This window comes from Asanoa sp. NPDC049475 (assembly GCF_040676915.1).
Taxonomy (GTDB): Bacteria; Actinomycetota; Actinomycetes; order Mycobacteriales; family Micromonosporaceae; genus Asanoa.
This window is the reverse complement of record NZ_JBFAPY010000004.1, coordinates 437,728-492,367: the sequence shown is the minus strand read 5'-3', so window position 1 is coordinate 492,367 and position 54,640 is coordinate 437,728. Positions and strand designations below refer to the sequence as shown.

Below are 54,640 nucleotides of genomic sequence, written 5' to 3'. Positions count from 1 at the left end.
CGGGTCGCGCCGCCGCCGGTGCGGCAGGGCCAACCGGGCCGCGTCGTCGATGTCGGAGTCGGCGACCATCGACCGTTCCCGCCAGGCGGCCAGCGCCACGGCGGTGCGCGCGATGACGATGTCGGCGCGCAGCCCGTCGACCCCGTACGCCAGGCAGATCCGGGCGATCCGGTCCAGCGCGGCGTCCGGCAGCGTCACCTTCGGCAGCCGCGCCCGCGCCGCGACGATCCGCTCGGCGGTGGTCGCGTCCTCGTCGGCGAACCGGGCCGCGAAGCCCTCGGGGTCGGCCTCGAAGGCCAGCCGCCGCCGAACCACCTCGGCCCGCTCACCGGGCGCGGTCGGCGCACCCACCTCGACCACCAGGCCGAACCGGTCGACGAGCTGCGGGCGCGGCTCACCCTCCTCGGGGTTCATCGTGCCGACCAGCAGGAACCGGGCGGCGTGCCGGAGCGAGACGCCGTCGCGCTCCACGAACGCCTGGCCCATCGCGGCGGCGTCGAGCAGCAGGTCGACCAGGTGGTCCGGGAGCAGGTTGACCTCGTCGACGTAGAGCGCTCCGCGGTGCGCGGCGGCCAGCAGTCCCGGCTCGTACGCCTTGGTGCCCTCGGTCAGGATCCGCTGCACGTCGAGCGTGCCGACGACCCGGTCCTCGGTGGCCCCGACTGGCAGCTCGACCAGGCGCGACCTGCGCACGGACGCGGTCACCCCGGTGTGCGGGCCGTCGGGGCACGACGGGTCGGGCGCGGCCGGATCACAGGCGAACCGGCAGCCGGGCACCACCGCGATGTCGGGCAGCAGTGCGGCCAGGGCACGCACCATCGTCGACTTCGCGGTGCCCTTCTCGCCGCGCACGAGCACCCCGCCGATGACCGGCGAGACGGCGTTGAGCAGCAGGGCCAGGCGCAGGTCGGCCAGGCCGACCACGGCGGAGAACGGGTACGCGGAACTCATGGCGCGCTCAATCCCTTCCGCGGGTGTCCACGCCCGCGATGGTTCTACGGCGAGCGGCCGAGTGTCCTGGCTCCCGGATCGACGCGTCCCCCTCGGCCTTCCAACCCGCAATGGGCCGTGACCATCAGGTGAGGGTTTGCTACCCGGTGACAGTGGCGGGACCGCCCCGGAATCGCACCGGGTTCCTCCGCACCGCTCGCCCAACATGCTGACCCACCGAACGGGCCCGCGTCAAAGGGAGGGGAATCACGCCCCTGCTGTGCTCCTCCAGGCGCCTGGTCCTACGGACGTCGCAACCCGGGTTCAAGACCCTTCGAGGTCACCTTCCGTCCGGAGGTACTCGGCGCGCAACGCGTCGATGGTCTCCGGGTCGGGCGCGGCCCAGAGACCCCGCTCCGCCGCCTCCAGCAGCCGCTCGGTGATGCCGCGCAGCGCCCACGGATTCGACTTGTCGAGGAACTCGCGCACGGACGGGTCGAGCACGTACGCGGCGGCGAGCTTCTCGTACATCCAGTCGTCGACCACGCCGGCCGTCGCGTCGTACCCGAAGAGGTAGTCGACCGTCGCCGCGAGCTCGAACGCGCCCTTGTAGCCGTGCCGGCGCATCGCCTCGATCCAGCGCGGGTTGACCACGCGTGCCCGGAACACCCGCTTGGTCTCCTCCGCCAGCGACCGGGTGCGCACGTGGTCAGGGCGGTGCGAGTCGCCGATGTACGCCGCCGGGTCGGTGCCCCGCAGGGACCGGACCATCGCCACCATGCCGCCGTGGTACTGGAAGTAGTCGTCGGAGTCGGCGATGTCGTGCTCGCGGGTGTCGACGTTCTTGGCTGCCACGGCCATCCGCCGGTAGACCGTCTCGAGGTCGCCGCGCGCCGCCCGCCCGTCCAGCCCGCGCCCGTAGGCGTAGCCGCCCCAGACCGCGTACACCTCGGCCAGGTCGCGGTCGTCACGCCAGTTCCGGGCATCGATCAAGGGCAACAGGCCGGCACCGTACGCGCCCGGCCTGGAACCGAAGATCCGGGTGGTGGCCCGCCGCCAGTCGCCGTGCTCCACCTGGTCGGCGAGGGCGTGCGCCCGCACGAAGTTGTCGGGCTCGTCGAGCTCGGCCACCGCGGCGATCGCGTCGTCGAGCAGGGCGATCACATGCGGGAAGGCGTCCCGGAAGAAGCCGGAGATGCGCACCGTCACGTCGACGCGAGGCCTCCGGAGCTCTTCGCGGGGCACGATCTCGAAGCCGTTGACCCGGCGCGACGCGTCGTCCCAGACCGGGCGCACGCCGATCAGCGCGAGCACCTCGGCGATGTCGTCGCCCTGGGTGCGCATCGCGCTGGTGCCCCACACGGTCAGCCCCACCAGCGCCGGCCAGGTCCCGGTGTCCTCCCGGTGCCGGGCCAGCAGCGAGTCGGCCAGTGCGCGGCCCACGTCCCACGCGTTGCGAGAGGGGATCGCCTTCGGGTCGACCGAGTAGAAGTTGCGGCCGGTCGGCAGCACGTTGACGAGGCCGCGGGTGGGTGAGCCGGACGGACCGGCCGCGACGTAACCGCCGTCGAGGGCGTGCGCCACGGCCGTGAGCTCGTCGGTGGTCGCCGCGAGCCGGGGCACCACCTCGGTGGCGCCGAACCGCAGCACGTCGACGACCCGGGCCGGGGCGCTGCCGAGGGTCGCGGTCGCGGCCTCCTCGACCTTCTCTGGTGCCCAGTCCGCCGCCTCCATGGCGAGCACGAGGCGGCGGGCGACGTCCTCGAGTTCGTCGCTCTCCAACGCGGTGTCGTCCAGGCCGAGATGGGCGCCGAGCGCCTCGCGCAGGCCGGGCAGCGCGCCACGGCGGCCACCCCAGACCTGGCGGGCACGCAGGATGGCCAGGACCATGTTGACCCGCGCCTCACCGGCCGGCGGCGCGCCCAGGATGTGCAGGCCGTCCCGGATCAGCGAGTCCTTGATCTCGCAGAGGTACCCGTCGACGTGCAGGACGAAGTCGTCGAAGTCGTCGTCACCGGGCTGCTCGTCCACGTGCAGGTCGTGGTGGAGCTCGGCGGCGTGGATCAGCGTCCAGATCTGCGCGCGCAACGTCGGCACCTTGGCCGGGTCGAGCGCGGCGACGGTCGCGTACTCGTCGAGCAGCTGTTCGAGCTTGGCCATGTCGCCGTACGTGTCGGCTCGCGCCATCGGCGGCACCAGGTGGTCGACGATCGTGGCGTGGCCGCGCCGCTTGGCCTGGGTGCCCTCGCCGGGGTCGTTGACGACGAACGGGTAGACCAACGGCAGGTCGGCAAGGACGGCGTCCGGCGCGCACTCGTTCGACAGTCCCAGCCCCTTGCCGGGCAGCCACTCCAGCGTGCCGTGCTTGCCGAGGTGGACGACGGCGTCCACATTGGAGTCCAGCCAGCGGTACGCGGCGAGGTAGTGGTGCGAGGGCGGCAGGTCCGGGTCGTGGTATATGGCGATCGGGTTCTCGCCGAAGCCACGCGGCGGCTGGATCATCAGCGTGACGTTGCCGTAGCGCAGCGCGGCCAGCACGATCTCGTCGTCGTCGACGTAGAGCTCACCGGGCGGCGTACCCCAATGCTCGGTCATCGCGTCCTTGAGGCTCTGCGGCACCCGCGCGAACCACTCGCGATAGGTGGCCCCCGGCACCCGGATCGGGGCCGCCGCGAGCTGTTCCTCGGTGAGCCACTCGACGTCGTGCCCGCCGGCCGCGATCAGCGTGTGGATCAGGGTGTCGCCGTCGGTCGGGACGTCCCCCACGTCGTAGCCGGCGTCCTTGAGCTTTGCCAGGAGGGCCACGGCCGATGCCGGGGTGTCGAGGCCGACCGCGTTGCCGACCCGGGAGTGCTTGGTCGGGTACGACGAGAGGACGATCGCCAGTCGCTTGTCCTGGTTGGGGATCGTGCGGAGCCGGGCGTGCCGGAGTGCGATCCCGGCCACCCGGGCGGCCCGCTCGGGGTCCGCGAGGTAGATCGGGACGCCGTCCGGGCCGGGCTCCTTGAACGAGAACGGCACGGTGATCAGTCGGCCGTCGAACTCGGGGATGGCCACCTGCATCGCGGCGTCCATCGGGGTCAGCGCCGCGTCGCTGCGGTCCCACGCCTCGCGGGTCGTGGTCAGGCACAGCCCCTGCAGCACCGGCACGTCGAGCGCGGCCAGGGCCTCCACCGACCAGGCCTCGTCGTCGCCGCCCGCGGACGCGTCCGCCGCGTTGGTGCCACCGGCCGCGAGCATCGTCACGATCAGCGCGTCGCAGCCCTCGAGCAGGTCGAACAGGCCGGTCTCGGCGGAGCGCAGGGAGGCCGCGTAGACGGGCATCGGTGTGCCACCGGCCTTCGCGACCTCCTCGGCGAGCGTGTCGACGAACGCGGTGTTGCCGGCCAGGGCGTGCGCCCGGTAGAAGACGATGCCGATCGTCGGGCCGTTCTGCTCCGCGACAGCGCCGTGGCGACCGTACGCCGGGAACTCGACCGGCGCCTCGAAGCCCTCGCCGGCCATCAGCAGCGTGTCCGCGAGGAAGCGGTGCAGCTGGAGCAGGTTCGCCGGCCCGCCGGCGACCAGGTAGCGCTGTGCGTCGGCGACCACCCCGGCCGGCACCGTGGACAGCGCGGTGAGCTCGGCGTCCGGCACGGCCTCGCCGCCGACGGCGACCACCGGCAGGCCCGCCGCGAGCACCGCGTCAAGCCCCTCGGGCCAGGTGCGGCGCCCGCCGAGCAGGCGCACCACGACACCGGCGGCGCCGTCGAGCAGTGCTGACAGGTCGTCGACGGTCAGCCGGGCGGGGTTCGCCACGCGCCAGTCCGCGTCGGCGGAGCTCGCGGCGAGGAGGTCGGTGTCGGCGGTCGAGAGCAGTACGAACGTCACGCGTCGGAGAGTAGTTCGCGCACCCACGCCGCGGCCGCTTCGGGTGTGTGGACGGTCGGCATCGCGGCGGCGCGCGGACGGTCGACCAGGATGACCGGGATGCCGCGCTCGCGGGCGGCGTCGAGCTTGGCCCGGGTGGCGTCGCCTCCGCTGTCCTTGGCCACCACGACGTCGATCGCGTGCGCTTCGAGCAGGTCACGCTCGTGGTCGAGGGTGAACGGCCCGCGGTCGAGCACGACGTGGACGTTGCCGGGCAGGTCGTCGCCGTCGGGTGGCTCGACGCAGCGCACGACGAGCAGCGGCAGCGCGGCGCAGGCGGGATGTGCGGTGAAGGTCGCTATGCGCTGCCGGCCGGTGGTGATCAGGGCGCGCCGGCCGGTCGCCGGCAGCAGGTCGGCGGCGCGGTCGAGGCTGTCGACCCGGAGCCACCGGTCACCCGGCTCCTGTATCCATCCTGGACGGACGAGACGCAGCCGGGGTACGCCGTGCGCCTCGGCCGCGTGCGCGCTGACGGTCGCGGCGAACGGGTGGGTGGCGTCGACGAGGATCGCGGGGCGGTGCGCCGCCAACCACGCGCGCAGGCCGGCGGCGCCACCGAAGCCGCCGCTGCGCGTCTCGCCGGCCGGCTTCCGTGGATCGGTGGTCCGTCCCGCGTACGAGGTGACGACCCGCAGACCCTGGTCGGTCAACAGCCCGGCGAGCTCCCGTGCCTCGGTGGTGCCGCCCAGGACGAGCACGGTCGCTTGCCGCATGCCGGGGAGTCTGCCATCCCGTTCTTGGCGCTCACGGTCATCGATGTTGCCAGAGCGGGGCGGGCGTGGTGAAATGGCTCATATCGCCGCGGCACGGGGGCAACCGTGCTGATCACGGCCAGCCTCGCCGGGCCACCTCCACGACCACTGGGCGCACGTGCGCCCGCACTGGCGACGAGGTGTTTGCAATCGTGAAGCTTTTCCGGAACCGCTTCGTATGGGTAGCGGTGGTCCTGCTGTCGGCGTCAGCCGGTGCGTTCGCCCTGGCCGGGTCCGACTCGGAAGCCGAACCGGCGGATCTGCCCGCCCAGATCCTGACCCGGATGCGCACGACGCTCGAACGGGCGGACCCGGGTCAGCACAACCACGCCGGACACCAGGCGGCCGCCGCGGCGTCGGAGGTGGTCTGCGGTGTCCACCTCTACGGTTTCGAACCCGCCGACGTCACCGCCCTCGCCGAGGTGCGCACGGTCTACGGGTTCCATCTCTGCGGGGTCGCCGAGCAGGGACGGCCCTGGGACGTGGCCGTCAAATTGGCCGGTCCGGTAATCATGGACATGTCCGCCGAGCCGCCCGGCATCCAGGTGGTCGAGGCGACCGCCGAGACGAGGTACATCGACCGTCTCAAGGAGATGTTCCCGGCCAGGTACGCGGACCTCGCGCAGAAGGAGGCGCTGGCCGGGCCGGAGATGGCCGACCTGCGCCGCCGGTACGACGACGCCGCCGGATTATGACATTCACGTTTATGGATGTATGGTAGCTGGAAGCGCTCCCATCCCGACCGTTGTCGAAGTACGGAGGATGAACAGTGCGTACTCACAAGTCCCTTCGGGCGGCCCTGGTGCTGTTGTGCACCGTGGTCGTCGGTCTCCTGCCGTGGGCCGGCCCGGCCCAGGCCCACGGCACGATCATCAACCCGCAGAGCCGCCAGTACCAGTGCTGGAAGACCTGGGGCAACCAGCACATGAACCCGGCCATGCAGACGCAGGACCCCATGTGTTGGGCGGCCTTCCAGGCCAACCCCGACACCATGTGGAACTGGATGAGCGCGTTGCGGGACGGCCTGGCCGGGCAGTTCCAGGCCCGCACCCCGGACGGTCAGTTGTGCAGCAACGGCCTGTCCCGGAACAACTCGCTGAACCAGGTCGGAGCCTGGAAGCGGACCAACGTCGGCCAGAGCTTCACGGCGCAGCTGTACGACCAGGCCAGCCACGGTGCTGACTACTTCCGCGTCTACGTGACCAAGCAGGGGTTCAACCCCAACACCCAGAGCGTCGGGTGGGGCAACCTCGACCTGGTCGCGACGACCGGGCGGTACGCGCCGGCGCAGAACATCTCGTTCGGCGTCACGGCTCCTGGACGCTCCGGACCGCACGTGCTCTTCGTGATCTGGAAGGCGTCGCACATGGACCAGACGTACATGTGGTGCAGCGACATCAACGTCGTCTGAGTTCCTGGACGGTCATGCGTCGCGGCGGCGCAGGAGATAGGTATCCATGATCCAGCCCTTTCGGGCGCGCGCCGCCGCGCGTACCGCGTCGATCCGGTCCTTGGTCTCGTCCAACGGTCCGGAGATCAGGATCTCGTCGGGAGTGCCGAGGTAGGCGCCCCAGTAGATGTCGACATCGCCGGTGACGTGCTGGTAGGCGGTCCGGGCGTCCAGCATCACGACCAGGTCGTCGACGCCGTCGGGCATGCCCTGCTCGGCGAGCCGGCGACCGGTCGTGATCTGGACGGGCCGGCCGACGCGGTTGAGCCCGATCCGGTGCCGGGCGGCGAGGGTGCTGACGCTGCTGATGCCGGGAATGACGCGGTAGCCGAACTCGACGCCGTCGATGTCGTCGAGGACGCCGATGGTGCTGTCGAACAGGGCGGGGTCGCCCCAGACGAGGAAGCCGCCGGTTTGGGCGTCGGCCAGCTCGTTCTCTATGAGGTTCTGGAACTCGGTCGTTCTCTTGCGGCGCCAGTCGTCGACGGCGCCTGGGTACTGGTCGGCGGTGCGGTCCCGTGGCGGGTCTTCGACGATGACGACGCGGGCATCGGGGGCGTACTGCTTCAGCAGGTCCAGGCGCAGGTCGGTCAGGTCGCGCTTCGCGTCACCCTTGTCGACCAGGAACGCGGCGTCGAGCCGCCCGAGCGCCTTGACGGCCTCGATGGTGAGCTGGTCAGGGTCGCCGGCCCCGATTCCGATGACGAGCACCTCGCGCATGGGACGTCAGTGTGCCGCATCGACGGTCTACGCTCACACGCGTGCCGCCACACCGAACCGCCGCCGCGGGTCCGGCTCTCGCGGCAGCGGCCGCTGTGGGGCCGTACTTCGCGTGGGAAGCCTGGTCCGCGGGTGCGGACTGGCAACCGTTCACGGACCTGCTGCGCCCGTCGGTCGCGACCGCGCGGGTTTCCGTGGCGCGATCGACACTGGTCGGTGCGTTCGGTCTGGCGCCATCGGATGTTCCTGACCGGGTCGTGGCGTCGGTCTACTTCATGGGGGTCGCGTCGCGGCTGCTGTCGGCCCCTTTTGGCGCGGCTGTCGCGGGCGGCGCGCTGCCGCTGGCGACGCGGGCCAACCTGTGGTGGCGGCCGGTGCCGTCGGGTCCGATGCCCATCGGGTACGGGGTGGTCCGGGCGGTGCCATCGCTGTCCCCCGGGGAGGTGGCGGGGGAGCTGGTCGCCGGCCCGTTGGCGGAGACGGTGACGCCGCTGCTGGAGCTGTTCCAGGCGGAGTTCCGGCTGTCGCCGAAGGTGCTGTGGGGCAACGTGGCGTCGGCGCTGGCCGGCGCGGCCGGGGTGCTGGCCGACACGATGCCGCGGCACGCGTCGACCGCGGGCGCGGTCCTGGAGGCGGCGCTGGCCCTGCCGCCGCTGGCTGGCACAGGTTCGATCGTGCGCCCAGAACCCCGGCAACCACGGTGCTTCCTCGTGCGAGACAACTGCTGTCTGTACTACCGCATCCCCGGCGGCGGGACGTGCGGCGACTGTGTGCTGACGCCAGACGCGGAGCGCCGTCTTCACTGGGCGTCGGTGCTAGGCAAACCGCTGTAGCTCGTTTGCCGGTCGTGGATTGGACCAGTTAGACATCGTCGGGATCCGACAGACCCGGGTCGTCGATGATGGGTGGCGCATCATCCTCATCGGACTGCTCGGCATCGAGCTGGGTCGCGGTCTTCGTCCACAAGTCGGCGGTCGAGGCGCTCATGGTGTAGACGAGCTGCGGCCGGCCGAGTTGATGACGGATAACTACCTCGCGGTGAACGAAGACGTTGGCGAGCTGATGACCGTGAAGGCCTCGGCCAGCCGGCCCGGGGCGATGGTCACGCCTCGGTACTGGGCCAGGCCGTACGCCATCGCCCAGTAGTCGATCTCGCCTAGCTGGGATTTGTGGCATTCGAGGGCTTGCCGCAGGAGGGCCGAGACGTCTGTGATGTCCTCCAGGTAGGACACGTGCCGCAGCGGGGTCCACACCTCGTAGGCCAGTACCGTCGGCACTGCCCAGGGGTCTCCCGTCGTGCCTTGGAACCACGGGCCGGCCGCTTGCGCCAGTGCCTTCACCACGAGCCGGTGGGTTTCCTGGTGGTCCGGATGGCCGTCATCCTCATGGGGGAGATAGACGTATTCCGGGCGGTGTTCGCGCACCAGATTGATCATTCGTTCCGCGAGCTCGGGCGTGTCCTTGAGATAACCGTCGTCGTGGCGCAGGAACGTCAAGTTTCGGACACCGAGCAGTTCCGCCGCGCGGGTTGCCTCTTCCTCGCGTATCTGCGCCAGTGATTCCTTGTCGATGACCCGACTGCCGGCGTTGCCGCTGGTCATGTAGACCACGTGCACGGCACGCCCGTTGGCGAGATGCTTCGCGATGCTGCCACCACAGCCGATCAGGTCGTCGTCTGGGTGTGGGGCGAATATCAGGACGCTCATGGTCGCTCCTCGGGCCGGCTAGGGTGTCTTTCACTCTAAAGATCGAGATCCATGCCCTCTAGAGCCTCGCTGGAAGCCACGGGAACCCCGAAAGACCACGCGTAGTCGGGCAAATCATACCTAAAGGTATAACGCACCGCAGTCAGTCGCACACGCAGCGCTTCCTCAGTGTCGGGGTCAGCCTCTACGATCGCCGCATGTCCAAAAAGAACCGTGCGATTGAGATCTCCTTCGTGGTTATCGCGATCGTCGCGGTCTGGAACCTTCAGCTAAACAATCTCGCGATCGAGATCGCGGCCGCGCTGGGGTTCAAAGAGGACTCATTCGGTGAGGAAGTCGTCGTCGGGGTCTTCGTGCCGGCGGTGGTCGGAGCGATCGCGGTTGTCGCTCAATATTTCTACCGCCACGTCGGTTGGCGGATCACCGCGAAATCGAACAACTGCCAAGGTTCATGGGTCTATGTGCTCATCGCCCAGGCGGGTGCCGAGGAGTTTCCGATCGCCGGTTGGTTCAAGCTCACGCAGGACGCCGTGGAGATGAAGATCGACGACGCGCGCGCCTATTACATCGAGCCGGACGACCTGCTTTTCCGGGGCGACTGGACGAGCGACACGGTCTGGCTGCGGGGCAAGGAACTCGGCATCGTGTTCGCGATGCGCGCCGAAGGCATCGGCAAGGAGCCCATTCCCTCGCAGTACTCGGGCTTCATCCAACTCCGCCCGCGCATCGCCGACCGCCGGACGACCCCGATCTGGACCGGCCACTTCCACGACCTGGGCGACCGCACGGGGGTGCACGGCCCCATCGCGGCGAAGCGCCTGAAGAAGGCACCTCGGGGCGACCTCGAAGACGTCCTGGAGGAGCACGTCGACGAGCTACGGACGGTCGCGCTGCGAATCATGGGTCGGGCCGGGACCCGCCAGACATCCGCCGCCGTCCCGCCCGGGCAGCGGCCGCCGGAGGTAGCCGAGCCGTGAACCTGCTCCTGGTCGGCGTCGGCGTCACCACGCCTCTCGTGCTGGGGTCGCTGGTCACACGCTGGGAGTCTTTGGATCTCGAACACATCTGCCTGTACGACGAGAGCGCGGAACGCACGCAGTCGCTCAAGTCGCTGGTCGGCTTCGTCCGGGAGTCGCAGCCGCACGCCCGCATCACGATGACGTCCGACCTCCGCGTGGCCGAGGCGTCGGCGCCGGACTGCTGCGTCATCTCGATCCGGCCCGGGCTGGAGCGCGGGCGGGTGACCGACGAGCTGCGGGCCAAGGAGCTCGGATATCTGGCGAACGAAACGGTCGGTGCGGCCGGCATGGCCTTCGCGTGCCGCGCACTTCCCGCCGCGCGGCGGCTGGTCGAATCAATCGAGCGGTCCAACCCGAAGTGCGTGTTCGTCAATTTCACCAACCCCGCCGGAATCGTGACCGCCGGCCTTTCCCGGCAACCGGGTCGCACGGTGTTCGGCGTGTGCAGCTCGGCCGAGAAGAGCGCCCGCGCGTTGGGCGCGACCGGGCGGGTGTTGACCTATGGCCTCAACCATCTCTCGTGGATCTATGCGATCGAGCGCGACGGTGTCGACCGTCTGCCCGAGGTGCTCGACGACCCCGCATTGCTCGAAGCGGCGCAGCCCTGGTTCCCGGCGAGCGTGCCGCGCGACTATCGCGGCCTCGCCAACGAATACCTCTACTATTACGACCTTCACGACCACGCGATGGCGGCACAGCGGTCGGCCACGTCGACGCGGGCCGAAGTCGTCGAACGGCTCAATGCCTCCTGCCGTGCGGAGTTGGCCGCCGCGGGCGACGACTCGAAGCTGGCCTATTCCGCGTACACGGCCTATCTCGCGCAGCGGAAACGTTCCTACATGGCGAGCGCCATCGGATCGAGCGATGCGGATTCTCTTTATGTGCTCAACGACGACGACGGCTATTCGGGGCCGGCGATCAGGGTGATCGAAGGCGCGGTGCTGGGCCGCGACCGGGTCGTCACGGCGATCACGGCCAACGACGTCTCGCCGAACCTGCCCGCCGGCGTCGGCATCGAATGCACGGTGTCGTTCACGGACCGGCGGGTGCGCAAGATCGTGCCGACGGCGCTGTCGCCGCGGGCGATGGCCTTGATTCAACAGGTGGCCACGTACGAGGCGACGCTCTTGCGCGCTTTGACCACCCAACACCTCGACGGGCTCGTCGCCGCCTTGGACCTGCATCCGCTCACGCCGTCGCACGACACCAACGCCACGTTCGTCGCGCGTACGGTGTCCGCCTGGCCCGAGGTCTTCGCGTCCTGGAGTCGTGATTGACATGCTCGTGCTGCTGTGTGGGTCGAGCGGCGTCGGCCGCTCGGAGTGCCTGAAACGCCTGGTCGCGGACCACGGTTGGGTGACGGTGCCCTGGCTCACCACCCGCGCCCCTCGGGAGGGTGAGCGCGACCGGATCCCGGTGAGTCCCGAGGCGTTCGAGGACGCGGACCGGGCCGGCAGCATCTTCTACCGGTTCGAGTTCCACGGCCACCACTACGCGATCCTGCGGCGCGACGTGCGGGCCGCCGTCGAGTCACCGCTGCCGCACGGCACCGACGTGCTGCCGTCGTCGTTGGCCGCCTTCGACGTGGTGCCCCGGGTGGCGATCGGGATCAGCGCCGATCCGTTCGACCTCAGTGCGCGGCTCCGCGCCGCCGGACGCGGCCAACGCCAGCTCACCGCGGAGCTGGAGTCCCGGCTGCTGTTGGAACCCCCGGTCGCGGAACGGATCGACCGCGTCCTGGTCAGCCACGAGGGCAAACTGTCGGAACTGGCCGGCGAGATGGCCGCCCTGCCGCTTCCGTCCCTGGTGCGACCCGGCTCGGGCTAGAGCTTCATGCGGAAGTGTCCGCCGTACGGGTCGAAACCGGCCTGTTCGTAGAAGGCGTGGCCGTCGCGGCGTCTGTTGTTCGAAGCGACGTAGAGACGCGCACATCGGCGGCCTTTGGCGTCCTCGGCGACCGCTGCGACGAGTCGGCTCGCGATTCCGTCCCTGCGGTCGCTCGGGCTGACGTACAACTCGTCGATCTCGCAGATCGGCTCTCGTTCACGAGCGACCCGGCGGTACGAGGCCGTGACGAAACCCACGAGCGCCTGGTCGTTCGTGGCGACGAACACGACGTGGCTCTCCGAGGCGAGGATGGCGTCGGTCGAGTGGCCGCGCTTCTCCAGACCTGGTGCGTCCAGTTCGAGGAAAGCGGCCATCAACCGTTCGAGCTCGCGCGCGTCGTCGGCGTCAGCTCGCCGCACTCGTCTCGCGGCCACGGTTGCGCTCCTCGAGTTGGTCGAATGTCGCGAGCACGATGTGTCCCTCGGCGACGAAGGCCGACACCTTCGGGTCGAGCAGGGTCTCGAGCTCGGGACCCCGTGGCGCCGCATAGGTGCTGACCCGCAGGAGCTCCTCGTCGACGACGGCGGGATGCACCATGAACTCGGCCGTCCGACCGTCCGGGACGGCCCGCGCCAGGTCGACGAACTTCTCCGCCGACGAGCCCTTCATCAGCTCGCCGACGAACAGGTCCGGCATGCGTACGGCTGCCTGCTCGAACATCATCGGCACGGCCGGGTGCGACTCGGGCGGCGCCGGCGGCCTGCGAACGGGGAGGCCGTACCGCGTCGCGAGGTTGAGCAACGCGCGTGCCGTCGTCGGGTGGAGGTAGGAGCTGTGGTGGTGGCTGTCGAGGTGGTCGACCTCGACGCCGCAGCCGATCAGCCGGTCGATCTGCCTCGACCATTCGAGCTCGACCTCGTCGATCGCGTAGTCGTCGCAGGCGTCGAAGAAGCCCTGCCGGCTGTGGAACATGCCGTCGCTGTCCACTAAAGACGGAACCTCGTGCGGCGCGGAGATCGGGCGGCCGGCGGTGAGCACGAGATGCGCTCCGAACGGCAATGCCGGGGTCTTTTCCCGCGCCACCCGGATGTCGTCCTCGACGCCGGGCATGTTCATCATCGCGGTCGTCGACGACAGGACACCTTCGGTGAACGCGCGGCGAATTCCTTCGGAGACTCCGCGCGTATAGCCGTAGTCATCGGCGTTGACGATGATCGGTTTAGCAGCCGGCTCCCTCATGGATGCAGGGTCGCAGGTCGGCTGGGCGGCGGCAAGCGTAACCGTACAAAGTCGACCCGATCTCGCGCGCATTCATGCGTGCGCTTTTCATATCGTCGAATCGCGGTCGGAGTAAGGCAGGTTCGCGTAACCCGCCTCGCCCGACACCCGTTCGGCGATGGTCGTCAACTGGTCCATCTCGTGGGGCTCGAGCAGGTCGACCAGGACGCGGCGGACGGTCTCGAGCTGACCCGGCGCGGTGGCGACGACGATCTCGAATCCCTTGTCGGTGATCCGCACCATCGTGCCGCGGGCGTCCGACTCGCACTCCTCACGGGTGATCAACCCGCGCTGTTCCATGCGCCGGAGCTGATGCGAGATCCGGCTGCGGTCCCAGCCCAGCCAGCTCGCGAGGTTGCGGACGCGCAGCGTGCGGTCCTCGGCCTCCGACAGCGGCACGAGCACCTCGAAGTCGGGGCGGGAGATGCCGCTCTCGGCCAGTTGCTGACCGAGAGCGACGTCGACGGCGCGCTGCATCCGCAGGTACGCCCGCCACATGCGTTGCTCCTGCGGGTTCAGCCAGCGCGGTTCGCTCATGTGGCCCAGCTTACCCGTCGTTTGTTGACGCATCAGCTTTCGCCCCTCTACGGTTGCTGATGCATCAGCAAAACTTCTGGAGGATTTGGACATGTCGCTGTTCCGACTCGACGCGAGCATCCGCGTCGAGGGTTCACACAGCCGCGAGATCGCCGACATCGTGGAGGCCGAGTGGCGCGCGGCACACCCCTCGGACCCGATCGTGCGCCGCCACGTCGGCACGGCGGCGCTGCCTTCCACGGTCTGGAGGGACGCGATCTCGGCGAAGTTCGTCCCGCCCGAGGAGTGGAGCGCGGCCCAGCGCTCGGCCGCGTCCCAGGCGGCACTGCTGACCGACGAGCTGGTCGAGGCGGACGCGCTGCTGTTCGCGGTGCCGCTCTACAACTACGGGGTCTCTCAGCACTTCAAGACCTGGGTCGACACGGTCCTGGCCGACCCGCGGATGGCTGCTGGCGCCCTGCCCCTACTGGCCGGCAAGCCGGCGGTGTTGGTCACGGTCCGCGGTGGGGGTTACGGGCCGGGTACGCCGCGAGAGGGCTGGGACCACGCGACGCCGTGGATGCGCCGGATCCTGGCTGACGTGTGGGAGCTGGACCTGCGGGTCATCGAGACCGAATTCACGCTGGTCGACGTGGATCCGGGGCTGGCCCGGTTCAAGGAACTGTCAGCGTCGCTGCGGTCGCGGGCCGAGCGGGCGGCACGTGAGCATGGCCGGGCTCTGCGGTCCGACGGGCCTGTGCCGCTGCGCTAGCGCGGTGTTCGTCGGGGTTCGTCGCGCGCCGTCGCGGCTATGGCCACGCTCTGCGGTGTGCCGCTCCGGTGCCGCTCCGTTGGGGCAGTGCTCCTTCGGGGTTTGTCGCGCGCGGCCGTGCGTATCCCCTGAAAAAGAAGGCGCCGCGCGGAGTCGGCAGATCCGCGCGGCGCTCTCTCAGGTTGTTATCTACCGGCGAGGAGCCGGTTGACCGCCGCGTCGACGTCGAGGTGGTCGGTTTCGCGACCCCGCGGTACGACGACGTAGGTCCGTCGCAGGAACCGCACCAGCACGCTGCGCGGCACCTCGAACAGGGCGTTCCCGTCGGGTGACGACAGCGCCAGCGCTACGAAATCGCCCCGTGGCGTGGCCCACGGCCAGACTCGGACGTCGCCGATGCCGGCGGGCTCGTCGAGGCCCGTGACCAGCAGCTCACGGGCGAACGACCAACTCACCGCCTCGCCGCCGGCCGAATCCGCGTGGAACAGGACGTGGACCGCGTACGGGTCGGCTGGGTCGTAGCGAAGGCTGGCGCGCACCGGCAAGGCGGTGGCGTCTGGTGCGACGAGCCGCAATGAGGTTTCAACCTCAACGGTCGTCGGTCGGATGACACTCATGTACGTTCTCCCCCCGGCACCGCTGCGGGACGCGCTTGCCCCGCGTTTCCCATACTCAGGTGATAGTTCTACTTACGCTCCGTCAATCGCTGATCTCACCCAGTAGTGGGAAGACGGCGCGTTCTTGCGCAACAGGTCAAGCAAAATGCGTATAATGCCCGACTTGCTGTGGTGCTGCGCACCGTCCGGCGTCGGGTAGCTCAGACGTCGACTTAGTTCGGTAACGTCGAGCGGTCCCGTTGAGTGACGGGCCGAGGCGGAGCCGGAGTGGATTGGGCGATGAAACCATCCTCAATGGAGCAAATGGGCAGCGGCGCGGAGCTTGCGGCGGCGACTGGGGAGGACGAAGAGCGGAGGCACGGGGTGACGCTCGATCGGGGTAGCCCGCCCGAAAATTCGGAACACGAGGCCCGAACGGGTGTTGCCGCGCCCGAAGCACGACACCGAGGCCGCGTCGGCGAGACCTTGGATCTAATCCGGGCAAATCCGACCGGACGGATGATCCTCCGTATAACCGTCGCGATTGCCGGCCTGGCAGTGGTCGCTCTGGGTATTCTGCTCATACCGCTACCCGGCCCGGGCTGGTTCATCGTGATCGGTGGCCTGGCTATTTGGGCCGTCGAGTTCACCTGGGCCAAAAAGCTCCTCAACTTCACCCGCCGCAACGTCCGAGCCTGGACATCCTGGATCGCCCGCCAACCCTGGCCGTTACGTTTAGTAGTGGGCGCGGTCGGCCTGGTCTTCGTGGCCTTCGTCGTGTGGGCCTCCGTCAAGGTCAGCCTCGACATCGACTTGATCAAGGAAACCCGAGACTTCTTCGGCTGGTGATGCTCGGCGGGGCTGGTGTGCACGGGGGTACCGGGATCAGGTATTGTCGTGCGCGCTGAGGGCGATTAGCTCAGCGGGAGAGCGCTTCGTTCACACCGAAGAGGTCACTGGTTCGATCCCAGTATCGCCCACCAAGCTCAGAGGCCACATTCCATCGATGGATGTGGCCTCTTTGCTGTCCAAACAGCGCTGGCTTGAAGCCCGACAGTAGGCGGGCAGAAATTAGTGAGCTGCTATGAACTCAGCGTCTCTCCAAGGCGCTGAGAGCATCCCGGGTCGGCGCGGACGGGTTGGCGACCGAGATCTCGAAGCGGGCGAACCCGCACGGCCAGTCGAACCGCAGGGTGTCAAGCGCGACGAAGGAGGCCCGCCGGCTGTTGTGGCAACGGCGGCAGAACGAGGCCGACGGGCCGCCGCGCTCGGCGGGGCCGATGCCACGTTGATCCTCGGCCTCGGAGGCTTCAGCGCAGACGGGCTTGGTCCGGGGCAGGCTTGAGGTCCATGCGGTAGGTGGCCGAGCGGCGCGTCGATCCGGTGTACTCCGCGAGGGCAAACCGGCGATGGTCGTCAGATGGCTGGACAGCCACGGCGACGGTGCTTTCGTCCTCGAAGCGCAGCGTGAAGACGGGATCGAGGTCGCAGAGAAAGGCGAAGCCGTCGCGGTCCTCGTCGGCGTCGCCTGCCAGGTGACCGCGGGCGTTCCAACCGGTGTGGGTGGCGGTGACCACGACGACGACTTCGACGCTGCCGAGCAGGGTTGACGAGTTGGCCCACCAGTCCAGCCAGCAGCGGGCCTCAATCCGATTCATGACCGTCACCTTCCGAAATCGCCCGCAAGGAGGGCAGGTAAAGACAAGCCACTCCGTATCTACCCCGGGCCGGCTCGATTCCGGCGACCCAAATGCCCGTCGCGTCCAACACGGTCGGCACGGCTGTGAGCCTTGGGCCGTCGCTGGTGGCCCAGCGCTCAGGTCGTAAGTGGGTCAATCGGACGCCGCGCGCCAGACGAACGCGCCAGTTCCACAAAGTGGAGCCGGCCTTTTCCTTTGTCCGTGGCGTGTGGGGAGTCTCCTGGGAGGGGTCTTTCTCGCGCATCGACTAGCAGCTCTGCAGAACGCGCTCCACGTCCCGACCCGCTTGGACGATCACGGCATCGGCTTGAAGCTCCTCGGGAAGGTGACGCCGCTGCCCTTCGTGCGCGAGCAAGGTCGGGCAGCCGGGCGGAATCACAACGGCGTCGGCGAGCCCGATGTACTCGACGAGCAGGTCGAGAACCGCGCCGGGGGAGAACCGGCTGATCATCAGACTGTCCAGCGCACCGTCGCCAAGGGCGGCGTAGAGGTCCGCGGTGCCGCCGTCCTCGGCGCCGACGTGCCAGTGGTTGTGTTGAGCTTCCCGACAGTCGACGCGGGGTTCAAAGACAGCGAGGAACGCGCCACCGGCCATACGTACCGCATCGCCGTGGTCGAACCGCCGCACGAACATGTCGTAGCTCATTCAGGAAAGCTAGCGCCCGGCCCTGACGCTTGAGGTTGCGTCCCGGGTGATGCTCGGCGGCTCGTCGGCCAGCTTTCAGGCCGGAAGATTCGCCGCGCCGGGACCTGCCCTCTTCCGCGTTTCTGGGGCTTGCTGCCATCGACGAACCGCCGAAATCGGTTGAATTCGATCCACTGCGTGGTCGTTGCCGTTCGTGTGTTTGCCAGGTTCCGGTCGTCCGCTATTCGGGTTCCGGGTCTAGCCATGGGGGTGACCAACCTTCTTCAACGGGGAGCAGAAACGTTGAACCAGTCAAGGCGCGGCGTGCTGAAGTCGGCCGCCGCGATCACCGCGCTCAGTGCCGGACGCCTCGCCCTCGGCCCGCAGCCCGCCGCCGCCTCCGAAGCGCATCATGAGGGAGTCCGGCCCGACACCGTGTCCATGGCCATGCACATCCACGCGTCCTGGAGCGAGGGAACAGGAAGCATGGAGGGGCACCTCGACCAGGCCACGAAGACCGGCATCGACGTGCTCTTCTGGACCGAGCACGACTTCCGCATGGCCGAGCACGGCTACCCCGACGTCATCCACCTGACCGGGCCGAGCGAGACCGTCGACAAGGTCGTGTGGACCTGGGCTCAGCAGTCCGCCGGCGCGCTGGCCACGTCGCAGGTGGTCTGGGATCCGGCCATGGCCTCACCCGGGGACCAGGCCGTGCCGGGCTCGCTCCACCTCGCCGCGCTGTCGGATGGGAGGGAGGCCGCGTCCGTCGGGGTCAAGGGATCCGCGGCCAACACCGTCGACCAGCGGTCCGTGTACGACCAGAAGATCACTGTCGACGTGTTTCCCGCGGCGGTGTCGCCGGACAGCTACCTGACGCTGAAGGTGACGACGAGTTGGCGGCCCGCCACCCACGGCCGTCCCGCCGGCCAGTACACGCTCACCTACGTCATCGACGGCACCCAGAGCCGGGCGCGTACTCGTGACGGCATCGCCGGGACCGTGCACGTCCCCGCCCGCCAAGGCCGCTGGAACACCATCGAGGTGCGGCCCGAGGAGGACATGGCACGCCTCTGGCCGGACATCGCGGCCGCCGACGCCGCGATGTCCAACCTGACGCTCAGCGCCGTCAGCACGCGGGGGCGCAGCGCCGAGGGGTGGTTCGACCTGCTGCGGATCACCCGGCCGCCGCGCGACGCGAACGCCGTGCTGCGGAAGCAGGCCGAGCTGATGCGCGGCTACGCCCACCGGTTCCCGGCCGTCCGCCAGTACCAGGGCATGGAGGTGTCACTGCTCAAGCCCACCCATTTCAACTGGTACGGGCCGCGACTCACCATGCCCACCTTCGCCCAGCCGACGCCGACCGCGGATCCGGACCCGGACGCCGCCGTCGCCGCCATCGACATGATCCACGCGGCGGGCGGGCTGGCCTCGTACAACCATCCGTTCGGCACCTCGAACCCGGCCGTCCTGCCGCCCGAGCAGCAGGACGCGATGCGGGCCTCAGTCGCGGCGTCGATCGTGACCGGGAGGGCGATGGGCGCGGACATCCTCGAGGTCGGCTACCCCAGCCGCGGTGGCGTCGACCTCGATCACCACGCACAGGTCTGGGACGTCTGCTCCCGCAACGGGCTCTTCCTGACCGGCACCGGCGTCAGCGACGACCACTCGGGCCAGGACTGGTTCGGCCAGCAGGCCAACTTCGTCACCTGGGCGTACTCGAAGAGCCGCGACCTGGAGCACCTCCTCCCGTCGCTCTCGTCGGGCAACGTGTTCTTCGGCAATCCCGCGGTGTTCACCGGCACGCTCGGCCTGCTCGTCGACGGCGAGGCCCCGATGGGGTCGATCACCGTGTCCCGGGCCAAGACCCGCAACGTGCGCATCCTCGCCGACAAGCTGCCCGCCGGCGGCACCGTCCGCGTGGTGCGCGGCGTCGTCGACCTGGCCGGACCCGCCGTCCCCGAGCCGGGAACCACCTTCCAGGACATTGCCGCAACCGAGTTCACGCGGGGGTACGTGGACCTGAAGGTCGACACGAGCGCACCGACGTTCGTACGGGTGGAGGTGCGCACGGCGACCTCGGCGACCCCGATCGCCCTGTCCAACCCCGTGTGGCTGCTGCGCGACACCCCCGCGGGCGGCATCCCCCGCCACCGTCGGGTCGGCTGACAGCACTCGGATGAGCAAGAGCCCCGCCGTGGGAGGTAGGCGGGGCTCTTGGCCTGAGTGCGGCCGGTCAGCCCAGCTGGACCGTGACGCCGCCCGAGAAGGGGGAGTCGTGGAGCTCGAGTTTCGCGAGCTTCGCCTTCTTGGGGATGTCGAAGACGACCACGCCCGTGACCTTGTTGCCAGGGTTGATCTCCGTGAAGAGCGTGTCGGCATTCTTGTTCGCGTAGATGCCGGCTCCCGAGTCCGCCGAGTACTCGGCGTCGTCCGCACCGAAGGCTTTCTGGCTCGAGTCGCTGAAGGTCTGCGGCTTGTCTCCGATGTTCTTCACCGTGACCGTGACCAGGCAGAACTGGCCCTGTGCCTGCTGGTTCAGGTACTTGTCGCCGACCTCGGCCACCCCGCACTTCGGCGCCTTGACCGTGAACTCGAACTTTCCGTCGCGGGCCGCCTCGCCCACCTTCGCGGTCTTCGCCGCCGCCTCCTCGTTTCCGCCCGAGTCGCCTGAGTCGGACCCGCCGCCGGATGCGGTGCTCGATCCGGCACCGCAGCCCAGGGCCAGCAGTCCACCGACGACGAGTGCGAAAAAGGTCGTCCTGCGCATGGTTGTTCCTCCCAGTTGAAGTCGGGTCAATGAGAGCATCATCTGTGAACCATGTCAACGCAATGGAAACTTGACGCCTCTGTACACTGCTTGCGTGCCCGAAAACGCGAAGGTCACCGCTACCGAGATCGCCCGCCTGGCCGGGGTCGGGCGTGCCGCCGTGAGCAACTGGCGGAAACGGCACACCGACTTCCCCGATCCGGTGGGTGGCACGGCGAGCAGTCCGGAGTTCGACCTCACCCAGGTCGAGGAGTGGCTGCGTGACCAGGGCAAGCTGCCCGAGGTGTCCGTCGAGGACAGAGCCTGGGCGCGACTGGCCGCCACCGGCAGCGACATCGCCGCCAACCTCGGCGCGGTCGGCGAGCTGCTGCTCGCCCATCAGCGCGGCGAGAAGCACGGCACGCATCTGCTCGTGCTGCCCGAGATCGCGGATCTGCTCCGCGGGCGCAAGGCCGAGGTCGTGTTCGAAGAGCTGTGGCGACGGTTCGCGCAGACCCAGGCGTGGCGGGTCGGGCTCACCCCCGAGGCGCTGTCGGACCTGATGGTCGGCCTGGCCGATCCCAAGGGCGGCACGCTGCTCGATCCGGCCTGCGGCGCCGGCAGCATCCTGCGTGCCGCCGTCCGCGCCGGCAGCACCGCCGTCTACGGCCAGGAGATCGACGCGGGCCTCGCGCACCTGGCGGAGATGTGGGTCGCGCTCGGCGGCGTGCGAGGCGAGGTGCGGGCCGGCGACTCCCTCCGCTCCGACTCCTTCCGCGAGGTTCGGGTCGACGCCGTCGTGTCCAACCTGCCGTTCGGCGACACCAACTGGGGACACGACGAGCTCGGATACGACCCCAGATGGGAGTACGGCGCACCGCCGCGCACCGAGCCCGAGCTCGCCTGGGTCCAGCACGCGCTCGCGCACCTGCGTCCGGGCGGCACCGCGGTGGTCCTCATGCCCCCGTCGGCGGCGAGCCGCCGAGCCGGCCGCCGGATCCGCTCCGAGTTGCTGCGTCGGGGCGCCCTGCGTGCGGTGATCTCGCTGCCCGCCAAGGCCGCCGCGCCGCACAGCATCCCGTTGCACCTGTGGGTGCTGCGGCGTCCGGAAGGACAGGCGCCGGCGGCGGCCTCAGCGTTGCTCGTCGACGCGGCGGACGGCGGCTACGACCGCATCGTCGCCACCTACCGCGCGTTCGACCGCGACGATCCGGTGGACGAGCCGGGCTTCGCGCGAGCGGTCCCGGTCATCGAGCTGCTCGACCAGGACGTCGACCTCACGCCCGCCCGCCGTCAACCGGCCGCCAGCGTCGCGGCCGACGCGGCCGACTTCGCCGGTGCGCGCGCCTCGATGCTGACCCTGCTCGCCCGAGCGGCAGAGGTGGTGCCGGACCTGGCGGTCACCGACGATCCCACCGCGCCGCCGACGGTCTCGGTGACCGACCTGGCCAAGTCCGGCGCCCTGCGGATCCTCGGCCCGGTGCGCCCGGCCGGGGGAGAGAGCACACCGATCGCGCTCGAACCGGGCGACGTGCTCGTGCCGACGGTGGCACGCCAGCTCACGGCCCGGGTCGTGAGCGACGAGGGCGGCTCGCTCGGCGCGAACCTCTTACTGCTGCGCCCGGACCCGGAGGCACTGGACCCGTGGTTCCTCGCGGGCCAGATCGGCAGCGTCGCCAACGAACGACAGGCGGCCAGCGCCTCCGGGGCGCTCCGGTTCGACGTGCGTCGCGCACAGATTCCCCGCCGTCCCTTGGACCAGCAGCGCCGGCTGGGCGAGGCCTTCCGCCAACTGGCGGTGTTCGAGGAAGTCGTGCGCCAGACAACGACGACCGGCACCGACCTGCTGCGCACAGCCCGCGAGGGCCTCGCCGCCGGCGCCCTGCACCCATACCGTCCTATGTGAACAGAGACGCGTAACGGTCGAGGTAGAGCGGCCACCCCTGGTCCTTGGCGACGCCGTCGCTGACGGACTCCCAGCCCGGGCCGTGGCGGTCGAGGTTGCGGTGCTCCAGCTCCACGCGGGTCCGGTCGGGTGACTCCGCCACGAAGCGCACCTCGACCTCGCTGGTGTTGTCCAGGTCGGTTTCGACCTGCCACGCCGGGCTGATGTCCCAGCTGAAGACCACCCGGGTCGGCGGCTCGTACGCGAGGATGCGCGCCCACCGGCACTCGTCCCCGTCGGCGCTTCGGTCGTAGATGTGTCCCCCGACCTTCGGCTCGAAGACCGTCTCCACGATCGGCGCGCTCATCAGATTGTGCTCGCGCGGCTTGAAGTCACCGAATCGGGCCGTGAACACCTCGAAGGCCCGTTCGACCGGTGCCTCCACCACGATGTGCCGATGAACCACCACGTCCGTCATGAGGTCTCCTCCTCTGTGATCTCCTGGTAGCCCTCCAACGCGCGGGCCCAGAACGTGTCGAGTTGGTCGCGTAGCGCCGCCACGCCGGTCGGGTTCAGGCGGTAGACCCGGCGGGTCCCGATCGCGCGGTCCGTGACCAGGCCGGCTTCCTTGAGCACCTTGAGGTGCTGCGAGACGGCCGGGCGGCTGATCGGAAGCTCCGCCGCCAGCTCGCCGACCGCCTGCGGTCGCTCTGCCAGGGCCGTGACGATCGCCAGGCGGCTCGGATCGCCCAGGGCCTCCCAGGCTCGGTAAGTGGCCACAAACCGTAAGCTACGACTTACCGAGCCGACAGTCAAGCCTGTCAGCGGCGGACAGCGCGTGACAGCGAACCCATCTATGGTGGCGAAATGGCTGAGGTTGTGCTGTTCCACCACGCGCAGGGACTGACCGCCGGCGTCACCGCGTTCGCGGAGGCGTTGCGCTCCGCCGGGCACACCGTGCACACGCCGGACCTTTACGAGGGCAGCACCTTCGACACCCTGGACGAAGGCCTGTCGCACGCGCGGAAGGTCGGCTTCGACACCGTGCTCGAGCGCGGCGTGGCCGCGGCCGCCGACCTTCCCGCCGACGTCGTCCACGCGGGTTTCTCGCTCGGTGGCATGCCCGCGCAGCTGCTCGCGCAGACCCGCCCGAGCCGTGGCGCGTTGCTCTTCCACACCAGCATCACGCCCACGGAGTTCTCCGCCGGTTGGCCCGCCGAGGTGCCGGTGCGGATCCACGCCATGGACCACGACCCGTTCTTCGCGGAGGAGGGCGGCGACATCGACGCGGCCCGGGCGATCGTGGCCGCGGCCGCCGACGGCGAGCTGTTCCTCTACCCGGGCGACCAGCACCTGTTCACCGACGTCAGCCTGCCGTCGTACGACGCGGACGCGACCGCCCTCGTGCTGCGGCGGACGCTGGAGTTCCTCGCGAGCCGTTGAGATGCGTCGACTCTCCACGACGGTGTCGCGTCGGCTCCTGCTGGCCGGTCTGAGTGCCATGCTGCTGTCCGCGTGCGCGGCCACGCCGCCCCGCGCGGATCCGGAGTCGAGGGTCGCGGCCTACTTCGACCCGCCGCAACGCTATCCAGGTCCAACGTGGACGCGAGGCGGTCGTGACGTCGACAGCGAAGAGCTCAACAGCATCGCCGGTCCCGAACACTGCGGTTGGGACAGCGTGGTGATGATGCACCTCGGCTGGCCACTCGGCACGGTCTCCCGCACGTCCGCCGAGATCCGCCAGTACATCCGGGATCCGAACCAGGTCATCAGGTACGGCGTACCCGGAAAGGTGGAGATCGGCGTCGACCTGCCCCCGGATGCGCAGGACACCGGATACCGCAACGGCGCACTGGAGCTCTGGCTCGCGGCGTCGGACCCGCACGCGGCCTTCCTGCGCGCGGCCGACGAGGTCGAACGCTGGCCACGCGCCGACCCCGTCGTCGCCTGCGACTGAACGACCTGCCTGCCGATGTGGGAACGGGCGGACCCGGGCGTGCGACTTCGAGGGCCGTCAGGGGCCGGGAGCGCGCACCACCTGGTCTCGCTCCTGGTCGCGGCGGCGACCGCGGTCACCGGTCGGCTGACAGCCGCGGCCGATCTCGGCCCCTGACGGTCGCACGGTGCGGGTCCGGACCCGCACCATGCCCCCGTTGACCAACGACCACTGTGCCGGTCCGCGCCTGCACGCCGGTTGCAGCGGGGTTGCGGCGCCGACACCCCGTGCGCGAGGCTGAGCTAGCACCCGGGAGGCCAGGCTGTTCTTCGAGGCGTTGGGCCCGCTGCGGGTCCGCAGCCAGGGCAGGACGATTCCACTCGGCACGCCGATGCAGGCGCGGCTGCTCGCCCTGCTGCTCTGCCACGACGGCCGGCCGGTCGGCACCGACATGCTGCTCGCCTCCCTGTGGGAGGGCGACCCGCCGCCGACTGCCCGCAAGACCCTCCAGGTCTACGTCCACCGCCTGCGGCACGCACTCGGCGATCCGAACCGAGTGGCCCACACCGGCGACGGCTACGCGATCGCCCTCGGACCCGACGACGAGTTCGACGTCCGACGCTTCGGCGCGGCGATCGAGCAGGCGCGCGCCGCCCGTCGGCACGGTGACCTGCCGGCCGCGGAGAAGCTGTTCCACGAGGCGCTCGGGCTGTGGCGCGGCGACGCGTACGGCGGCGTGCCGGTCGGTCCCGAGGCACGCCGGTTGACCGACCTCCGCGACACGGCGCGGGAGGAGAGCGCGGCCGTCGCGATCGACCTGGGCCGGCCTGTCGAGGCGGCCGCCGACCTCGCCGGCCTCGCGGAGGAGCATCCCTTTCGCGAGACGGTCCGGTCCTTGCTGATGCTGGCGCTGCTGCGCACAGGCCGGCAGGCCGACGCCCTCGACGTCTACCGGCGCGCCCGGGCGCTGCTGGTCGAGGAGCTGGGCGTCGAACCGGCCGTCACCCTGCGCTCGCTGCACGCGGCCATCCTGCGCGGTGACCCGCGGCTCGCCGGGGTGGCGACCACCGAGCTCGGCGAGTTGGGCGACGCCGACAACCGGCCGGCTCGACCTGTCGTGGCGCCGACGCCACGCCAGCTTCCGGCGGACACGGCGGGCTTCACCGGGCGGGCCGCCGAGCTGGACCGGTTGGACGTGATCCTGCGCGGTCCGGGGCCGTCCGTCGCCGTCGTGTCGGGCATCCCGGGCGTAGGGAAGACCGCGCTCGCCGTCCATTGGGGACACCTGCGCCGCGACCGGTTCCCCGACGGCCAGCTGTACGTGGACCTGCGCGGTTACGACGACCGCCCGCCGCTGCGGCCCTCGGCGGTGCTCGCGGTGTTCCTGCGGGCGTTCGGCGTGCCGGCCGACGAGGTGCCGGCGGACCCGGACGAGGCGGCGGCGCTCTACCGCAGCAGCCTGGCGGAGCGGAAGGTGCTGGTGGTGCTCGACAACGCGGGCCACACGGCGCAGGTGCGGCCGTTGTTGCCCGCCGGTCCGGGCTGCGCCGCGCTGGTGACCAGCCGCGACCAGCTCGCGGGGCTGGCCGTCCGGGACAGCGCCGTCCGGGTGCCGCTCGACGTGCTGCCGGCTGGCGACGCCGCCGACCTGCTGCGCGGCGCCATCGGGGCGGGACGGATGGAGGCGGAACCAGGATCGGCGGCGCGGCTCGTCGACCTGTGCGGACATTTGCCGCTGGCGTTGCGGATCGCCGCCGCGCAGCTCACCGATGGCGGGCTCGGCGACATCTCCACCTACGTCGCCGCGCTCAGCGGCGACCGGCTGACCGCGCTGCGGGTACACGGCGACAGCCAGGCGGCGGTGCGCGCCGCGTTCGGGCTGTCGTACGCCCGCCGCTCGCTTCCGGCCCGGCGCCTGTTCCGCCTGTTCGGAGTCGTGCCCTGCGCGGACCTGACCACCCCGACCGCGGCGGCGCTGACCGGCGTGACCGCCAACGAGGCGGCGCGACTCCTGGCGGAGCTCGCCGACGGCCACCTCGTCGAGCAACACCGGCCCGGGCGCTACGTAGCCCATGACCTGCTCCGCGTATACGCCGCGGAGCGGGCTGGCGTCGAGGAGCCGGAGCCGGACCGTCGGCAGGCACTGGACCGCCTGTCGGACCACTACCTGCGCACAGTGGTCGCCGCGACCCGGATGGTCAGCCCGCAGGTGATCCGGCTGCCGGACCCGGTCGGCACGCCTGTGCGGGACTTCGCCGACCATGCCGCCGCCACGGACTGGCTGGAGGCTGAGCGGTCGAACCTGCTCGCCCTGGTCACCCACGCCGCCACGCACGGGCCACACCACTACGCGTGGCAGCTCGCCGACGCCCTCCGCGGTTGGCTCCACCGGCGCCTTTACGTCGCCGACTCGCTCGTGGCCAGCCGCACGGCGCTGATCGCCGCCCGCCGCACCGGGGAGCCCATCGGCCTGGCCGCCGCCTACAACTGCCTCGCCACCGTGCATTGGCAGGCAAACCACACAGGCCTGGCCCTGCGCTACTTCACGCAGGGCCGCGTCAACGCCCACGCCGCCGGCTGGGCGGAGGGCGAGTCGACCGCGTTGTACGGCCGGGCCATCATCCACGTGCTGCGCGGCGCGGGACCCATCGCGGCTGACGACCTCGGTCAGGCGCTGGCCATAAACCGGCGCAGCGGATCGGCGCGCGGTGAGGCGATCTGCCTCAACTCGCTCGCGGTGCTCCACTTCGAGCTGGGCGACCTCCACACCGCCGCCGGGTACGCGGCGGACTCGGTGCGGGCCTACCGCTCCGCGTCGGCGGTGGGGGGTGCGGTCCCGATTGCGAACCTCGGTGAGATGAAGCATCTGCTGGGTGACAGTGACACCGGGCTCCGCCTGCTCGCCGAAGCCCTGGCCGCCCACCGCGCGGTGGGCAACTGGAGCGCCGAGGCAGCGGCCCTGACCAGCCTCGCCGCCGTGCACGCCGACCGCGGCGACCTGGCCCGGGCGGAGGCGCTGGTCACCGCGGCCGAGGAGCTCGCCGGCGACACCCGGTACGACCGGCTGAGGGTCGACGTCCTCAACGTGGGTGGCGCCGTCGACCGAAGGCTCGGTCGGCTGGCCCAGGCGGAGCGGCGGCACCGGGAGGCGCTCGCCCGCAGCGGCCGCCAGCCATACCCACGGGCGGTCGCGCTGATCGGGCTCGCTCGGGTCAGCTTGGCCGCCGGAGACCATGCCGCGGCGCGTCAGCACGCCGAGACCGCCCGGCGGCTCGCCGCGCAGGCCGGTTACCGCTTGCTGGACGCTTTCGCGCTCGACGTGTTGGCGGTGACGGACGCCTCGGACGCAGCGACCGCGCGGGCCGAAGCAGCCGCCATCTACCGTCGCAGCGGCTACGCCTGGGCCGGGACAGCGGCCGCCACCTGATCGGCGGCGGCCGCTGCCGGCGGCGGTCAGGCCGCGTCGAACAGGGCCGCCCAGGGTTCGACCAGCATGGTCTGTCCCTTCAGACCCGCGATCATCTCCGCCCCGGCGATGCCGTCCATGCCGGGCAGTTGGCCGGCACCGCCGTTCGGGCCGAGCGGGACCGCGATGGCCATCGGTCCCGGCACGTACTGCCGGAGCTCGCCCTCGCCGGTGATCAGCGCCCGTAGGTTCGCGGCGACCAGCTCGGCCTGCGCGCCGGCGGTGCCGATGCCGTCCCGGTCGGCGTCGGTGATGTCACCGACCGCGTAGACGCCGACGGCCAGCCGGAGCTGCGCGTCGACCCGCAGGTAGCCGTCGGGGCGCCGGGCCTCCGCGAGCGCGCCGCGCAGGTAGCCGGTGGCGGGCTTGACGCCGAAGGCCTGGTACCAGACGTCCGCCGTCAGCTCTTCTCCGTCGGCGGTGGTCACCCTGACGTCGCCGAGCGTGGTGGGCGGCACCGCCGGGAGGTCACGCACCGGGGTGCCCAGCCGCAGCTCCACACCCAGCTCGTCGAGCTGGCGGCGCAGCTCGTCGCGGAGCTCCTGGTCGAACGGGCCGGGCATGACGTCGCTGTCGGCGCCGACGATGGTCACCGCCTTGTCGGGGAAGAACGCCCTGATCTCGCCGGCCAGCTCCAGGCCCGACGGCCCGGCGCCGATCACCAGAACCCGCTTCGCGTCTCGTAGCTCCTCGTGCGCCTGCCGGAAGCGCGCCCGCGCCGTGGCGGCGTTCCGCTCGTCGACCTTGGCCGGGAACGGGTAGCCCGAGCCGGTCGCCAGGACCAGGTGGTCCGGTTCGAGCACCTGCCCGGAGGCCAGGGTGACCCGGCGGCCGTCGACCTCGGTCGCCCGGTCGTGCACGAACCGGCCGCGGGTCAGCAGACGGTCGTACGGCAGGAAGATGCGGTCCAGCCACTCCGGCTCGACCAGTGCCCGCCAGGCGGCGCCGTTGTGCGTGAACGCGTCGGCGGGTGCGACGAGCGTCACGTCGGCGACGTCGTCGAGCGCCTTCGCGACTTTGATCCCGCTATATCCGCCGCCCAGAACGGTGACGGTCGGCCGGGTGTCGGTGCTGCTCACAGTCTTGTCTCCCTCGATGCCTTTAACGGAGATGTCCCTCCGCTACACGGCTATAACGGAGGAGCCTCTCCGGTATTCCCGCTATGCTGGGCGCGTGGCGAACGAGGCTGGTGGGAAGGCGCGGCGCACCCGCGCCGAGCGCAGCGACAGCGTCCGCAACCGGGAGCGCCTGCTGGCGGCCGCTCGCGCGCTGTTCGCGACCGAGGGGCTGCACGCGCCGCTCGACCGGATCGCGACCACGGCCGGAGTCGGCCCCGGCACCCTCTACCGCCACTTCCCGACCCGGCTGGCGCTCTGGGAGGCGGTGCTCGAGGAGCCGCTGCGCGCCCAGCTCGACCTGGTGGAGCGCGCGCTGGCCAACCCGGATCGGTGGACGGGGCTGGCGGACTACCTCGTCGAGACGTGCGCCCACGAGGCCGAGCGCGGCGGCTACCTCAACCTGATGACGACCCGGTTCGACGGCGCGCCCCGGCTGCTGGAGCTCCGCCGGCAGATCCAGCGCCGGATCGTCGAGCTGATCAACCGGGCCCGCGCCGAAGGCGTCATCCGTCCCGACTTCACCACCGAAGACCTGATCTTCCTCACGCTCTCGAACAGCCGCGTCGCCGAGGTCACCCGCGATGTTGCACCCGGCGCGTGGCGCCGCAACGCCGAGCTGTTCCTCGACAGCATGCGGCCCGAACGCGCCCACCCGTTGAGCCAGCCGCCGATGGAGCCGAGCCAGGTCGCGCGCACGATGACCCGCCCGGCTCCCCGGCACCCGCTCTAGGGCTCCGTGCCGGCGACCTTGACGCCGTCGACGTAGACCGTGATGCGGGCGTTGGTGGCATAGCCCGGCGCGTTGGGGCGGAAGCTGTGGTCGTCCGTCTCGGTGAAGCGCGACCAGTCGGCCTTGCTCATCCGCAGCTGGAGCTGGCCCGTCGACGAGCTGGCGGCGAGGGTTCCCGAGGAGAAACCCACCTCCAGGTACGCGTCGGCGCCCGGCCGTGGCACCGGCAGCGCCACCACCCGGCGGGTGACGCTCGTGCACCCGACCTGCGCCCAGTCACACCACGCGTTGACGTTCGGCGCGCCGCCGTCCCTGGTGAACCAGTAGCGCGCGGTGACCCGGTTCAACGCCACCGCGGTCGCGCCGCTGTTGTCGAGCTGGATGCCCGGCCTGATGGCGTTGTCGCCCGGTGACCAGTCGAGGTTGAGATAGCGCGCGGTCAGGGTTGGCGCGCCCGGACGTGGTGCGGTCACGACGGTCAGGCCGGGGGAGGGCGGCGACTGGTTGCCGGCGGCGTCGCGCGCCCGCACAGTGAAGCGGTACTCCGACGCCGGCTGCAGCCCGGTCACCGTGACGCCGGGCGTGACCGAGCTGGCGGCCTTGTAGACGTAGTCGGTGTGCTGCGCCCACACGTCGTACCCGGTGACCCCGGTGTCGTCCGTGGCCGCCGGCCAGCTCAGCGTCACCGAGTCCGGGCGGATCGCCGACGTCGCCGGGGTGCCTGGCGCGCTCGGCGCGGTGGTGTCCGCCAGCACGAACAGCGTGATGCTGTCGGCCGGGAACGTCGCCTCGAAACCGCCACCGGTCAGCGGCTGGTCGGCCGCCCGGACGATCGCCGAGGTCTCGGCTGCGCCGTAGCGGTAGACGCGGGCCGTCCCGGACGTCCGGCCGGCCAACGATACCGGGGCCGTTTGCGCGGCACCGCTCTTGTTGACCACCATCATCGTGAGCGCGCCGTCCGACGAGCGCTCCGCCGCGTACACGGAGAGCTGCTCCTGGTTCGTGCTCGTGGCCCGCACCCCGACGTCGCCGAACCGGCCGCCGGCGCCGTCGTAGTTGCGGTACATCCGGAACGCGAACGCGCCCGGGTCGGTGGTCGCCGGCGGCGCCCACAGCGTGGCCAGGTCGAGCCGTTCGCGGCCGAAGATGCCGAGGATGTCGGCCTGCGCCAGAGCGCCGTTGACGTGGTCGAGCGCGCCCCAGTTGTACTCGGTGACCGCGGTCTTCGTGCCCGGGTAGTTGGCGGCCACCAGCTCACGCATCCGCGGCACCAGTCGGACCTGCGTGCCGATCCAGCTCTCGTCCACATAGGTGGGATCCCAGAGCGCCCGGGTCGAGCGCAGCCGCAGGGCGTTGGTCGTCGGGTCGTTGCCGTTGCCGAACGCGACGCCGCCGGCCTGCGGATAGAAGTGCATGTCGAAGTAGTCGAGGACGCGGGTGCCGTGCGCCTGCTCGTACGCCCGAAGCTGCTGGAGGTACCACGTGGTGAACGGCAGGCCGCCGCGGGCCGAGCGGTCCGGTGGGTCGGCCCAGCAGCCGGTGCGGCCGCAGGTCTCCTGGTCGTGGCCCGAGTAGTCCCAGCTCGTCCAGCCCCAGCCGACCGGGCCGAGGGTGGCGGCGGTGGGGTCGGCGGCCTTGACCGCGGCGCCGATCTCGATCGCCTTGTCCCGCAGCTCGACCGAGCTCGCGCCGAGCGGGTGCACGTCCCGATGCGTGCTGTGCCAGATGTCCGGCTCGTTGTCGAGGTTGTAGAACTGGACGCCGCCGCCCGCGGCCGTGCCGTACTTGGCGGTCAGGTGGCCGATCCAGTCGCGGACGTACGCGGCGCCCACGGGCGCGCTGGTGTCCCGCGGGTCGTTGCCGGTGACCGGGGTGCCGTCCGGCTTGATGCCGTTGCCGCAGTCGGGCCGCCACTCGTCGGTGCGTTGCTGCGGGCCGTACTTGGCGACCGAGAAGCCGCACGACCCGTCGCGCGCCTTCGGCGCCCAGCCGATCAGCGGCACGGTCAGGATCGTCTCGCTGCCGGTCGACCGGTCCTGCTCGACGAACCGGTCGGTGCTCGAGCCGTCCGGCAGCGCGCCGGGATCCGGGTTCTCCTCGGCGATGTTCTCGAAGAACCAGTCGCTGGCCCGGTTGGTGGTGTCGTAGCGGTAGTCGTAACGGGTGGTGGCGTTGCCGCCCCAGCGGCGCACCGGCAGGTCGAGCTCGTCGGCGAGGGCGGCGTCGGCGTGGTTCATCCCGTACACGTAGGGGCTGATCTGATGTCGGTCGGCCGTGACGTCGACGGTCAGTGCGGGACCGGCGGCGGCCAGCACCACGGTGGTGGGGGTGGCGGCCAGCAGGACGGCGGCGAGGAACGGTGTCGGGCGCATGCGCACCTCCGGGCGGCGACGTGTGGGGACGGTGCCCAGCCCGGACCGGCCTGAGATTAACCGACGTCCGTCTATCTCCGCTACCACGGACGTGGATCGTCACCGGCTTGTGGGATGCGCTCCGGCGCGTCCCCCGCTACCGTCGGGCGATGGCCCTTATCGGTCAACCGGCCGGAGACAGCGCAGCGATGGCGCCCGCGCCCGGCTGGGCTGGTGTCGGCACGGTCACTCTGCGCGAGCTGTCCGCACACTACGACCTGGCCGGCGTGCGCCGGTGCGACCAACACGTCCTGGTGCTGGTCACGGTCGGCCACGGTCAGCACGAGATCGACTTCCGCCCTTACCCGTGCCGGCCCGGCACGCTGCTCTGGGTGCGCCCCGGCCAGGTGATCCGCCACAACGGCGGCGCCGGCCTCGACGCCGTCGTGGTGTGCTGGGAGCCGTCGGCGGTCGCCGAGGTCGCCGACGACCCGGCATTGCTCGACGGTGGGCTCGGCCCGGCCTGCTGGCAGCTGGCGGGCGAGGACGAGGACGCGGTCATCAACGAGGTGAGCCAGCTCGTCGTCGACTGCCAGCGGCACCGTTCGGGCACGCTCGCCGCCGGCCTGCTGCGGCACCAGCTCGCCGTGCTGCTGTTGCGCATCGCGCTGCTGCCCGGTCGACGGCCGGCCGAGCGCAACGACGCGTACGTGCGCTTCCGGTTGGAGGTCGAGAAGGACTTCACCCGGACCAGGAGGGTCGAGGAGTACGCGGAGCGGATGGGCTACTCCGTCCGCACGGTCACCCGGGCCTGTCTCGCCGCCACCGGACGCAGTGCGAAACAGGTCATCGACGACCGCGTCACCCTGGAGGCCAAGCGTCTGCTGGCGGTGACCGACGAGCCGATCGCCGACATCGGCCGGCGGCTGGGTTTCCCGGAGCCGACCAACTTCGGGCGCTTCTTCCACCGGGAGGCGGGCACCAGCCCGGGCGCCTTCCGGTCGGCCCAACGGCCCGCGCCGCGCAGCACGTTCCCGTCCCAACGCCGCCCCGCCGCGGGCGATCTTCACGGGCGGCCGACACCTCAGGCCGCGGGCGAGGCATGATGGTCCCGTGCAGATTTCGGCGCGGGGTGACTACGCGGTACGCGCGGCGCTGAGCCTCGCCGCTTCGTACCCGTCGGTCATGTCGGCTCAGGCCTTGGCCGCCGACCAGGACATGCCACGCAAGTTCCTCGAGGCCGTCCTGGCCGACCTGCGCCGGGCGGGCATCGTGCGAGCGCAGCGTGGTGCCGAGGGCGGCTACACGCTGACGCAACCGCCGCGTGAGGTGACCGTCGGCGCGATCCTGCGGGCGGTCGACGGCCCGCTGGCCGGGGTGCGCGGCGTGCGACCCGAGGAGACCGCGTACGAGGGCTCCGCCGAGAACCTGCCCCGGATCTGGGTGGCGGTGCGCGCCGCGGTCCGCGAGGTGGTCGACGAGACCACGCTGGCCGACGTGCTGAGCGGCAAGCTCCCCGCGCACATCCGCAAGCTGACCGCCCTGCCGGACGCCTGGCAGCCGCGCTGATGTCGGTCCTGGTGGCGTTCAGCGTGACTCCCTTGGGCGTCGGCGAAGGCGTGGCCGACCTCGTCGCCGAGGCGGTCAGGGTGGTCCGCGCGTCGGGCCTGCCGCACCGCACCGACGCCATGTTCACGACGGTCGAGGGCGAGACCTGGGACGAGGCGATGGCCGTGGTCAAGGCCGCCGTCGCCGCCGTCCAGGCCCGCGCCCCCCGCACCTCGACGGTCGTCAAGGTGGACTGGCGCGAGGGCGTGACCGGCGCCCTCGACAGCAAGGTCGCCACCATCGACCGCCTGCTCGGCTAGACGGCGACACCGACATACCGCAGGCCGGTCAGCGCGACCCCGGCGGCCCGCTCGTCGTCCTCGCTGATGCCGAGATCGGCGAAGAAGTACGGCGTCTCGGTTGACGAACGCGTGCGGAAGCGGCGGTCCAACGCGGTGACGATGCGGTCGGAGCGGTGCAGCCGTTCCGCCTCCGCCCAGCCCTCGACATAGGTCGCCCAGTCGGCGCCCGACTCCCGCCAGGCACGCGCGTGCCGGTGCAGCCAGCCGTCACCGTCGCCGGCGGGCAGCCGGTCGAAGCACCAGCGGGCGGTGTGCTCGTCGAACCGTTCGCTGGCCCACTCGACCACGACCAGCGTGCCGCCGGGGCGCAGGGCGGCCGCGATCCGGTCGACCACCCGCTCGAGGTCGTCGACGTGGTGCAGCGAGGTGCAGGCGACCACCGCGTCGACCGACGCCGCGGGCTCGTAGCCCTCGAACTCCATCCGGTGGAACCTCGGCCCGTCCGGAGCCTCGGGGTCGACGCCGACCGGGTCGTAGCCGGCGGCTTCGAGGTGAGGCACGAACCCACCCGCCGGCCCGCACCCGATCTCCACGACGTGGGCCGGGGCCGCCGGCAGCGCGTCGCGGACGAACGGCCAGAGCGCCTCTAGCCAGTCGGCGCTCATCGCTCGTCGACGACCTCGGCCGTCTCGACGCCCTTGACCTCGACCAGCGCGAACGCCTCGCCGGCCAGCGGCAACCGGGCGGCGGCCGCGGCGTCGGCGTGTGCCGCCGACTCCCAGGTCCAGGTGTCGGTCCAGATCTCGCTCTCGGCGTCCCGGGTCAGCCGCGTCGCGGTGGGGCCGGAGAACGCGGCGCGAACGGTGGCGATCAGTTCGGCCCGCTTGGCCAGCAGGGCGTCGGTGTCGGGGTGGTCGGTGGTGAAGCGGGTGACACGCACGATGGACATCTCGATCTCCTCGCTAGAGTTTTTCACTAGTGACTAACTCTAGAGTTACACTAGGTCGGTGACGAGCGTCAAGGGCAAGGCGCCGAACCGGCGCACGGTGAAGGCGCGGGAGACGCGCACCCGCATGCTGGACGCGGCGCGGCAGCTGTTCGTCGAGCGGGGATACGGCGCGACCACGCTCGCCGATGTCGCCGCGGCGGCCGGGGTCGCGGTGCAGACCATCTATTTCACGTTCGGCAACAAGCGGGCGTTGTTCAAGGAGATGGTCGACGTCACCATCGCCGGCGACGACGAGCCGGTGGCCACGATGGACCGTGAGTGGTTCCGGGCCGGGCTGGACGCACCGACCGCCACGGAACATCTGCGCCTCCACGCGGCCGGCAGCGCCCGGGTGCTCGACCGGGTCGCGCCGATCATGCGGATGGTCGAGCAGGCCGCCGGGTCCGATCCGGAGATCTCCGGGCTGTGGCCCGAGGCCAACCCGCGCTACACCGTGCAGTCGACGGCGGCCCGGTCGCTGATGGGCAAGCCGGGCGCGCGGGCGGACGTCTCCGCGGCCGACGCCGCCGACGTGCTCTACGGGATCCTCTCGCCGGAGCTCTACCTGCTCCTGGTCCGCGACCGGGGCTGGTCGCCGGAACGCTTCCGGGGATGGGCCGTTTCGACCCTGCTGCCCCAGCTCTGCACCGAGAATTAGGGTCATGCCGACCGACGCCGACCGCACCGCCATCGACCGGCTCGTCCGCGACTGGGTCACCGCCGTGCACGCCGGCGACCTGGACGGTGTCGTGGCCGACCACGCCGACGACATCGTGATGTTCGACGTGCCGCCGCCGTACGAGGGCGTTCGTGGCCTGGCCGCCTACCGGGCGACGTGGCCGGACTTCTTCGCGTGGCAGGCACAGGGCGCGGAGTTCACGCTCGAGTCCCTCGACCTGACGGTCGGCGACGACGTGGCCTTCGCGCACGGCCTGCTGCGCTGTGGCACGCCCGCCGAGCTCGCCGCCAAGCCCGACCTGCGGCTGCGGCTGACGGTCGGGCTGGTCAAGCGCGACGGACGCTGGCTGGTCACCCACGAGCACCACTCGTTCGCCGACGACAGCGCGACGGCCGACGACACCGAGCTGGCTGCCTAAGCTGATGCGATGGATTTTCAGGATGTAGTCCGCAAACGCCGGATGGTGCGCAGCTACGAGCCCGACCGTCCGGTGCCGCCCGAGGTCGTCGACCGGATCCTGCGCAACGGGCTGCGCGCCCCGTCGGCCGGCTTCTCACAGGGATGGGGCTTCCTGGTGCTCGACACGGCCGCGGACCTCGACCGGTTCCGCGCGGCGATGCACCGTTCGGCGGAGCCAGAGAAGTGGCTCGCGTCCCACTTCGCCGCTCCGCTGCTGATCGTGCCGTGCTCGCACAAGGACGCCTACCTCGACCGCTACGCGCAGGCGGACAAGGGCCACGAGGACCGGTCCGACGCCTGGTGGCCGGCACCGTACTGGGACATCGACACCGGCATGGCGTCGTTGATGATGCTGCTCACCGCCGTCGACGCGGGGCTGGGCGCGTGCTTCTTCGGAATGCCGATCGACGCCATCGAGCCGTTCAAGGAGGAGTTCGGCGTGCCGGCCGCGTACACGCCGATCGGCGCCATCTCCGTGGGCTACAGCGCCGAGCCGCCGCGGGACCTGCGTGCGCGCCGCCGGCCCACCGACGACGTGATCTTCCGCGGCAACTGGGGCGCCTCAGCCGACTAGCACCGGCTCGCTCTCGTTGTTGGCGCGGTCCAGCGACGTCACGCAGTAGCTGGCCGCCGGGCCGATCCAGCTCGGCAGGTCGTTGGCCCGGATGGTGTCGACCAGCGTGGCGGTCTTCGCCTCGGGGTCGGCCCGGTAGATCGCGTAGCTGGTCACGTCGTCGACCGGCCGCCAGGTGAGCACCGTGCGGTCGCCGTCGCGCCGTGCCCCGGTCGGGGTCGGCGCCGGCGGCCGCGCGTCGCGCAGCCGGTCGACGGTCGGCACGAGGGCCGGTGCGGCGTAGTGCTTGTCGCGGTAACGGGACACGGCACCGAGCCGGTCGGCCTTCACCTGCTTGGCGCTGAAGTGGATGCTGCCGCTGACGCCGTAGCGCTCGTTGAGGGCGAGCTGCTGGTCGAGCTCGGCCGGCTTGCTCCACGGGCCGGCCTCGCCGATGCGGTAGTCCGCCTGCCCGACGTAGAGCTGCACGCCGGTGCCCTTGACCGTGTCGGCCCACCAGGGCAACAGCTTCGCGTAGTCGGCCTTGTCGAACCCGATGTTCCAGTAGAGCTGCGGGACGATGTAGTCGAGCCACTTCTCGCGTACCCACTTGCGGGTGTCGGCGTAGATGGCCTCGTAGCTCTCCAAACCGCGGGTAGGTGAGCCGGCCGGGTCCGAGCTCTTGTTGCGCCAGATGCCGAACGGGCTCAGGCCGAACCGTACCCACGGCTTCGCCTCGTGGATCTTCCTGCTGATCTCCTCGATGAAAGTGTCCACATTGGCCCGACGCCAGTCCCCTCTGGACCTGCCGTTGCCGTAGCGCGCGTAGCTCGCGTCGTCGTTGAACTCGTGCCCTTCCGGGTACGGGTAGAAGAAGTCGTCGAAGTGCACGCCGTCGATGGCATAGCGGTTGACGGCGTCGAGGATCGCGTCCTCGACGTGCGCGCGGGCCGCGGGGTTGCCCGGGTCGTAGTAGAAGCGGCTGTTCTTGGCGCCCTCAGGGAAGGCCACCGCCCACTCCGGGTTCTTGCGCAGTGGGTGGTCGGGCGCGAGCTTGTCGAAGTCGGCGCCGGCACCGCCGGACGTCGCCGGCTGGCTGCCCCGGTACGGGTTGAACCAGGCGTGGAACTCGAGGTTGCGCGCGTGCGTCTCCTCGATCATCCAGGCCAGCGGGTCCCAGCCCGGGTCCTTGCCGCGTACGCCGGTCAGCCATTCCGACCAGGGCGCGTACGCCGACGGCCAGAACGCGTCGCCGCTGGGCCGGACGTGCACGAAGACGGCGTTGTGGTTCATCTTCTCGGCCAGGTCGAGCCAGCCCCGGTATTCCTGTTTCACCTTGGCCTCGGGCAGGCCGGGCTTGCTCGGGAAGTCGATGTTGCTGACCGTGGTGAGCCACATGCCGCGAAGCTCGCGCTTGGCGACGAGGCTCTGCGTGTCACAGGTGGCCAACGACGCACCGGCCGCGTCGCTGTCGGGGCTCGACTCCGAGGTGCGATTGAACAGCCCGCAACCGGCCGGCACCGTCACCGCGAGGACGACAACCACCAGCCCGACGAGCAACCGACGCTGCACGGCCAAGACGGTAGGCCCATTGACGCAAGGTGGTCAACGGAACAAAGGCCCCCATAAGGAAAGCGACCCCTTTAGGTCTAGCGTCCCGGGGCTGGTTGAATCGGATCATGGTTCAGATCCGTCCCGTCGAGGTGACCGACGCGGAAGCACTCACCGCCCTTGCCATCGCCAACCGCGATTTCCTCGCGCCGTTCGAGCCCGACCGCGCGGAGTCGTTCTACACACCGGCCGGACAGCTCGCCCGGATCGAGACCGCGCTGGCCGACCCGACGCTGCTCCGGTGCGTCATCGAGTCCGGCGGCGGAGTCGTCGGGATGATCTCGCTGAGTGTCATCGAGCGCGGGCCGGCCCAGTCCGCCCACCTCGGCTACTGGGTGTCCCAGGCGGAGAACGGGCGCGGCATCGCGTCCAAGGCCACCGCGCTCATGATCGAGAAGGCGTTCGGCGAGCTCAACCTGCACCGGCTGCAGGCCGGCACCCTGCTCGACAACGTCGGCTCGCAGAAGGTGCTCATCCGCAACGGCTTCGAGCGGATCGGCGTGGCCCGGTCCTACCTCCACATCGCCGGTGGCTGGCACGACCACCTGATGTTCCAGCTCATCAACGACGAGTGGAAGCCGGCATGAGGCAGACGATCACCAGCGGTTCGACCTTCGAGGAGCGCATCGGGTACGCCCGCGCGGTGGTCGACGGCGACCACGTGTACGTGTCCGGCACCACCGGCTACGACTACGCCACGATGACCATCGCGGACGACGTGGTGGCGCAGTGCGAACAGGTGGTCCGCAACATCTCGGCGGCCCTGGCGGGGGCCGGCTGCACGCTGGCCGACGTCGTGCGGGTCCGCTACCTGCTGCCGGACCGGGCCGACTTCGAGCCCTGCTGGCCCACGCTGCGCGCGGCGTTCGGGCCGGTGCCGCCGGCCGCCACGATGATGGTCTGCGGCCTGGCCGACCCCGCGATGCGGATCGAGATCGAGGTCGACGCCCGCCGCCACTGACGGCACGGGATGATGGTGCGGTGCGCGACACACCTGAAGAGCTGCTGGTCGGGACCCCGGGGCGGTACGCCCGGGAGGTCTTCCACGATCGCCATCCGACGCTGGTCGAGCGGGTCGCGGCGGCGCACCCCTACGGCGAGGCGCAGCGGTCCGCCCTGCGCGCGCTGCTCGAGGAGTCGCTGACGGCAGCGGTGCGAGGGCTGCCCGGCGACGCCCCGGACTGGGCCGACTGGGACGCCTGGGACCGCGGCTACTTCGGCCGGCCCTGGGCGGACGTGCCGTTCCTGTGGGCCGAGAGCTACTTCTACCGGCGGATCCTCGACGCCGTCGACTACTTCCGGCCGGGTCCGTGGCAGGGCGTCGACCCGTTCGCCCCGATGAAGGCCGCGGAGCTCGCCGACCCGGACCTCGACCGTGACTTCGCCTGGGTCGCCTCGCTGCCGTCGTCCGCGACCGCGGCGGGCTTCGCGACCGTGGTGCGGGCGGCCGTGTTCGGCAACCGCGCGGACATCAGCTTCCGGATGCAGGAGCCGGGCGTTCTCGGAGATCCCGCGCAGGACGAACTGCTGCACGACGACACCGAGCGGCTGGCGGCGGCGCTGCGCGAGCCCGGCCCGGTCTGCGTGGTCGCCGACAACGGCGGCCGGGAGATCATGGCCGACCTGGTGTTGGCCAACTGGCTGCTCGACACCGGCCGCGCCGACCGGGTCACGCTGCACGTCAAGCCGATGCCGTACTACGTCTCGGATGCCACCGCGTCCGATGTGGATGATGCCTGCGCGCGGCTCGGTCGGCCGCTGGACGCGCGGATCGTGGTGCGTACGCACTGGTTCTGGTGCGCGCCGCTGGACTTCCGGGCCATTCCGGCGGACCTGCGGGACGACCTGCGCGGGCATCGCGTGGTCGTCGCCAAGGGCGACCTCAACTATCGCCGTTTGGTCGGCGACCGGGACTGGGACGCGACGACGCCGTTCGCCACCGCGGCCGCGGACCTGGGTGTCCCGGTCGTCGCGCTGCGCACCTGCAAGTCAGAGGTGGTGGTCGGGCTCGACGGCGCGACCGTCGCACGGCTGGACGCCGCCGAGCCCCGCTGGCGGGTCAGCGGCCGGCACGGGCTGGTGCAGGCGCGCTGACCCGGGTCGCCAGGTCGACCAACGTCTCGTCACCGGTCGGCGACATGCAGAGCACATGGCCGCGCGGGTTGAGCCGGTCGTCCTTGGCGTAGCGCTCGGCCAACTCGTCCGAGGCGGCCTCGTCGCCGGCGTCGGCGGCCAGCAGCAGCGCGGCGATCTCGTCGGCGAGCGCCGCGCCGGCCTCGTCGACTTTGTCGGACATGTCGCCCCAGATGTCCCAGAGCAGCAGCTCGTCGCCCTGCCGGGCGGCCAGCTCCGCGATCACGTAGTCACGGATGAACCAGTCGCCCCCGATCGGGACGCCGGGGGCGACGCCGTACGTGCCCGGGTCGACCTCGCCCTTGCGGAACGCGGTCCAGACCGCGGCCGCCGTCGCGAACGGCGTGCCCGCACCGTGCGGGCGGGGCATGTCGTCGGGGTCGAACGGCCAGTCGCCGGGGCCGATCTGGGGGTCGGCGAGCACCCAGCGGCTGCCGTCCCAGTAGTCGACGACCACGTGGTCGTGGTGGAAGCCGGGCACGAAGAAGTAGTCCGCGAAGCCGATCCGCACCCGCGCGGGAATCCCCTGGTGGCGCAGGGCCGAGACGGCCAGCAGGGAGAAGTCGCGGCAGCAGCCGCCTACGCGCTCCTCGGGGGCACGCGGCTCGGCCAGCGGGCGGTCGTGCCGGCCCTGGTCGGTGGCGAGCACCCGTTCGATCCAGCGGTTGTTGATCTCGTCCGCGCGCTCCGCCGGCAGCGTCACGTGGGGGTCGCGGTAGTGCGTGAGCACGTTGCGCACGGTGGCGGTCAGCTCACGCGGGTCGGTAGGCAGCTTGTCGAGCAGATGGGCGTACGCGCCGGGGTCGCTGAACGCGGTCTGCCGTGCGTAGTTCATGCGCGGTCATCCTCCATTGTGGTCTGCACTGGGACGGCGACGTGGACGAACGGGTCGTCGTCGCCGATCTCGCACCATTCGGCGAAGTAGATCTCGCGGGACACGCCGATCATGGTCAGGCCCGTGTCGTGCACGTGGTCCTGGACGTCGTCGTACGCGAGCATGATCTTGGGATAGAAGCAGTCACCGCGGCTCACCGTGACGGCGGCCAGGGTCTGCGCCGGCTCGATCCGGATGACGATGTCGTCGGTCGGCTCGACGGTGCCGGTGAACGGCACGCAGATCTCGACCGTGGCCTCGCTGTCGGGCGTGACGTGGCCGTGGAAGAGGATCCAGCGCTCGCCGACCGGGTCCGCGCCCGCCGCGCGCAGGTGCGTGCCGATCTCGGCGGCACACGCGAGCGACGTGGGCACGAGGCTCTGCTGGTCGCAGTCGCGGGTGATGCTGGCGACCTTGGTGCGCTCGCGTGCGAGCAGGTGCACCGGGTACGGGACGCGGGCCGGACCGCCGCGGGTCAGCTGCGCCCGCAGGTAGTCGGCGCTGGCGCGGCGCGACTGCACCTGTGCCTCCTGCGCCTGCCACCAGCGGTCCAGCCGGATCGACGCCTCGGTGTCGTCGCCGGCGAGCACCTCGGCCACGACGGCGAGCGGCATGTCCAGCTGGCGCAGCAGGCTGATCCGGCGAGCCCGTTCCACCTGCTCGACGCTGTAGCGGCGGTAGCCCGTCGCCGGGTCCACGCTGGCCGGTCGCAGCAGGCCGGACACCTCGTACAGCCGCAGGGCCTTTGGTGACAAACCGGTCCGCCGACCGAACTCCCCGATGGTCAGGTCGCGCACGTCCATGGCGGCAAGTCTTCACCCTGCCCAAGGGTCAAGGTAAAGACCGCAACGGATTGGGTATCCGAATGCGTCTCTCTACTGAGACGGGGAGGACGCCTGATGTCGCCGAAGGAACCCGCCGAGACAGCCACCGCTACCGACTCTTCTCGTCAGAAGAAGCCAACCCGCGTCCGTTCGACCCCGCGTTGGGCTCGGGTCTGCCTGATCATCGGGGCGGTGCTGATGGTCGTGAGCGGCGGGCTGATCGTCACGTCGCAGGCGCTGCTGGCCCGCTACGAGGGCGCGGTCAAGACCGAGGACCTGTTCGGCGAGGGCGGCGACGTCGAGCCGGAGGAGAGCGACATCAAGGGGCCGCTCAACATCCTGCTGGTCGGCATCGACCCGCGCGAGGCCACCACGCTGCCCCTGGCCGACTCCATCATGATCATGCACATCCCCGAGGGACTAGACCGCGGCTACCTGTTCTCACTGCCCCGCGACCTGCTGGTCGACATCCCGGCGTTCCCGAAAGCGAACTACCCGGGCGGCAGCGGCAAGCTCAACTCCGCGATGGCGTTCGGCAGCCGGGTCCGCAGCGGCAACCCGGATCGGGCCAAGGGCTTCGAGCTGCTGTCGAAGACGATCTCGGGATATACCGGCATCAAGCGGTTCGACGCCGGCGCGATCGTCAACTTCAACGGCTTCAAGAAGATCGTCGACGCGATGGGTGGCGTCACCATGACCGTCGACCAGGACGTCGTCTACTCGGAGCACCTCAAGCCCGATGGGACGCACCGCCCGAACGACGGCTCCGGGAGCGACCATCCGTACTACGGTCCGCAGGCCAAATACACCCGTGGCACGCACAAGTTCAACGGGTGGCAGGCGCTCGACTACGTGCGGCAACGCTACGGGGTCAAGGACGGCGACTACGGCCGGCAGCGGCACCAGCAGCAGTTCGTCAAGGCGATGGCCCAGCAGGCGCTGAGCAAGGCGGTGCTGACGGACCCGGCCAAGCTCGACCGGGTGCTGCGGGCGGCGGGGGAGTCGCTGGTGTTCAACGGGCGTGGGCACAGCGTGGTCGACTTCGGCTTCGCGCTGCGCGGCATGCGGCAGGACTCGATCACGATGGTCCGGTTCAAGGGCGGAAGCGTCTTCAACTCCAGCGGCAAGTACGCGGGTGAGGGACTGCCGGCCGAGGCGAAGCAGTTCTTCGCGGCGATCCAGGCGGGCACGGCTGACGCGTTCATCGCCGCGCACCCGCAGCTCGTCAGCAAGTAGCCTTCCGGGAATGTCGCGGATTCGCGCAACGTACGACACGGTGGCTCTCGCTTATGACGCGGCGCTGCGGTCGGAGCTCGCGGGCAAGCCGGTCGACCGCGCCCTGCTCGACGTGCTGCTGGAGCTCAGCCCGGGGATCGTGGCCGACGTGGGCTGCGGTCCGGGGCACGTCACCCGGCACCTGGCCGCCCGGCACCGCGCGGTGGTCGGCGTCGACCTCTCGCCGGCGATGGTGTCCATCGCCCGCGCGGCCGCGCCGTCGCTGAGCTTCGAGGTCGCCTCGATGCTGGACCTACCGGTGGCCGACGGCGCGTGGTCCGGCATCGTGGCGTTCTACTCGATCATCCACCTGACGCCGGCTGAGCGACGGCGGGCCTTCGGCGAGTTCGCGCGCGTCCTCTCGCCCGGCGGCTGGGTGCTGGTGTCGTTCCACGTCTCGGCCACCGACCAGCCGCCCGGCAGCACCCAGCACACGCGCTCGTGGTTCGGGTCTCCGGTCGACCTGGACTCGTTCTATCTCGAGCCGGCGGTGGTGAGGGCGGACCTGGCGGCGGCCGGGTTCTCGGTCTCGGCCAGCACGGAGCGCGAGCCGCTGCCGGACGTCGAGTACCCGAGCCGCCGTTGCTACCTCCTGGCCCAGTCAGCCGGTTCGGCCCGGTCGGATGCGCAGGGTCTGTAGGCGCCAGGTGGCGGGGTCCGGGATTCTTTCCGTCCTCTCGGCCAGGGTCAGGTTCGGGTAGCGGGCGAACAGCGCGGTCAGCGCCACCTCGGTCTGGACCCGGGCCAGCGGCGCGCCCAGGCAGAAGTGCGGGCCGTGGGCGAAGCTCAGGTGGTTGTTGCCGCTGCGATGCACGTCGAAACGGTCGGGGTCGGTGAACACCCTCGGGTCGCGGTTGGCCGCGGCCAGGACGGCGGTCACCCGGGCTCCCTCGGGTATCACCTCGCCGCCGAGCTTGACGTCCTCGCGGGCCTGGCGGGGGATGGTCAGCAACTGCGGGCCGCACCAGCGGAGCAGTTCCTCGACCGCGCCGGGGGCGTTGCCATCCTTGAAGGCGGCGAGCTGGTCGGGGTGGTCGAGCAGAGTCGGCACCGCGTTGGCGATCAGGCTGGCCGGGGTCTGGCCCGCCAGCACCAGGTGCCAGACGAAGGTGACGAGCTCGCGCTCGGTGAGCTTGTCGTCGTCCCGGCTCCGCAGCAGTTGGCTGATCACGTCTTCGCCCGGCGTGGCGCGCTTCGCGGCCAGTGCGGCCTGAGCGCCCTCGATGATGGCCGGTACGGCGGCGACGAAGTCGGCACCGTGTCCCGCCGTGATCGCGGCACCGTAGACGCGCCACTGTGGACGGTCTTCCACCGGCACGCCGACGAGCTCGCAGATCACCTCCATCGGCAGCGGGGTGGTGAAGTGCCGGGCCAGGTCGACGGTGCCGTCCGGCTCGATGTGGCGGTCGACCTCGTCGAGCAGGCTGTCGACGATCCGCTCCAGCCGCGGGCGGAACTCCGTGCCGCGCCGGGCGGAGAACTCGGGGGAGACCAGGCGGCGCAGGCGGGCGTGCTCGGCGCCGGTGGTCTGCTGCATGGTGCGCAGGTAGGGCAGGCAGTGCTCGGGCACGTCAAGGTGCTGGAAGCTCTCCTCGCCGAGGGCGAACCTCGGGTCGCCGAGCATGGCCCGCGCCTCGGCGTGCCGGGTCACCGCCCACAGCCGCAGACCCGGCGCGACGAGCGTGGCGACGGCCGCCTGCTCACGGACCCGTCCGTACGCGCCGAACGGGTCGCTCATCAGGTCGGGATCGCTGAGCTGGATCTCCATGGCACCCCTCGGATGTTAATATCAGATGTTCACATCATCTGAATGGTGGAGATATCTTGACACTGACGTTGGCCGCGGCGCCAGGCCTGGCGCCGCCCGTGATGGGAGTGGCATGGCAAGGCTCAACCGGGCCGAGGCGCAGTCGCGCAACCGCGAGAAGGTGCTTGCAGCGGCCCACGCCGAGTTCCTGTCACGGGGCTACCGGGCAGCGAAGATCGACTCGATCGCCGAGCGGGCCGAGCTCACCCGGGGTGCGGTCTACTCCAACTTCCCCGGGAAGCGCGCGCTCTACTTCGCGGTGCTGGCGACAGCGCTGATGGCCGAGCCCCTCGACCCGGCACCTCCCGCGGCCACGCCGCGGGAGGCCCTGGCCGCCTTCGCCCGAGCCTGGTGCGCCCGGCTGCCGCTGTTCACGGACGACGACCGTTCCCCGGCTCGGCTCGGTGCGGACCTGCTCCCGGAGATCCTGGCCGACGAGCGGACCCGGCGGCCGTACGCGCAGCTCATGCGGCTCAACGCCCTGCTGCTGGGGTTGGCCCTGGAGAACCTGGCGTTCGCCGATCTGCGCACCCGCACGGGCCGGATGGTCCGGGTGGCGGAGACGGCACTGACCACATTGCACGGTGCGAGCCAGTTGGCGGCCGCCGCGCCCGGGTTCGTCGAGCCGTTCGACGTGGTGCGGGCGTGCGCGCAGCTCGCGGACCTCGACCTCGACGACGCGTGGCTGCCGCCGCATCTGCCGTACGCGGTTCGGGCGCGCCCGGTCTCGGAACGCTGGACGCCGCCGGCGGGTGGTCCTGCCGGCGGGGTGATGGCGGTGGTCGGGCTGCAGCGCCTGGCGGCGGTGGAGGAGGCGGTCCGGTCGGCGCCGGCTGGCACCGAGGTCACGGCGGTGTTGGTCAGCAGCGATCCGGCGGAGCTGTCGTCGTTGGCGCGGCTGGCGTTGGCTGAGGTCGGGAACTGCTTACGGGTGGCGTTCCCACCGACAGCCTGGCCGCGCGTGGCTGTCGTGCACGACGACGGGGGTGAGCTGGCCGCGGCGGCGGGAGTGGCGGCGGTCAGCGACGCCACCGAGGCGGCGGTGCTGGTTCGCGACGGGCGGATCGTCGCGCGAGCGGAGGGCTACGGCGCCTGCCACGCCGCCGCGTCGGCCGCCGTCTGACCTCCGGCGCGCTGGCGATCGGCGTCTACGCTGTGGCTCAGCCGTTCTGCTCGGGAGGACGATGTCATCGCGCCGGCGGTACCGATCGACTGGCATACCGATCTTCACCGCGCTGCTCACCATCGTGGGCGGCATGACGGTCACCTACATCCTGGTGTACGCGTAACGAGGTCGGCGGCGGCCCGGAGTTGACGCGTGGACGTCCGCGGTCAACTCGTGCTCACGACCACCTTGCCGATGGCGGCGGTGCTTTCGACGCGGGCGTGGGCGTCGCGCATCGTCGCCGCGTCGAGTGGGCCGAGCCGGGTGGTGGCCGTGCTGCGTACCGTGCCCGCGTCCACCAGCTTGGCCGTCTCCTCCAGCACCTCGTGCTGGTAGGTGTCCTCCGGCAGCAGCATCGGCCGCGTGAACATGAGCTCCCAGTGCCACGCCACGCTTTTCGGCTTGAGGGGCAACAGATCCAGCCCTTCCGGCTCGTCGGTGGCCGCGATGTGGCCCAAGGGGCGGATCAGCTCGGCGTACGCCTCGATGTTGCCCTTCGAGAACGGGCTGATCAGGTAGTCGACGCCGTCCGGTGCCACCGCGCGCACCGACTCGACCAGGTTGTGCCGGTCGACGACGTGGTGTGCGCCCATCTGCGTGGCCCAGCGCTGTGAGTCGCCGCGGCCGGCGGTGGCGACCAGGGTCAGGCTCGTGCGGGCGCGGGCGAGCTGGAGGACCATCGACCCGACGCCGCCGGCGCCGCCTACCACCAGGAGCGTTCCGGTGCTCGCCGACGTCAGTCCGAAGTGGTCGAAGAGCATCTCCCACGCGGTGATGGTGGTCAGCGGCAGCGCGGCGGCCTCCGCGAAGTCGAGGGCGGCCGGCTTGTGCCCGACGATGTTCTCGTTGACGGCCTGGAACTGGGCGTTGCTGCCTGGCCGGTCGATCTGGCCCGCGTAGTAGACCTCGTCGCCCACCCCGAACCGGGTCACGGCGGGGCCGACCGCCGCCACCACGCCGGCCGCGTCGTACCCGAGGATCCGGAAGCCCTTCGGGTCGCTGCCCGACCGCGACTTGACGTCGGCCGGGTTGACCGAGACCGCCTCGATCCGGACCAGCAGGTCGTGCGGCCCGGGCATGGGCATCGGCACTTCGGCGTCGACCAGGCTTTCAGGGTCGGTGATCGGAAGAGCCTTCCGGTAGCCGACCGCGCGCATGAGGTCACCCATCACCCCACGCTAGGCGCTGCGCCCGGCTGCGTACGCCGGATGTCGCTTCAGGGCCGACGCCGCAGGGGCTTGCAAGCGGGATCGTCGAGGACACAACGAAAGGAGCCTACGATGGTGACCCAACTGACGACGTACGCCGCCGACCCCGCGTGGCACAACGGCCCCTGGAACCACGGCGGCCCCGGCTGGTGGATCGTCTTTCCGATCGTCTTCTGGGTCCTGGTCGCGTCGGTGATCGGCTACGTCATCTGGCGCCGGTCGCCGGGCCAGAGCGCCAGGCACGCGGGGGAGCAGACCCTGGCGGAGCGGTACGCCCGCGGCGAGATCGACGAACACGAGCTCCGCGAACGGCGCGCGAACCTCCGCGCCAAGCACTGACCCGGGGCGGGAGCCCGGCTATTCGTCGTAGTAGTCGGGCTCCACCAACTCCTCGTCACCCCACAAGTCGTCGTCGGCGGGCGCCGGTCGGGGTGCGGCCGCCGCCTGCGGCTGGGACGCGGCTGGCGGCGCGGCAGCCGATCGCCCAACGGGCGTGGCCGACGGCGGCCGTGCCGGCTGGGTCGCGGCCGACGGTGCAGCAGCCGATGGTGCCGCGGCCGACGGAGTCGCGGCCGGTACGGAATCGGCCAGGACGTCGAGGACCGGCTGGCCGTACTTGGCCAGCTTGTTCTCGCCGATGCCGCTGATCCGGCCGAGCTCGGCCAGCGACCGCGGCTCGTCGGCGGCGATCTGCCGCAGCGTCGCGTCGTGGAAGATCACGTAGGCCGGGACGCCCTGTTCCTTCGCTGTCGCAGCCCGCCAGGAACGCAGCCGCTCGAACGTGCCCACCGCCTCGCCGGACAACGCGGCGGCCGCCGCCGCCTTGGGTGCCGTGGCACGAGACTGGCGCGGGGTCTTGGGCGGGTCGCGACGCAGCATGACCTGGCGTTCCTTGGCCAGCACGCTGCGGCTGGCGTCGGTCAACGACAGCGTGCCGTAGTCGCCCTCGACCGCCAGCAGACCCTGCGCCAGCAGCTGGCGCACGGCACCGCGCCACTCGGCCTCGGAGAGCTCGGTGCCGATGCCGTAGACCGACAGCTGGTCATGGCGGAACCGGGTCACCTTGTCGGTCTGCCGGCCCAGCAGGATGTCGATCAGCTGGCCGGCGCCGAACCGCTGGTTGCGCTCGCGGTCGAGGCGCAGCACGGTGGAGAGCAGCTTCTGTGCGGCGATCGTGCCGTCGAACGAGGACGGCGGTGTCAGGCACGTGTCGCAGTTGCCGCACGGCTGGCCGCCCGGCTCGCCGAAGTAGGCCAGCAGTTGGACACGCCGGCACTCGACCGTCTCGCACAGCGCCAGCATCGCGTCGAGGTGTTGGCCCAGTGCGCGGCGGCGGGTGCGGTCGGCGTCGGAGGTCTCGATCATCTTGCGTTGCTGCACGACGTCTTGCAGGCCGTAGGCCAGCCATGCCGTCGACGGCAGCCCGTCGCGGCCGGCCCGACCGGTCTCCTGGTAGTAGCCCTCCACCGACTTCGGCAGGTCGAGGTGGGCGACGAAACGCACGTCGGGCTTGTCGATGCCCATGCCGAACGCGATCGTCGCCACCATCACCAGGCCGTCTTCGCGCAGGAAGCGGGCCTGGTTCTCGGAGCGGGTGCGAACATCGAGGCCGGCGTGGTAGGGCAGCGCCGGCACGCCGTTGGCGACCAGGAGCTCGGCGGTGCGCTCGACGGACGCGCGGGACAGGCAGTAGACGATGCCCGCGTCGTCCTTGTGCTCGGTGCGGAGGAAGTCGAGGAGCTGGGTGGCCGGGCTCTTCTTCGGCACGATCCGGTATTGGATGTTGGGCCGGTCGAAGCTCGCCACGAACCGCTTGGCCTCGGTCAGGTTGAGCCGGGTGGCGATCTCGTCGCGGGTAGCGGTGGTCGCGGTCGCGGTCAACGCGATGCGCGGCACGTCGGGCCAGCGCTCGTGCAGCACCGACAGGCCGAGGTAGTCAGGCCGGAAGTCGTGACCCCACTGCGCCACACAGTGCGCCTCGTCGATCGCGAACAGGGCTATTCGCCCGCGCTCGAGCAGGCGCATCGTCTTCTCGGAGCCGAGCGCCTCGGGCGCCAGATAGAGCAGGTCCAGCTCACCGCCGACGAAGGCGGCCTCGGTGTCACGCCGCTCGCCCCACTCCTGGGTGGAGTTGATGAAGCCCGCCCGGACCCCGAGGGTGCGCAAGGCGTCGACCTGGTCCTGCATGAGCGCGATCAGCGGGGAGATGACCACCCCGACGCCGGGTCGCACGATCGCCGGGATCTGGTAGCAGAGCGACTTGCCACCGCCGGTCGGCATCAGGACCAGCGCGTCACCCCCGCCGACCAGCTGCTCGATGATCTCTTCCTGCTGGTTGCGAAACGTGTCGTAACCGAAGAGCCGCCGAAGCACCTCGACCGGCGCGGCTCCTGCCATCTCCGCTGTCGTCGTCACCCGGCGATTCTATGGGGCGGCAAGGGGGTCGCAGGACTGCCTGTGGATAACTCAATCGATACGCATGAGCTGACGACCCCGGGGCGCGACAAGCGGGAGCAGCGGGAGATATCGTCAGCGCATGCGTACGGAAACGGATGTCGCGACCGCCCGCCGGATCCGCCTCGGCGTAGCCGCCTACAGCGAACGGATCCGCGCCGAACGCGCCGGCGTGCTGACACTCACCCAGACGGCGCTCCTGGGCCAGGTCTACCGCCACGGCGCGATGACCCCGGGCGAGATCGCCGACCGGCTGCGCGCACTGCCGCAGACCCTCACCCGGGTGTTGGCCGCGCTGGAAGACCGCGCCCTGATCACCCGTACCCCGGACCCAGGCGACCGCCGCCAGTCGCTGATCACCATCACGGACGCCGGCCGCGCGACGCTCCGCGACGAGATGCACCCACGCGACGTCTTCGCGGCGGCACTCATCGCGCACGAGCTGACCGCCGAGGAACGCGACCTCCTGACCATCGCCGCCCGCCTCCTGGAACGCCTGGCCACCGCCGGCGACCCACCGATCAGAGCCGAACCATGAGCAGCGGAGATACGCGCGACGGCGCCCCGCAACCCCGCAGGAGCACCGACGACAGTGGCTCGGCCGACGTCGACCCCCGGACGCGCGGCGGCGTCCGTCGACCGGGCGGGAGCGTCGCAGACCGAGGCGCCCAAGACGTGCGTCCCCCGTTGCGGCGGGTCACCGCCCTCTTCCGGAGGCACCGGCGCTGGCTGGCCGCCTTGATATTCGCCGCCTGTCTGCTCGGTGCCGTCAACGTCGTCTCGCCGTTCCTGCTGCGCGCGATCATCGACCGCGCTCTGCCCGAAAAGAATGCCGCGCTGATCTCGTACCTCGCCGCTGGGATGATCCTGGCCGCCCTGGCCGGTGCCGGGCTCGGTGTGGTGACCACCTGGCTGGCCAACCTGATCGGGCAGCGGGTCATGCACGAGCTTCGGGTCGACGTGTTCACCCACCTTCAGCGGATGTCACTGCTCTACTACGTGCGCACCCGCCCGGGTGAGCTCCAGTCCCGCATCGCCAACGATGTCGGCGGCGTCGAGAACGTCGTCGCCAACACCGCCGCCTCCGCCGTGCAGAACGCGACCAGTGCCGCGGCGGTCGGCGTCGCCGCCCTGGTGATGAGCTGGAAGCTCGCTCTGATCTGCCTCGCCGTGGTGCCGCTGTTCCTGCTGGCCGCGATCCGGCTCGGCGGGCAGCGTCGCGGGATCGCCCGGCGGCGGCAGGGGCAGCTCGCCAACCTGACCGCGATCGTCGAAGAGGGACTGTCGGTCGCCGGGATGATGCTGGCCACCACGATGGGTCGGCGGGCGGCGCTTGCGCAGCGGTTCACCACCGAGTCCCAGGCGCTGGCCGACAGCGAGATGCGCGCGGCGATGAGCGGCAAATGGCTGCTGTCCACCCGTCGGGCGAGCCTGACGATGGTGCCCGCGGTCGTCTACTGGGTGGCCGGCCTCGCTTTCGCGCACGGTGCCGTCGTCATCTCGATCGGCACGGCCGTCGCCTTCACCAGCATGCTCAACCGGCTCGTCGGCCCGGCCAGCGCGCTGCAGGGGCTGGGGCTTGCGGTGTCCACCTCGATGGCGCTGTTCGGCCGGATCTTCGAGGTCCTCGACGAGCCGGTCGACATCGTCGAGAAGCCGACCGCCGTCGCCCTGCCAGCCGTCAAAGGCGACGTGCGCTTCGACAACGTCGGCTTCCGGTACGCGGACGACCAGCCGTGGACGCTCGACGGCATCGACCTGCACGTGCCGTCCGGCACCACGACCGCGCTCGTCGGCGAGACCGGTTCGGGCAAGACCACACTGGCGTACCTGGTGGCCCGGCTGGTCGACCCCAATCGCGGAGCGGTCCTGATCGACGGCGTCGACCTGCGCGACGTGGGCCTCGACGCGGTGTCCGGCGCGGTCGGGCTCGTCTCGCAGGACACCTATCTCTTCCACGACACCGTGCGGGCCAACCTGCTGTTCGGCCGGCCGGACGCGAGCCAGGAGCAACTCGAGGCGGCCTGCCGCGCGGCCCGGATCCACGGCCTGATCGCCTCTTTGCCTGACGGGTACGACACGGTGGTCGGTGCCCGCGGCCACCGGTTCTCGGGCGGCGAGCGGCAGCGGCTGGCGATCGCCCGGATGATCCTGCGCGACCCACCGGTGCTGGTGCTCGACGAGGCCACCAGCGCGCTGGACAACGAGACCGAGCGGGCGGTGCAGGCGGCGCTCGACGAGCTGTCCCGCGGGCGTACCACCATTGCCATCGCCCACCGCCTCTCCACCGTGCGGCAAGCGGATCAGATCGTCGTGCTGGACCGGGGGCGGATCGTCGAGCGCGGCAGCCATGACGAGTTGATCAGACAGGGCGGTCGTTACACCCGGTTGGCCACCGGCGTTTGGGGTGCCGGACCCGGGGAAACCCGAGCAGATGAAGCAGCTGCTGACCCGACTCGAACAGGCGTCCGGTCTCGACCGGATCAGTGATCCACTTCAGAAGGCGCTGCAGGCTGTACTCAAGCCGCGTATGCTGCGCGACGCCCTGCACGGCGTGCAGGTCGGCCACCCACTGCATCCCGCGCTGGCCTCGTTCACGTTGGGCTCGATGACCAGCGCCGCGATCCTCGACGTGCTGCGCGGCCAGGAGCTCCCGGCGACCATCATGGTCGGCGGCGCCGTGGCCAGCGCGCCGATCACCGTGCTCGCGGGCGCCAACGACTGGGCGGAGCTCGACGCCGAGCAGCGCCGGGTCGGCCTCGTGCACCTGGTGGTCAACGCCGCGTCGGTGGGCTTCTACACCGCTTCGTTGGTGCTCCGCATGCGCGGCGACCACGCCCGTGGCCGGCTGCTCGGCTTCGCCGGGTTCGGCCTCGTCAACGTCGGCGCGTTCCTCGGCGGCCACCTGGCCTACAAGCAGGGCGCCCAGGTCAACCAGGCGGCCACCCAGCTGCACCGGATCAGTGACGGCTGGCACCCGGTGGCCGACATCAGCGCGTTGCCGCACGGCATGCCCGTCTCGCGCAGCATCGGCGAGGTGCCGGTGCTGGTCTACCGCGACGGCGACCGGGTCTCGGTGATGCTCGAACGCTGCGGCCACGAGACCGGCCCACTCGGCGAGGGCCGCGTGGTCGACGTCGACGGCGACGCTTGCGTCGAGTGCCCCTGGCACGGGAGCACGTTCCGGCTCGCCGACGGCCTGGTCATGCACGGCCCGGCCGGATCCGACCAGCCCGTCCTGCGTACCCGCGTGGTCAACGACGTGGTCGAGGCAAACCTGCCGTAACCGCATGTCCACAAGGGAAACGACTGATCGTGACATGCTTTGCCGGTGACCGAAGCTGAGATCGTGCCGGAGCCGCCGGCGCAGCAACCCCGCCGGCTGCGCCGGACGGTGCTGACCCTCGCCACGATGGTGCTCATTCTCTTCGGGGTGCCGTGCGGGTTGCTCGTCTTCACCGGTCAGGACTGGCCGGCCTGGGTACGTGGCCTCGGCAGCGCGATCTTCTTCTTCGGCGCCCTGCTCTACGGTCGGATGATGGTGCTCGGCCACGGCCGCCGGCATCGCGACTGGGCCGCGCGCATCGGCGACACCACGCTCGGCGTCATCTGGGTGCTGTTCACGTGTTCGATCCTGGCGCAGTTGCTGCGCCTGCCGCTGTGGGCCGGCGGCGTCGACGACCCGCTCCGGTCGCGCGTCACCGCCGGCGCCGCCGTCGTGGCCGCGCTGGTGCTGCTCGGGTGGGGCCACTACGAGGCGATGCGGGTCTCACGGGTACGCGAGGTCGAGGTCACCATCCCGCGCCTGGGTGCCGGGCTCGACGGCCTGCGGGTGGTGCTGCTGACCGACACGCACTACGGGCCGATCGAGCGCGCGCGCTGGTCGGCCGGGGTGGTCGACGTGGTCAACGCGCTCGACGCCGACCTGGTCTGCCATACGGGTGACATCGCCGACGGCACGGTCACGCAGCGCCTGGAGCAGGCCGCGCCGCTCGGCCAGGTGAAGGCCCGCTACGGCCGGGCGTACGTGACGGGGAACCACGAGTACTTCTCGGACGGGCAGGACTGGCTCGACCACATGGCCGACCTGGGCTGGGACTCGCTGCACAACCGGCATATCGTGCTCACCCGCGACGGGTCGAGCCTGGTGGTGGCCGGTGTGGACGACCGGACAGCGGCGCTCTCCGGTAAGCCGGGGCACCGCACCGACCACGAGGCCGCACTGGCCGGCGCCGATCCGGACCTGCCGGTGCTGCTGCTGGCCCACCAGCCCCGGCAGATCGACGCCGCCGTGGAGCACGGGATCGACCTGCAGATCTCCGGGCACACGCACGGCGGGCAGATCTGGCCGTTCCACTATCTGGTGCTCACCGACCAGCCGGTGCTGCACGGTCTGAGCCGCCACGGTGACCGGACGCAGCTCTACACGAGTCGGGGCACCGGTTTCTGGGGTCCGCCGTTCCGGGTGTTCGCGCCCAGCGAGATCACGCTGATCACGCTGCGGGCCAGCGCGGGTCACAGGTAGCAGAGGCTGACCAGCCCGGACAGGACGCCGAGCGCGACCGCGTTGCGGAAGTTGCGCCGGAGGTCCCGGGCACGGACGTGCATGGCGACCGCGATCGCGAAGTACGCGACCAGGGCGGCGCAGGTCAGCACGCCGAGGTAGGGCACGACCAGGCCGGCGAGCAGCCCGGTGCCGGCGGCCAGCTTGATCGGCGTCAGCAG

56 protein-coding genes, 1 tRNA gene, 1 pseudogene and 1 riboswitch (2 of these 59 running past the window's edge) are annotated in these 54,640 nt (G+C 70.9%); of the genes and pseudogenes, 32 read left to right on the top strand and 26 right to left on the bottom strand.

The features are described 5' to 3' along the window. From AB0J88_RS17825 to AB0J88_RS17815, 3 genes are all read right to left on the bottom strand, one after another. Window positions 1–951, bottom strand: partial view of a VWA domain-containing protein gene (locus tag AB0J88_RS17825; protein ID WP_364343215.1) — the 5' end (the start) only. 978 nt of this gene lie to the left of the window's left edge; the window shows 951 of its 1,929 coding nt (coding positions 1–951); it begins with the start codon at window positions 949–951; the stop codon falls past the left edge of the window. 37 nt (window positions 952–988) lie between these two features. Further along, window positions 989–1,163, bottom strand: a riboswitch (cobalamin riboswitch). A 91-nt stretch (window positions 1,164–1,254) separates the two neighbouring features. Further along, complete coding sequence (gene cobN, locus AB0J88_RS17820; protein WP_364343218.1) at window positions 1,255–4,800, bottom strand: cobaltochelatase subunit CobN; 3,546 nt, start codon at window positions 4,798–4,800, stop codon at window positions 1,255–1,257. After that, window positions 4,797–5,552 carry a cobalt-precorrin-6A reductase gene (locus tag AB0J88_RS17815; RefSeq protein WP_364343220.1) on the bottom strand — a complete coding sequence of 252 codons (756 nt, stop codon included), beginning with the start codon at window positions 5,550–5,552 and terminating at the stop codon, window positions 4,797–4,799. The genes cobN and AB0J88_RS17815 overlap by 4 nt, the downstream gene beginning before the upstream one ends. A 191-nt stretch (window positions 5,553–5,743) precedes the next feature. On the opposite strand from AB0J88_RS17815, the gene AB0J88_RS17810 reads away from it, so the two are divergent. Both AB0J88_RS17810 and AB0J88_RS17805 read left to right on the top strand, forming a co-directional pair. Beyond that, entirely contained in the window at window positions 5,744–6,286 is a 543-nt protein-coding gene (locus AB0J88_RS17810; RefSeq protein ID WP_364343223.1) for a hypothetical protein, read from the top strand. A gap of 74 nt (window positions 6,287–6,360) precedes the next feature. After that, window positions 6,361–7,002 carry a lytic polysaccharide monooxygenase gene (locus tag AB0J88_RS17805; RefSeq protein WP_364343226.1) on the top strand — a complete coding sequence of 214 codons (642 nt, stop codon included), beginning with the start codon at window positions 6,361–6,363 and terminating at the stop codon, window positions 7,000–7,002. A 12-nt stretch (window positions 7,003–7,014) separates the two neighbouring features. Here AB0J88_RS17805 and cobF read toward each other — a convergent pair whose 3' ends face one another. Next, window positions 7,015–7,761, bottom strand: a complete 747-nt coding sequence (gene cobF, locus AB0J88_RS17800; RefSeq protein ID WP_364343229.1) for a precorrin-6A synthase (deacetylating) — start codon at window positions 7,759–7,761, stop codon at window positions 7,015–7,017. 41 nt (window positions 7,762–7,802) lie between these two features. Between cobF and AB0J88_RS17795 the strand changes: the two genes are divergently transcribed. Continuing rightward, window positions 7,803–8,594, top strand: a complete 792-nt coding sequence (locus AB0J88_RS17795; protein ID WP_364343232.1) for a (2Fe-2S)-binding protein — start codon at window positions 7,803–7,805, stop codon at window positions 8,592–8,594. 28 nt (window positions 8,595–8,622) lie between these two features. Here AB0J88_RS17795 and AB0J88_RS17790 read toward each other — a convergent pair whose 3' ends face one another. After that, window positions 8,623–8,748 carry a hypothetical protein gene (locus AB0J88_RS17790; protein ID WP_364343235.1) on the bottom strand — a complete coding sequence of 42 codons (126 nt, stop codon included), beginning with the start codon at window positions 8,746–8,748 and terminating at the stop codon, window positions 8,623–8,625. Between the two features lie 41 nt (window positions 8,749–8,789). Next, window positions 8,790–9,467: a PIG-L deacetylase family protein gene (locus AB0J88_RS17785; RefSeq protein ID WP_364343238.1), complete on the bottom strand. Its 678-nt coding sequence runs from the start codon at window positions 9,465–9,467 to the stop codon at window positions 8,790–8,792. A 197-nt stretch (window positions 9,468–9,664) separates the two neighbouring features. Here AB0J88_RS17785 and AB0J88_RS17780 point away from each other — a divergent pair, with 197 nt between their 5' ends. From AB0J88_RS17780 to AB0J88_RS17770, 3 genes are read left to right on the top strand one after another with little or no spacing between them, the layout of a single operon-like run. Further along, window positions 9,665–10,444 carry a hypothetical protein gene (locus AB0J88_RS17780; RefSeq protein WP_364343240.1) on the top strand — a complete coding sequence of 260 codons (780 nt, stop codon included), beginning with the start codon at window positions 9,665–9,667 and terminating at the stop codon, window positions 10,442–10,444. Continuing rightward, the gene (locus tag AB0J88_RS17775; protein ID WP_364737919.1) at window positions 10,441–11,763 is read left to right on the top strand and encodes a hypothetical protein; all 1,323 of its coding nucleotides are present in this window, start codon (window positions 10,441–10,443) and stop codon (window positions 11,761–11,763) included. The genes AB0J88_RS17780 and AB0J88_RS17775 overlap by 4 nt, the downstream gene beginning before the upstream one ends. Beyond that, window positions 11,756–12,313 carry a hypothetical protein gene (locus tag AB0J88_RS17770; protein ID WP_364343243.1) on the top strand — a complete coding sequence of 186 codons (558 nt, stop codon included), beginning with the start codon at window positions 11,756–11,758 and terminating at the stop codon, window positions 12,311–12,313. The genes AB0J88_RS17775 and AB0J88_RS17770 overlap by 8 nt, the downstream gene beginning before the upstream one ends. On the opposite strand, the gene AB0J88_RS17765 is transcribed toward AB0J88_RS17770, so the two are convergent. From AB0J88_RS17765 to AB0J88_RS17755, 3 genes are all read right to left on the bottom strand, one after another. After that, entirely contained in the window at window positions 12,310–12,747 is a 438-nt protein-coding gene (locus AB0J88_RS17765; RefSeq protein ID WP_364343246.1) for a GNAT family N-acetyltransferase, read from the bottom strand. The genes AB0J88_RS17770 and AB0J88_RS17765 overlap by 4 nt on opposite strands. Continuing rightward, window positions 12,719–13,552 (bottom strand): ChbG/HpnK family deacetylase, encoded by an 834-nt coding sequence (locus AB0J88_RS17760; RefSeq protein WP_364343249.1) that lies wholly within the window; start codon window positions 13,550–13,552, stop codon window positions 12,719–12,721. The genes AB0J88_RS17765 and AB0J88_RS17760 overlap by 29 nt, the downstream gene beginning before the upstream one ends. 87 nt (window positions 13,553–13,639) lie before the next feature. Beyond that, entirely contained in the window at window positions 13,640–14,128 is a 489-nt protein-coding gene (locus tag AB0J88_RS17755; protein WP_364343252.1) for a MarR family transcriptional regulator, read from the bottom strand. Between the two features lie 91 nt (window positions 14,129–14,219). Between AB0J88_RS17755 and AB0J88_RS17750 the strand changes: the two genes are divergently transcribed. After that, a complete protein-coding gene (locus AB0J88_RS17750; protein ID WP_364343255.1) occupies window positions 14,220–14,879 on the top strand; it encodes an NAD(P)H-dependent oxidoreductase in 660 nt (219 codons plus the stop codon). A gap of 185 nt (window positions 14,880–15,064) precedes the next feature. On the opposite strand, the gene AB0J88_RS17745 is transcribed toward AB0J88_RS17750, so the two are convergent. Continuing rightward, on the bottom strand, window positions 15,065–15,496 hold the full coding sequence (locus AB0J88_RS17745) for an SsgA family sporulation/cell division regulator (protein ID WP_089247988.1): 432 nt from the start codon (window positions 15,494–15,496) through the stop codon (window positions 15,065–15,067). Between the two features lie 294 nt (window positions 15,497–15,790). Here AB0J88_RS17745 and AB0J88_RS17740 point away from each other — a divergent pair, with 294 nt between their 5' ends. Beyond that, complete coding sequence (locus tag AB0J88_RS17740; RefSeq protein WP_364344552.1) at window positions 15,791–16,324, top strand: TIGR02611 family protein; 534 nt, start codon at window positions 15,791–15,793, stop codon at window positions 16,322–16,324. Between the two features lie 59 nt (window positions 16,325–16,383). After that, window positions 16,384–16,458: transfer RNA gene (locus tag AB0J88_RS17735), tRNA-Val, on the top strand. Between the two features lie 327 nt (window positions 16,459–16,785). Here AB0J88_RS17735 and AB0J88_RS17730 read toward each other — a convergent pair. Both AB0J88_RS17730 and AB0J88_RS17725 read right to left on the bottom strand, forming a co-directional pair. Continuing rightward, complete coding sequence (locus tag AB0J88_RS17730; protein ID WP_364344555.1) at window positions 16,786–17,133, bottom strand: hypothetical protein; 348 nt, start codon at window positions 17,131–17,133, stop codon at window positions 16,786–16,788. A gap of 289 nt (window positions 17,134–17,422) precedes the next feature. Continuing rightward, complete coding sequence (locus AB0J88_RS17725; protein ID WP_364343258.1) at window positions 17,423–17,821, bottom strand: hypothetical protein; 399 nt, start codon at window positions 17,819–17,821, stop codon at window positions 17,423–17,425. A 282-nt stretch (window positions 17,822–18,103) separates the two neighbouring features. Here AB0J88_RS17725 and AB0J88_RS17720 point away from each other — a divergent pair, with 282 nt between their 5' ends. After that, window positions 18,104–19,969, top strand: a complete 1,866-nt coding sequence (locus tag AB0J88_RS17720; RefSeq protein ID WP_364343261.1) for a hypothetical protein — start codon at window positions 18,104–18,106, stop codon at window positions 19,967–19,969. Window positions 19,970–20,036: 67 nt separating this feature from the next. On the opposite strand, the gene AB0J88_RS17715 is transcribed toward AB0J88_RS17720, so the two are convergent. Further along, entirely contained in the window at window positions 20,037–20,570 is a 534-nt protein-coding gene (locus AB0J88_RS17715; RefSeq protein WP_364343263.1) for a DUF4352 domain-containing protein, read from the bottom strand. Between the two features lie 94 nt (window positions 20,571–20,664). Between AB0J88_RS17715 and AB0J88_RS17710 the strand changes: the two genes are divergently transcribed. Continuing rightward, the gene (locus AB0J88_RS17710; protein WP_364343266.1) at window positions 20,665–22,455 is read left to right on the top strand and encodes an N-6 DNA methylase; all 1,791 of its coding nucleotides are present in this window, start codon (window positions 20,665–20,667) and stop codon (window positions 22,453–22,455) included. Here the strand turns inward: AB0J88_RS17710 and AB0J88_RS17705 are convergent. Then, window positions 22,448–22,912 (bottom strand): SRPBCC family protein, encoded by a 465-nt coding sequence (locus tag AB0J88_RS17705; protein WP_364343269.1) that lies wholly within the window; start codon window positions 22,910–22,912, stop codon window positions 22,448–22,450. The two genes, AB0J88_RS17710 and AB0J88_RS17705, sit on opposite strands and share 8 nt — an antisense overlap. Beyond that, complete coding sequence (locus tag AB0J88_RS17700) at window positions 22,909–23,214, bottom strand: metalloregulator ArsR/SmtB family transcription factor (RefSeq protein ID WP_364343272.1); 306 nt, start codon at window positions 23,212–23,214, stop codon at window positions 22,909–22,911. The genes AB0J88_RS17705 and AB0J88_RS17700 overlap by 4 nt, the downstream gene beginning before the upstream one ends. An 87-nt stretch (window positions 23,215–23,301) precedes the next feature. On the opposite strand from AB0J88_RS17700, the gene AB0J88_RS17695 reads away from it, so the two are divergent. The 3 genes from AB0J88_RS17695 to AB0J88_RS17685 all read left to right on the top strand — a co-directional run bounded on the left by AB0J88_RS17695 (window position 23,302) and on the right by AB0J88_RS17685 (window position 27,797). After that, window positions 23,302–23,877, top strand: coding sequence for a dienelactone hydrolase family protein (locus AB0J88_RS17695; RefSeq protein WP_364343275.1), 576 nt, complete (start codon window positions 23,302–23,304; stop codon window positions 23,875–23,877). A gap of 22 nt (window positions 23,878–23,899) precedes the next feature. Next, complete coding sequence (locus AB0J88_RS17690; RefSeq protein ID WP_364343278.1) at window positions 23,900–24,391, top strand: hypothetical protein; 492 nt, start codon at window positions 23,900–23,902, stop codon at window positions 24,389–24,391. A gap of 316 nt (window positions 24,392–24,707) precedes the next feature. Then, window positions 24,708–27,797 (top strand): BTAD domain-containing putative transcriptional regulator, encoded by a 3,090-nt coding sequence (locus AB0J88_RS17685; protein ID WP_364343281.1) that lies wholly within the window; start codon window positions 24,708–24,710, stop codon window positions 27,795–27,797. Window positions 27,798–27,823: 26 nt separating this feature from the next. Here the strand turns inward: AB0J88_RS17685 and AB0J88_RS17680 are convergent, their stop codons facing one another. Then, window positions 27,824–28,915, bottom strand: a complete 1,092-nt coding sequence (locus AB0J88_RS17680; RefSeq protein WP_364343284.1) for an FAD-dependent oxidoreductase — start codon at window positions 28,913–28,915, stop codon at window positions 27,824–27,826. A gap of 94 nt (window positions 28,916–29,009) precedes the next feature. On the opposite strand from AB0J88_RS17680, the gene AB0J88_RS17675 reads away from it, so the two are divergent. After that, window positions 29,010–29,684: a TetR/AcrR family transcriptional regulator gene (locus AB0J88_RS17675; protein WP_364343287.1), complete on the top strand. Its 675-nt coding sequence runs from the start codon at window positions 29,010–29,012 to the stop codon at window positions 29,682–29,684. On the opposite strand, the gene AB0J88_RS17670 is transcribed toward AB0J88_RS17675, so the two are convergent. After that, window positions 29,681–32,056 carry a glycoside hydrolase family 44 protein gene (locus AB0J88_RS17670; protein ID WP_364343290.1) on the bottom strand — a complete coding sequence of 792 codons (2,376 nt, stop codon included), beginning with the start codon at window positions 32,054–32,056 and terminating at the stop codon, window positions 29,681–29,683. The genes AB0J88_RS17675 and AB0J88_RS17670 overlap by 4 nt on opposite strands. Window positions 32,057–32,205: 149 nt before the next feature. Between AB0J88_RS17670 and AB0J88_RS17665 the strand changes: the two genes are divergently transcribed. From AB0J88_RS17665 to AB0J88_RS17655, 3 genes are read left to right on the top strand one after another with little or no spacing between them, the layout of a single operon-like run. Continuing rightward, window positions 32,206–33,141, top strand: a complete 936-nt coding sequence (locus AB0J88_RS17665; protein ID WP_364343293.1) for an AraC family transcriptional regulator — start codon at window positions 32,206–32,208, stop codon at window positions 33,139–33,141. A gap of 7 nt (window positions 33,142–33,148) precedes the next feature. After that, window positions 33,149–33,604: an Rrf2 family transcriptional regulator gene (locus AB0J88_RS17660; RefSeq protein WP_364343296.1), complete on the top strand. Its 456-nt coding sequence runs from the start codon at window positions 33,149–33,151 to the stop codon at window positions 33,602–33,604. Then, complete coding sequence (locus tag AB0J88_RS17655; protein ID WP_364343299.1) at window positions 33,604–33,903, top strand: thiamine-binding protein; 300 nt, start codon at window positions 33,604–33,606, stop codon at window positions 33,901–33,903. Before AB0J88_RS17660 ends, AB0J88_RS17655 begins: the two co-directional genes overlap by 1 nt. Here AB0J88_RS17655 and AB0J88_RS17650 read toward each other — a convergent pair. Then, window positions 33,900–34,550, bottom strand: a complete 651-nt coding sequence (locus AB0J88_RS17650; RefSeq protein WP_364343302.1) for a methyltransferase domain-containing protein — start codon at window positions 34,548–34,550, stop codon at window positions 33,900–33,902. The two genes, AB0J88_RS17655 and AB0J88_RS17650, sit on opposite strands and share 4 nt — an antisense overlap. Next, on the bottom strand, window positions 34,547–34,834 hold the full coding sequence (locus AB0J88_RS17645; RefSeq protein WP_364343305.1) for a hypothetical protein: 288 nt from the start codon (window positions 34,832–34,834) through the stop codon (window positions 34,547–34,549). The genes AB0J88_RS17650 and AB0J88_RS17645 overlap by 4 nt, the downstream gene beginning before the upstream one ends. Window positions 34,835–34,892: 58 nt before the next feature. Between AB0J88_RS17645 and AB0J88_RS17640 the strand changes: the two genes are divergently transcribed. From AB0J88_RS17640 to AB0J88_RS17630, 3 genes and pseudogenes are all read left to right on the top strand, one after another. After that, window positions 34,893–35,531, top strand: coding sequence for a helix-turn-helix domain-containing protein (locus tag AB0J88_RS17640; protein WP_364343308.1), 639 nt, complete (start codon window positions 34,893–34,895; stop codon window positions 35,529–35,531). Window positions 35,532–35,535: 4 nt separating this feature from the next. Continuing rightward, a pseudogene (locus AB0J88_RS17635) lies at window positions 35,536–35,925 on the top strand (SgcJ/EcaC family oxidoreductase); the annotation flags it as partial. A 54-nt stretch (window positions 35,926–35,979) separates the two neighbouring features. Continuing rightward, window positions 35,980–36,585, top strand: coding sequence for a nitroreductase family protein (locus AB0J88_RS17630; RefSeq protein WP_364343311.1), 606 nt, complete (start codon window positions 35,980–35,982; stop codon window positions 36,583–36,585). Here AB0J88_RS17630 and AB0J88_RS17625 read toward each other — a convergent pair. Then, on the bottom strand, window positions 36,574–38,136 hold the full coding sequence (locus tag AB0J88_RS17625) for a family 10 glycosylhydrolase (protein ID WP_364343313.1): 1,563 nt from the start codon (window positions 38,134–38,136) through the stop codon (window positions 36,574–36,576). The two genes, AB0J88_RS17630 and AB0J88_RS17625, sit on opposite strands and share 12 nt — an antisense overlap. Before the next feature lie 107 nt (window positions 38,137–38,243). Between AB0J88_RS17625 and AB0J88_RS17620 the strand changes: the two genes are divergently transcribed. The 3 genes from AB0J88_RS17620 to AB0J88_RS17610 are packed head-to-tail and all read left to right on the top strand — an operon-like array spanning window position 38,244 to window position 40,269. Further along, window positions 38,244–38,762, top strand: coding sequence for a GNAT family protein (locus AB0J88_RS17620; RefSeq protein WP_364343316.1), 519 nt, complete (start codon window positions 38,244–38,246; stop codon window positions 38,760–38,762). Beyond that, window positions 38,759–39,136 (top strand): RidA family protein, encoded by a 378-nt coding sequence (locus AB0J88_RS17615; RefSeq protein ID WP_364343319.1) that lies wholly within the window; start codon window positions 38,759–38,761, stop codon window positions 39,134–39,136. The genes AB0J88_RS17620 and AB0J88_RS17615 overlap by 4 nt, the downstream gene beginning before the upstream one ends. A 20-nt stretch (window positions 39,137–39,156) precedes the next feature. Continuing rightward, a complete protein-coding gene (locus AB0J88_RS17610) occupies window positions 39,157–40,269 on the top strand; it encodes a damage-control phosphatase ARMT1 family protein (protein WP_364343322.1) in 1,113 nt (370 codons plus the stop codon). Here the strand turns inward: AB0J88_RS17610 and AB0J88_RS17605 are convergent. Beyond that, window positions 40,235–41,143: a transglutaminase-like domain-containing protein gene (locus AB0J88_RS17605; protein ID WP_364343324.1), complete on the bottom strand. Its 909-nt coding sequence runs from the start codon at window positions 41,141–41,143 to the stop codon at window positions 40,235–40,237. The two genes, AB0J88_RS17610 and AB0J88_RS17605, sit on opposite strands and share 35 nt — an antisense overlap. After that, window positions 41,140–41,985, bottom strand: coding sequence for a MerR family transcriptional regulator (locus tag AB0J88_RS17600; protein ID WP_364343327.1), 846 nt, complete (start codon window positions 41,983–41,985; stop codon window positions 41,140–41,142). Before AB0J88_RS17600 ends, AB0J88_RS17605 begins: the two co-directional genes overlap by 4 nt. A gap of 96 nt (window positions 41,986–42,081) precedes the next feature. On the opposite strand from AB0J88_RS17600, the gene AB0J88_RS17595 reads away from it, so the two are divergent. Then, window positions 42,082–43,242 carry an LCP family protein gene (locus AB0J88_RS17595; protein ID WP_364343330.1) on the top strand — a complete coding sequence of 387 codons (1,161 nt, stop codon included), beginning with the start codon at window positions 42,082–42,084 and terminating at the stop codon, window positions 43,240–43,242. A 10-nt stretch (window positions 43,243–43,252) separates the two neighbouring features. Beyond that, complete coding sequence (locus AB0J88_RS17590) at window positions 43,253–43,921, top strand: class I SAM-dependent methyltransferase (protein WP_364343333.1); 669 nt, start codon at window positions 43,253–43,255, stop codon at window positions 43,919–43,921. Here the strand turns inward: AB0J88_RS17590 and AB0J88_RS17585 are convergent. After that, on the bottom strand, window positions 43,883–45,049 hold the full coding sequence (locus AB0J88_RS17585) for a cytochrome P450 (RefSeq protein WP_364343336.1): 1,167 nt from the start codon (window positions 45,047–45,049) through the stop codon (window positions 43,883–43,885). The genes AB0J88_RS17590 and AB0J88_RS17585 overlap by 39 nt on opposite strands. A gap of 112 nt (window positions 45,050–45,161) precedes the next feature. Here AB0J88_RS17585 and AB0J88_RS17580 point away from each other — a divergent pair, with 112 nt between their 5' ends. Then, window positions 45,162–46,211, top strand: a complete 1,050-nt coding sequence (locus AB0J88_RS17580) for a TetR/AcrR family transcriptional regulator (protein ID WP_364343339.1) — start codon at window positions 45,162–45,164, stop codon at window positions 46,209–46,211. Window positions 46,212–46,420: 209 nt separating this feature from the next. On the opposite strand, the gene AB0J88_RS17575 is transcribed toward AB0J88_RS17580, so the two are convergent. After that, window positions 46,421–47,422 carry a zinc-binding alcohol dehydrogenase family protein gene (locus AB0J88_RS17575; RefSeq protein WP_364343342.1) on the bottom strand — a complete coding sequence of 334 codons (1,002 nt, stop codon included), beginning with the start codon at window positions 47,420–47,422 and terminating at the stop codon, window positions 46,421–46,423. 111 nt (window positions 47,423–47,533) lie between these two features. Here AB0J88_RS17575 and AB0J88_RS17570 point away from each other — a divergent pair, with 111 nt between their 5' ends. Beyond that, window positions 47,534–47,800: an SHOCT domain-containing protein gene (locus AB0J88_RS17570; protein ID WP_364343344.1), complete on the top strand. Its 267-nt coding sequence runs from the start codon at window positions 47,534–47,536 to the stop codon at window positions 47,798–47,800. Between the two features lie 18 nt (window positions 47,801–47,818). Here AB0J88_RS17570 and recQ read toward each other — a convergent pair whose 3' ends face one another. Continuing rightward, window positions 47,819–49,858 (bottom strand): DNA helicase RecQ, encoded by a 2,040-nt coding sequence (gene recQ / locus AB0J88_RS17565; RefSeq protein WP_364344558.1) that lies wholly within the window; start codon window positions 49,856–49,858, stop codon window positions 47,819–47,821. Window positions 49,859–49,997: 139 nt separating this feature from the next. On the opposite strand from recQ, the gene AB0J88_RS17560 reads away from it, so the two are divergent. From AB0J88_RS17560 to AB0J88_RS17545, 4 genes are all read left to right on the top strand, one after another. Next, window positions 49,998–50,453 carry a MarR family transcriptional regulator gene (locus AB0J88_RS17560; protein WP_364343347.1) on the top strand — a complete coding sequence of 152 codons (456 nt, stop codon included), beginning with the start codon at window positions 49,998–50,000 and terminating at the stop codon, window positions 50,451–50,453. A 137-nt stretch (window positions 50,454–50,590) separates the two neighbouring features. Next, a complete protein-coding gene (locus tag AB0J88_RS17555; protein WP_364343350.1) occupies window positions 50,591–52,405 on the top strand; it encodes an ABC transporter ATP-binding protein in 1,815 nt (604 codons plus the stop codon). Next, window positions 52,350–53,201, top strand: coding sequence for a Rieske 2Fe-2S domain-containing protein (locus AB0J88_RS17550; RefSeq protein WP_364343353.1), 852 nt, complete (start codon window positions 52,350–52,352; stop codon window positions 53,199–53,201). Before AB0J88_RS17555 ends, AB0J88_RS17550 begins: the two co-directional genes overlap by 56 nt. A 45-nt stretch (window positions 53,202–53,246) precedes the next feature. After that, entirely contained in the window at window positions 53,247–54,440 is a 1,194-nt protein-coding gene (locus AB0J88_RS17545; RefSeq protein WP_364343356.1) for a metallophosphoesterase, read from the top strand. Here the strand turns inward: AB0J88_RS17545 and AB0J88_RS17540 are convergent. Beyond that, window positions 54,431–54,640: the 3' portion of a DoxX family protein gene (locus AB0J88_RS17540; protein ID WP_364343359.1), read on the bottom strand. 141 nt of this gene lie beyond the right edge of the window; the window shows 210 of its 351 coding nt (coding positions 142–351); its start codon lies beyond the right edge, outside the window; it ends in the stop codon at window positions 54,431–54,433. The two genes, AB0J88_RS17545 and AB0J88_RS17540, sit on opposite strands and share 10 nt — an antisense overlap.

What these genes read in the sequence shown, in the direction of transcription:
- AB0J88_RS17725 (WP_364343258.1), bottom strand. Translation starts at nt 17,821, where the DNA reads ATGAGCTACGACATGTTCGTGCGGCGGTTCGACCACGGCGATGCGGTA.
- AB0J88_RS17695 (WP_364343275.1), top strand. Translation starts at nt 23,302, where the DNA reads ATGGCTGAGGTTGTGCTGTTCCACCACGCGCAGGGACTGACCGCCGGC.
- AB0J88_RS17580 (WP_364343339.1), top strand. Translation starts at nt 45,162, where the DNA reads ATGGCAAGGCTCAACCGGGCCGAGGCGCAGTCGCGCAACCGCGAGAAG.
- AB0J88_RS17645 (WP_364343305.1), bottom strand. Translation starts at nt 34,834, where the DNA reads ATGTCCATCGTGCGTGTCACCCGCTTCACCACCGACCACCCCGACACC.
- AB0J88_RS17780 (WP_364343240.1), top strand. Translation starts at nt 9,665, where the DNA reads ATGTCCAAAAAGAACCGTGCGATTGAGATCTCCTTCGTGGTTATCGCG.
- AB0J88_RS17705 (WP_364343269.1), bottom strand. Translation starts at nt 22,912, where the DNA reads ATGACGGACGTGGTGGTTCATCGGCACATCGTGGTGGAGGCACCGGTC.
- AB0J88_RS17600 (WP_364343327.1), bottom strand. Translation starts at nt 41,985, where the DNA reads ATGGACGTGCGCGACCTGACCATCGGGGAGTTCGGTCGGCGGACCGGT.
- AB0J88_RS17585 (WP_364343336.1), bottom strand. Translation starts at nt 45,049, where the DNA reads ATGGAGATCCAGCTCAGCGATCCCGACCTGATGAGCGACCCGTTCGGC.
- AB0J88_RS17740 (WP_364344552.1), top strand. Translation starts at nt 15,791, where the DNA reads ATGGAGCAAATGGGCAGCGGCGCGGAGCTTGCGGCGGCGACTGGGGAG.
- AB0J88_RS17670 (WP_364343290.1), bottom strand. Translation starts at nt 32,056, where the DNA reads ATGCGCCCGACACCGTTCCTCGCCGCCGTCCTGCTGGCCGCCACCCCC.
- AB0J88_RS17750 (WP_364343255.1), top strand. Translation starts at nt 14,220, where the DNA reads ATGTCGCTGTTCCGACTCGACGCGAGCATCCGCGTCGAGGGTTCACAC.
- AB0J88_RS17785 (WP_364343238.1), bottom strand. Translation starts at nt 9,467, where the DNA reads ATGAGCGTCCTGATATTCGCCCCACACCCAGACGACGACCTGATCGGC.
- AB0J88_RS17815 (WP_364343220.1), bottom strand. Translation starts at nt 5,552, where the DNA reads ATGCGGCAAGCGACCGTGCTCGTCCTGGGCGGCACCACCGAGGCACGG.
- cobF (WP_364343229.1), bottom strand. Translation starts at nt 7,761, where the DNA reads ATGCGCGAGGTGCTCGTCATCGGAATCGGGGCCGGCGACCCTGACCAG.
- AB0J88_RS17615 (WP_364343319.1), top strand. Translation starts at nt 38,759, where the DNA reads ATGAGGCAGACGATCACCAGCGGTTCGACCTTCGAGGAGCGCATCGGG.
- AB0J88_RS17745 (WP_089247988.1), bottom strand. Translation starts at nt 15,496, where the DNA reads ATGAGTGTCATCCGACCGACGACCGTTGAGGTTGAAACCTCATTGCGG.
- AB0J88_RS17630 (WP_364343311.1), top strand. Translation starts at nt 35,980, where the DNA reads ATGGATTTTCAGGATGTAGTCCGCAAACGCCGGATGGTGCGCAGCTAC.
- AB0J88_RS17665 (WP_364343293.1), top strand. Translation starts at nt 32,206, where the DNA reads ATGGCCCTTATCGGTCAACCGGCCGGAGACAGCGCAGCGATGGCGCCC.
- AB0J88_RS17570 (WP_364343344.1), top strand. Translation starts at nt 47,534, where the DNA reads ATGGTGACCCAACTGACGACGTACGCCGCCGACCCCGCGTGGCACAAC.
- AB0J88_RS17595 (WP_364343330.1), top strand. Translation starts at nt 42,082, where the DNA reads ATGTCGCCGAAGGAACCCGCCGAGACAGCCACCGCTACCGACTCTTCT.
- AB0J88_RS17620 (WP_364343316.1), top strand. Translation starts at nt 38,244, where the DNA reads ATGGTTCAGATCCGTCCCGTCGAGGTGACCGACGCGGAAGCACTCACC.
- AB0J88_RS17560 (WP_364343347.1), top strand. Translation starts at nt 49,998, where the DNA reads ATGCGTACGGAAACGGATGTCGCGACCGCCCGCCGGATCCGCCTCGGC.
- AB0J88_RS17755 (WP_364343252.1), bottom strand. Translation starts at nt 14,128, where the DNA reads ATGAGCGAACCGCGCTGGCTGAACCCGCAGGAGCAACGCATGTGGCGG.
- AB0J88_RS17730 (WP_364344555.1), bottom strand. Translation starts at nt 17,133, where the DNA reads ATGAATCGGATTGAGGCCCGCTGCTGGCTGGACTGGTGGGCCAACTCG.
- AB0J88_RS17590 (WP_364343333.1), top strand. Translation starts at nt 43,253, where the DNA reads ATGTCGCGGATTCGCGCAACGTACGACACGGTGGCTCTCGCTTATGAC.
- AB0J88_RS17760 (WP_364343249.1), bottom strand. Translation starts at nt 13,552, where the DNA reads ATGAGGGAGCCGGCTGCTAAACCGATCATCGTCAACGCCGATGACTAC.
- AB0J88_RS17790 (WP_364343235.1), bottom strand. Translation starts at nt 8,748, where the DNA reads ATGAGCGCCTCGACCGCCGACTTGTGGACGAAGACCGCGACCCAGCTC.
- AB0J88_RS17715 (WP_364343263.1), bottom strand. Translation starts at nt 20,570, where the DNA reads ATGCGCAGGACGACCTTTTTCGCACTCGTCGTCGGTGGACTGCTGGCC.
- AB0J88_RS17575 (WP_364343342.1), bottom strand. Translation starts at nt 47,422, where the DNA reads ATGGGTGACCTCATGCGCGCGGTCGGCTACCGGAAGGCTCTTCCGATC.
- recQ (WP_364344558.1), bottom strand. Translation starts at nt 49,858, where the DNA reads ATGGCAGGAGCCGCGCCGGTCGAGGTGCTTCGGCGGCTCTTCGGTTAC.
- AB0J88_RS17650 (WP_364343302.1), bottom strand. Translation starts at nt 34,550, where the DNA reads ATGAGCGCCGACTGGCTAGAGGCGCTCTGGCCGTTCGTCCGCGACGCG.
- AB0J88_RS17655 (WP_364343299.1), top strand. Translation starts at nt 33,604, where the DNA reads ATGTCGGTCCTGGTGGCGTTCAGCGTGACTCCCTTGGGCGTCGGCGAA.
- AB0J88_RS17550 (WP_364343353.1), top strand. Translation starts at nt 52,350, where the DNA reads ATGAAGCAGCTGCTGACCCGACTCGAACAGGCGTCCGGTCTCGACCGG.
- AB0J88_RS17605 (WP_364343324.1), bottom strand. Translation starts at nt 41,143, where the DNA reads ATGAACTACGCACGGCAGACCGCGTTCAGCGACCCCGGCGCGTACGCC.